The organism is Streptomyces sp. NPDC057445, from assembly GCF_042802855.1.
In the GTDB taxonomy this organism is placed as follows: domain Bacteria; phylum Actinomycetota; class Actinomycetes; order Streptomycetales; family Streptomycetaceae; genus Streptomyces.
In genome coordinates this window covers 1-55991 of record NZ_JBHVDH010000012.1, presented here as the reverse complement: position 1 = coordinate 55991, position 55991 = coordinate 1, and the positions used below count along the sequence as shown (strand labels likewise).

The 55991-nt window shown below is 71.5% G+C and carries 49 protein-coding genes and 2 pseudogenes (1 of these 51 running past the window's edge); 20 read left to right on the top strand and 31 right to left on the bottom strand.

Annotation, left to right across the window (positions count from 1 at the left end; translation table 11 throughout):
- Window positions 1-526 carry the 3' portion of a metal-dependent hydrolase gene (locus ACFU5O_RS23865; RefSeq protein WP_384243735.1) on the top strand. The gene continues 266 nt to the left of window position 1, outside the view, so 526 of the gene's 792 nt are visible here — the last part of the coding sequence; its start codon lies off the left edge, out of view; the stop codon is at window positions 524-526.
- Between the two features lie 58 nt (window positions 527-584).
- On the opposite strand, the gene ACFU5O_RS23860 is transcribed toward ACFU5O_RS23865, so the two are convergent.
- From ACFU5O_RS23860 to ACFU5O_RS23850, 3 genes are read right to left on the bottom strand one after another with little or no spacing between them, the layout of a single operon-like run.
- Entirely contained in the window at window positions 585-1709 is a 1125-nt protein-coding gene (locus ACFU5O_RS23860) for a hypothetical protein (protein WP_384243734.1), read from the bottom strand.
- On the bottom strand, window positions 1702-3483 hold the full coding sequence (locus tag ACFU5O_RS23855) for an ABC transporter ATP-binding protein (RefSeq protein WP_384243732.1): 1782 nt from the start codon (window positions 3481-3483) through the stop codon (window positions 1702-1704). Before ACFU5O_RS23855 ends, ACFU5O_RS23860 begins: the two co-directional genes overlap by 8 nt.
- Entirely contained in the window at window positions 3480-5285 is a 1806-nt protein-coding gene (locus ACFU5O_RS23850) for an ABC transporter transmembrane domain-containing protein (RefSeq protein WP_384243731.1), read from the bottom strand. The genes ACFU5O_RS23855 and ACFU5O_RS23850 overlap by 4 nt, the downstream gene beginning before the upstream one ends.
- Before the next feature lie 158 nt (window positions 5286-5443).
- Here ACFU5O_RS23850 and ACFU5O_RS23845 point away from each other — a divergent pair, with 158 nt between their 5' ends.
- A complete protein-coding gene (locus tag ACFU5O_RS23845) occupies window positions 5444-7057 on the top strand; it encodes a peptide-N4-asparagine amidase (protein ID WP_384243730.1) in 1614 nt (537 codons plus the stop codon).
- Window positions 7058-7140: 83 nt separating this feature from the next.
- On the opposite strand, the gene ACFU5O_RS23840 is transcribed toward ACFU5O_RS23845, so the two are convergent.
- Window positions 7141-7596 carry a MarR family winged helix-turn-helix transcriptional regulator gene (locus tag ACFU5O_RS23840; protein ID WP_384243729.1) on the bottom strand — a complete coding sequence of 152 codons (456 nt, stop codon included), beginning with the start codon at window positions 7594-7596 and terminating at the stop codon, window positions 7141-7143.
- Between the two features lie 117 nt (window positions 7597-7713).
- Between ACFU5O_RS23840 and ACFU5O_RS23835 the strand changes: the two genes are divergently transcribed.
- The gene (locus tag ACFU5O_RS23835; RefSeq protein WP_384243727.1) at window positions 7714-9552 is read left to right on the top strand and encodes an ABC transporter ATP-binding protein; all 1839 of its coding nucleotides are present in this window, start codon (window positions 7714-7716) and stop codon (window positions 9550-9552) included.
- Window positions 9553-9579: 27 nt separating this feature from the next.
- On the opposite strand, the gene ACFU5O_RS23830 is transcribed toward ACFU5O_RS23835, so the two are convergent.
- From ACFU5O_RS23830 to ACFU5O_RS23815, 4 genes are all read right to left on the bottom strand, one after another.
- Window positions 9580-10674 carry an NAD(P)-binding domain-containing protein gene (locus ACFU5O_RS23830; protein WP_384243726.1) on the bottom strand — a complete coding sequence of 365 codons (1095 nt, stop codon included), beginning with the start codon at window positions 10672-10674 and terminating at the stop codon, window positions 9580-9582.
- 81 nt (window positions 10675-10755) lie between these two features.
- Window positions 10756-12291 (bottom strand): aldehyde dehydrogenase family protein, encoded by a 1536-nt coding sequence (locus ACFU5O_RS23825; protein ID WP_384243725.1) that lies wholly within the window; start codon window positions 12289-12291, stop codon window positions 10756-10758.
- 17 nt (window positions 12292-12308) lie between these two features.
- A complete protein-coding gene (locus ACFU5O_RS23820; RefSeq protein WP_384243723.1) occupies window positions 12309-13649 on the bottom strand; it encodes a 2-oxoadipate dioxygenase/decarboxylase family protein in 1341 nt (446 codons plus the stop codon).
- 20 nt (window positions 13650-13669) lie between these two features.
- Entirely contained in the window at window positions 13670-14944 is a 1275-nt protein-coding gene (locus ACFU5O_RS23815; RefSeq protein WP_384243722.1) for an NAD(P)/FAD-dependent oxidoreductase, read from the bottom strand.
- A 590-nt stretch (window positions 14945-15534) separates the two neighbouring features.
- On the opposite strand from ACFU5O_RS23815, the gene ACFU5O_RS23810 reads away from it, so the two are divergent.
- A complete protein-coding gene (locus tag ACFU5O_RS23810) occupies window positions 15535-15957 on the top strand; it encodes a secondary thiamine-phosphate synthase enzyme YjbQ (RefSeq protein WP_384243721.1) in 423 nt (140 codons plus the stop codon).
- 196 nt (window positions 15958-16153) lie between these two features.
- Here ACFU5O_RS23810 and ACFU5O_RS23805 read toward each other — a convergent pair whose 3' ends face one another.
- From ACFU5O_RS23805 to ACFU5O_RS23795, 3 genes are all read right to left on the bottom strand, one after another.
- Window positions 16154-19495: a tetratricopeptide repeat protein gene (locus tag ACFU5O_RS23805; protein WP_384243720.1), complete on the bottom strand. Its 3342-nt coding sequence runs from the start codon at window positions 19493-19495 to the stop codon at window positions 16154-16156.
- Window positions 19496-19500: 5 nt separating this feature from the next.
- The gene (locus ACFU5O_RS23800; protein ID WP_384243718.1) at window positions 19501-19944 is read right to left on the bottom strand and encodes a hypothetical protein; all 444 of its coding nucleotides are present in this window, start codon (window positions 19942-19944) and stop codon (window positions 19501-19503) included.
- A 282-nt stretch (window positions 19945-20226) separates the two neighbouring features.
- Window positions 20227-21882 (bottom strand): protein kinase, encoded by a 1656-nt coding sequence (locus ACFU5O_RS23795; protein WP_384243717.1) that lies wholly within the window; start codon window positions 21880-21882, stop codon window positions 20227-20229.
- Window positions 21883-22454: 572 nt separating this feature from the next.
- Here ACFU5O_RS23795 and ACFU5O_RS23790 point away from each other — a divergent pair.
- Entirely contained in the window at window positions 22455-23519 is a 1065-nt protein-coding gene (locus ACFU5O_RS23790) for a tetratricopeptide repeat protein (protein WP_384243716.1), read from the top strand.
- Window positions 23516-24565 (top strand): polyprenyl synthetase family protein, encoded by a 1050-nt coding sequence (locus tag ACFU5O_RS23785; protein WP_384243714.1) that lies wholly within the window; start codon window positions 23516-23518, stop codon window positions 24563-24565. The genes ACFU5O_RS23790 and ACFU5O_RS23785 overlap by 4 nt, the downstream gene beginning before the upstream one ends.
- Before the next feature lie 24 nt (window positions 24566-24589).
- Here ACFU5O_RS23785 and ACFU5O_RS23780 read toward each other — a convergent pair whose 3' ends face one another.
- Together ACFU5O_RS23780 and ACFU5O_RS23775 are read right to left on the bottom strand one after the other, a co-directional pair.
- Window positions 24590-25285: an HAD family hydrolase gene (locus tag ACFU5O_RS23780; protein ID WP_384243713.1), complete on the bottom strand. Its 696-nt coding sequence runs from the start codon at window positions 25283-25285 to the stop codon at window positions 24590-24592.
- A 44-nt stretch (window positions 25286-25329) separates the two neighbouring features.
- Window positions 25330-25803 (bottom strand): Lrp/AsnC family transcriptional regulator, encoded by a 474-nt coding sequence (locus ACFU5O_RS23775; protein ID WP_384243712.1) that lies wholly within the window; start codon window positions 25801-25803, stop codon window positions 25330-25332.
- Between the two features lie 353 nt (window positions 25804-26156).
- Here ACFU5O_RS23775 and ACFU5O_RS23770 point away from each other — a divergent pair, with 353 nt between their 5' ends.
- The 3 genes from ACFU5O_RS23770 (at window position 26157) to ACFU5O_RS23760 (ending at window position 30505) form a co-directional block, all read left to right on the top strand.
- A complete protein-coding gene (locus ACFU5O_RS23770) occupies window positions 26157-27674 on the top strand; it encodes an FUSC family protein (protein WP_384243711.1) in 1518 nt (505 codons plus the stop codon).
- A gap of 259 nt (window positions 27675-27933) precedes the next feature.
- Window positions 27934-29379: a nitric oxide synthase oxygenase gene (locus ACFU5O_RS23765; protein ID WP_384243710.1), complete on the top strand. Its 1446-nt coding sequence runs from the start codon at window positions 27934-27936 to the stop codon at window positions 29377-29379.
- A 70-nt stretch (window positions 29380-29449) separates the two neighbouring features.
- Window positions 29450-30505 (top strand): lactonase family protein, encoded by a 1056-nt coding sequence (locus ACFU5O_RS23760; RefSeq protein ID WP_384243708.1) that lies wholly within the window; start codon window positions 29450-29452, stop codon window positions 30503-30505.
- A gap of 189 nt (window positions 30506-30694) precedes the next feature.
- Here ACFU5O_RS23760 and ACFU5O_RS23755 read toward each other — a convergent pair whose 3' ends face one another.
- The 6 genes and pseudogenes from ACFU5O_RS23755 to ACFU5O_RS23730 form a co-directional block, all read right to left on the bottom strand.
- Entirely contained in the window at window positions 30695-31615 is a 921-nt protein-coding gene (locus ACFU5O_RS23755; RefSeq protein WP_384243707.1) for a sirohydrochlorin chelatase, read from the bottom strand.
- Between the two features lie 95 nt (window positions 31616-31710).
- Entirely contained in the window at window positions 31711-32784 is a 1074-nt protein-coding gene (locus tag ACFU5O_RS23750; RefSeq protein ID WP_384243706.1) for an N-acetylglucosamine kinase, read from the bottom strand.
- Window positions 32781-33458, bottom strand: a complete 678-nt coding sequence (locus ACFU5O_RS23745) for a uracil-DNA glycosylase (RefSeq protein WP_384243705.1) — start codon at window positions 33456-33458, stop codon at window positions 32781-32783. Before ACFU5O_RS23745 ends, ACFU5O_RS23750 begins: the two co-directional genes overlap by 4 nt.
- A gap of 169 nt (window positions 33459-33627) precedes the next feature.
- Window positions 33628-34713: a WD40/YVTN/BNR-like repeat-containing protein gene (locus tag ACFU5O_RS23740; protein ID WP_384243703.1), complete on the bottom strand. Its 1086-nt coding sequence runs from the start codon at window positions 34711-34713 to the stop codon at window positions 33628-33630.
- A gap of 154 nt (window positions 34714-34867) precedes the next feature.
- Window positions 34868-35947, bottom strand: a complete 1080-nt coding sequence (locus ACFU5O_RS23735; RefSeq protein WP_384243702.1) for an NADH:flavin oxidoreductase/NADH oxidase — start codon at window positions 35945-35947, stop codon at window positions 34868-34870.
- 351 nt (window positions 35948-36298) lie between these two features.
- Window positions 36299-36787: pseudogene (locus ACFU5O_RS23730) on the bottom strand (MarR family winged helix-turn-helix transcriptional regulator); the annotation flags it as partial.
- A gap of 78 nt (window positions 36788-36865) precedes the next feature.
- Here ACFU5O_RS23730 and ACFU5O_RS23725 point away from each other — a divergent pair.
- Entirely contained in the window at window positions 36866-37279 is a 414-nt protein-coding gene (locus ACFU5O_RS23725; RefSeq protein WP_384243700.1) for an organic hydroperoxide resistance protein, read from the top strand.
- A 228-nt stretch (window positions 37280-37507) separates the two neighbouring features.
- Window positions 37508-37867 carry an ArsR/SmtB family transcription factor gene (locus ACFU5O_RS23720; protein ID WP_384243699.1) on the top strand — a complete coding sequence of 120 codons (360 nt, stop codon included), beginning with the start codon at window positions 37508-37510 and terminating at the stop codon, window positions 37865-37867.
- A 106-nt stretch (window positions 37868-37973) separates the two neighbouring features.
- On the opposite strand, the gene ACFU5O_RS23715 is transcribed toward ACFU5O_RS23720, so the two are convergent.
- Entirely contained in the window at window positions 37974-39377 is a 1404-nt protein-coding gene (locus ACFU5O_RS23715; protein ID WP_384243697.1) for an FAD-dependent oxidoreductase, read from the bottom strand.
- A gap of 60 nt (window positions 39378-39437) precedes the next feature.
- A complete protein-coding gene (locus tag ACFU5O_RS23710) occupies window positions 39438-40109 on the bottom strand; it encodes a DUF305 domain-containing protein (RefSeq protein WP_384243913.1) in 672 nt (223 codons plus the stop codon).
- Between the two features lie 179 nt (window positions 40110-40288).
- On the opposite strand from ACFU5O_RS23710, the gene ACFU5O_RS23705 reads away from it, so the two are divergent.
- Entirely contained in the window at window positions 40289-41788 is a 1500-nt protein-coding gene (locus ACFU5O_RS23705; protein WP_384243696.1) for an LVIVD repeat-containing protein, read from the top strand.
- On the opposite strand, the gene ACFU5O_RS23700 is transcribed toward ACFU5O_RS23705, so the two are convergent.
- From ACFU5O_RS23700 to ACFU5O_RS23675, 6 genes are all read right to left on the bottom strand, one after another.
- A complete protein-coding gene (locus ACFU5O_RS23700) occupies window positions 41776-42447 on the bottom strand; it encodes a TetR/AcrR family transcriptional regulator (protein ID WP_384243695.1) in 672 nt (223 codons plus the stop codon). The two genes, ACFU5O_RS23705 and ACFU5O_RS23700, sit on opposite strands and share 13 nt — an antisense overlap.
- A 208-nt stretch (window positions 42448-42655) precedes the next feature.
- Window positions 42656-43354 carry an HAD family hydrolase gene (locus ACFU5O_RS23695; protein ID WP_384243694.1) on the bottom strand — a complete coding sequence of 233 codons (699 nt, stop codon included), beginning with the start codon at window positions 43352-43354 and terminating at the stop codon, window positions 42656-42658.
- Between the two features lie 18 nt (window positions 43355-43372).
- The gene (locus ACFU5O_RS23690; protein WP_384243692.1) at window positions 43373-44050 is read right to left on the bottom strand and encodes a phosphatase PAP2 family protein; all 678 of its coding nucleotides are present in this window, start codon (window positions 44048-44050) and stop codon (window positions 43373-43375) included.
- A 34-nt stretch (window positions 44051-44084) separates the two neighbouring features.
- On the bottom strand, window positions 44085-45020 hold the full coding sequence (locus ACFU5O_RS23685) for a M56 family metallopeptidase (RefSeq protein WP_384243691.1): 936 nt from the start codon (window positions 45018-45020) through the stop codon (window positions 44085-44087).
- 86 nt (window positions 45021-45106) lie between these two features.
- Window positions 45107-45667, bottom strand: coding sequence for a DUF5134 domain-containing protein (locus tag ACFU5O_RS23680; RefSeq protein WP_384243690.1), 561 nt, complete (start codon window positions 45665-45667; stop codon window positions 45107-45109).
- A 152-nt stretch (window positions 45668-45819) separates the two neighbouring features.
- Window positions 45820-46206 (bottom strand): VOC family protein, encoded by a 387-nt coding sequence (locus tag ACFU5O_RS23675; RefSeq protein WP_384243689.1) that lies wholly within the window; start codon window positions 46204-46206, stop codon window positions 45820-45822.
- Between the two features lie 45 nt (window positions 46207-46251).
- Between ACFU5O_RS23675 and ACFU5O_RS23670 the strand changes: the two genes are divergently transcribed.
- Complete coding sequence (locus ACFU5O_RS23670; protein WP_384243688.1) at window positions 46252-46803, top strand: GNAT family N-acetyltransferase; 552 nt, start codon at window positions 46252-46254, stop codon at window positions 46801-46803.
- Between the two features lie 90 nt (window positions 46804-46893).
- Here ACFU5O_RS23670 and ACFU5O_RS23665 read toward each other — a convergent pair whose 3' ends face one another.
- The gene (locus ACFU5O_RS23665; protein ID WP_384243686.1) at window positions 46894-47577 is read right to left on the bottom strand and encodes a glycerophosphodiester phosphodiesterase; all 684 of its coding nucleotides are present in this window, start codon (window positions 47575-47577) and stop codon (window positions 46894-46896) included.
- 446 nt (window positions 47578-48023) lie between these two features.
- On the opposite strand from ACFU5O_RS23665, the gene ACFU5O_RS23660 reads away from it, so the two are divergent.
- From ACFU5O_RS23660 to ACFU5O_RS23650, 3 genes are read left to right on the top strand one after another with little or no spacing between them, the layout of a single operon-like run.
- Window positions 48024-49421 carry a DUF6421 family protein gene (locus ACFU5O_RS23660; protein WP_384243684.1) on the top strand — a complete coding sequence of 466 codons (1398 nt, stop codon included), beginning with the start codon at window positions 48024-48026 and terminating at the stop codon, window positions 49419-49421.
- Between the two features lie 26 nt (window positions 49422-49447).
- On the top strand, window positions 49448-50203 hold the full coding sequence (locus tag ACFU5O_RS23655) for an SDR family NAD(P)-dependent oxidoreductase (RefSeq protein WP_384243912.1): 756 nt from the start codon (window positions 49448-49450) through the stop codon (window positions 50201-50203).
- Window positions 50204-50217: 14 nt separating this feature from the next.
- Window positions 50218-51279, top strand: a complete 1062-nt coding sequence (locus tag ACFU5O_RS23650) for a threonine aldolase family protein (RefSeq protein ID WP_384243911.1) — start codon at window positions 50218-50220, stop codon at window positions 51277-51279.
- An 81-nt stretch (window positions 51280-51360) separates the two neighbouring features.
- Here the strand turns inward: ACFU5O_RS23650 and ACFU5O_RS23645 are convergent, their stop codons facing one another.
- Together ACFU5O_RS23645 and ACFU5O_RS23640 are read right to left on the bottom strand one after the other, a co-directional pair.
- Window positions 51361-51909, bottom strand: coding sequence for a DUF1990 family protein (locus ACFU5O_RS23645; RefSeq protein ID WP_384243682.1), 549 nt, complete (start codon window positions 51907-51909; stop codon window positions 51361-51363).
- A 23-nt stretch (window positions 51910-51932) separates the two neighbouring features.
- On the bottom strand, window positions 51933-52790 hold the full coding sequence (locus ACFU5O_RS23640) for a YndJ family protein (protein WP_384243681.1): 858 nt from the start codon (window positions 52788-52790) through the stop codon (window positions 51933-51935).
- A 165-nt stretch (window positions 52791-52955) separates the two neighbouring features.
- Between ACFU5O_RS23640 and ACFU5O_RS23635 the strand changes: the two genes are divergently transcribed.
- Window positions 52956-53648 carry a B3/4 domain-containing protein gene (locus ACFU5O_RS23635; RefSeq protein WP_384243680.1) on the top strand — a complete coding sequence of 231 codons (693 nt, stop codon included), beginning with the start codon at window positions 52956-52958 and terminating at the stop codon, window positions 53646-53648.
- Window positions 53649-53723: 75 nt separating this feature from the next.
- Here the strand turns inward: ACFU5O_RS23635 and ACFU5O_RS23630 are convergent, their stop codons facing one another.
- A complete protein-coding gene (locus ACFU5O_RS23630; RefSeq protein ID WP_384243678.1) occupies window positions 53724-54446 on the bottom strand; it encodes a lysophospholipid acyltransferase family protein in 723 nt (240 codons plus the stop codon).
- Between the two features lie 201 nt (window positions 54447-54647).
- On the opposite strand from ACFU5O_RS23630, the gene ACFU5O_RS23625 reads away from it, so the two are divergent.
- The 3 genes and pseudogenes from ACFU5O_RS23625 to ACFU5O_RS23615 form a co-directional block, all read left to right on the top strand.
- Complete coding sequence (locus ACFU5O_RS23625; RefSeq protein WP_384243677.1) at window positions 54648-54980, top strand: TlpA family protein disulfide reductase; 333 nt, start codon at window positions 54648-54650, stop codon at window positions 54978-54980.
- 207 nt (window positions 54981-55187) lie between these two features.
- Window positions 55188-55694, top strand: coding sequence for a flavin reductase family protein (locus ACFU5O_RS23620; RefSeq protein WP_384243676.1), 507 nt, complete (start codon window positions 55188-55190; stop codon window positions 55692-55694).
- A gap of 216 nt (window positions 55695-55910) precedes the next feature.
- Window positions 55911-55991 (top strand): annotated as a pseudogene (locus ACFU5O_RS23615) (electron transfer flavoprotein subunit beta); the annotation flags it as partial.

The following is a 55991-nucleotide window of genomic DNA, read 5'->3' as shown; positions in this document are numbered from 1 at the left end:
CAGGACCGGGGGTCACCGCACGCTCACCCACACCTGGCTGTGGGCGGTGCTGATCGGCGCCGGAACGTCGGGGCTGGCCATGGCCGGGGACCGCTGGGCGGTCCTCGCGATCCTCTTCGTCCATCTCGTGCTCGCGGTGGAGGGCCTGCTCTGGCGGGCCGCACGGGTCTCCAGCGACGTACTCGTGTGGTTGCTCGGCGCGACGAGCGCATGGATCCTGGCCGGTGTTCTGGACAAACCGGGCAGCGGTGCGGACTGGCTGTTCACCGGCCCGGGCCAGGAGTACCTCTGGCTCGGTCTGCCGGTCGTCCTCGGTGCACTGGTGCACGACATCGGCGACGCGCTCACCGTCTCCGGCTGCCCGGTCCTGTGGCCGATCCCGATCGGCAACAAGCGCTGGTACCCGGTGGGCCCACCGAAGGCCATGCGTTTCCGGGCAGGCAGCTGGGTGGAGCTGAAGGTGCTCATGCCGGTGTTCATGCTGCTCGGCGGGGTGGGCGCGGCGGCGGCCATGAACCTGATCTGACGGGCTCTGCCGCTGCCGGGGCGGGCGGCGCCACGAGCGCCCGCCCCGGTTCGTCCGGTCACGACAACGCCCAGTGGTGCACCCGCGAGCCCTGCCGGGTGAGCCAGGTACCGTCCCCGAGCGGCCTCACCCGCGTGGGGACCGGGCCGCCCGGATACCGCAGGCGGCCCAGAGGCCTCAGCGTGTCCGCGTCGCACAGCCAGTGGATGCTCTCCCAGTTGCGTCCGTCGTCGAGGAGGCGGCTGCTCTCCAGGATCACGTGCGTGGAGTCCAGGGCGTACAGATCGGAGTAGTCCCCCACGCCCGGGACGACCAGCAGATGCCCGTGGTCGACACGGGCGAGGCACTCGGAGGTCAGGGTCTCGTGGCACGCGATCTCGTTGACCTCGTCGTCCTCGGCCAGCCCCTCGGAGCGTCTGACCGTGAGCAGCCGCGAGGACCCGGGGACGAACCCCGCGATCTCACCCATCCTGGTGCCCCCGAGCCGGTGGAGCGCCTCGCGCCGTGCCTCGAACCAGTGAGTGGTCCAGCTGCGCCACAGGCCCCAGGAGGACACGGCGAGCAGGGCGCCCTCGGGGTGCCACATCAGCTCACTGTCGACCGACTCGACGGCCACCTTCCGCCGCTGGAGCACCTCACCGGACATCGCGTCCAGGAGCAGCAGGACATCGGACGAGGAACCCGGGTCCTGGTGGGAGGCCGCGGGGGCGGACGTCGCCGGCTCGGTGACGGGCATGGACACCACCACGGCGACGAGCGAACCGTCCGGGCTCACCGCCGGCGTCCCCCGTACCCGGAACCACTCGGCTGCCGCGGGGCGGACGTCGTCCGCCAGCTGCCAGCGCCTGCTCCCGTCGGCGGCCACGGACCACACGGTGACCCCGTCCGTGGCCACGAAGCCGCCGTCCGGCACCGGCTCCGCCGACGGGTACGTCAGCGTCAGCGACGACAGGGGCTCGGAACGCCCCACGAGGAAGACCTCGCCCCGAAGGAGGCTCTCCCGCTCATGGACCTCGAGCGTCCACGGGCCTTCGGGCGTGACGGGCAGCCGTTGCAGCAGGATGCGACCGTCGTGCAGGGGACGGATGATCCCCACCGATGCCCTGGTCCTGGTGAGGAGCCTTACCTCGATGTCCCGTGCCGTCGTGTCCGCGACCGTCGCCTCTTCGTCCGCGCTACCCATGCCACGACCTCCACAGCGCCGCATACGCCCCGTCCGCAGCCACCAGATCGGCATGGCTGCCCAGTTCACTGATCCTGCCGTTCTCGACGACCGCGATCACGTCCGCGTCGTGCGCGGTGTGCAGCCGGTGGGCGATCGCCACGACCGTACGGCCGTCGAGGACCCGGGCCAGCGAGCGCTCCAGCTGCCGTGCCGCACGCGGGTCCAGCAGGGAAGTCGCCTCGTCGAGCACCAGGGTGTGCGGGTCCGCGAGGACCAGCCGGGCCAGGGCGATCTGCTGGGCCTGCGCCGGGGTCAGCGAGAGGCCGCCGGAGCCGACCTCGGTGTCGATGCCGTCGTCCAGCGCCCGTGCCCAGCCGTCCGCGTCCACCGCGCCCAGCGCCGCCCACAGCTCGGCGTCCTGCGCGCCCGCACGCGCGAGCAGCAGATTGTCCCGCAGCGAGCCGACGAAGACATGGTGCTCCTGGTTCACCAGCGCCACATGCTCGCGCACCCGCTCGGCCGGCATCCGGGAGAGCTCGGCGGCACCGAGCGTGACCCGGCCGGTCCGGGGCGCGTAGATGCCCGCGAGCAGCCTGCCCAGCGTCGACTTGCCCGCGCCGGACGGACCCACCAGCGCCAGCCGGGTGCCCGGCGGTACGTCCATGGAGACCCGGTGCAGCACATCGACGCCCTCGCGGTACCCGAAACGCACCTCGTCCGCACGGACCGCGCGCCCCCGTGGACGCACCTGCACGTCACCCGCGTCCGGCTCGATCTCCCGGACGCCCACCAGCCGGCCCAATGACACCTGGGCCACCTGGAGCTCGTCGTACCAGCGCAGAATCAGGTTCACCGGGTCGACCATCATCTGCGCGATCAGCGCGCCCGTGGTCAGCTGTCCGATCCCGATCCAGCCCTGGAGGACGAACACCCCGCCGATCATCAGCACCGACCCGAGAACGGTCGCATGCGTGAAGCTGATGACCGGGAAGAGCACGGACCGCAGCCACAGGGTGTACCGCTCCCACGCCGTCCACTCGCTGATCCGACGGTCGGAGAGGGCGATCCGGCGCGGGCCGAGCCGGTGCGCCTCCACCGTCCGTCCCGCGTCGACCGTCTCGGCGAGCACCGCGGCAACCGCCGCGTATCCCGCTGCCTCCGAACGGTACGCCGACGGCGCCCGCTTGAAGTACCAGTGGCAGCCGAGGACCAGCAGCGGCACCGCAACCAGCACCGCCGGTGCCAGCGGCGGCGCGGTCACCGTCAGCCCGCCGAGCAGCAGCACGATCCAGAACACGCCGATCGTCAGCTGCGGCACCGCCTCGCGCATCGCGTTCGCCAGCCGGTCGATGTCCGTGGTGATCCGTGACAGCAGATCACCCGTTCCGGCCCGCTCCAGAACACCGGGCGGCAGCCCGACCGACCGTACGAGAAAGTCCTCGCGCAGATCCGCCAGCATCCGCTCGCCGAGCATGGCGCCACGCAGGCGCACCAGGCGGACGAACACGGCCTGGACGACCAGCGCTGTCGCGAACAGGGCGACGGTGCGCCCCAGATGGAGCTCGCGCGCCCCGTCCGCCGTCCGCTCCACCAGCGAGCCGAGCAGCCACGGACCTGCCATCGAGGCCACGACCGCGACCGTGTTGACGGCGATCAGCAGCACGAACGCACGGCGGTGCCGCCGCAGCAGCTCGCGCACATAGGCGCGGACCGTCGCGGGCGAGCCCACCGGCAGGGTGGTCGCCGTCCTGGGGGCCGCCGGGTCGTACCGCGGCGGCGCGACGCCGATCATGCCGTCTCCTCGATGTCGATCGCTTCGATGGCGGCCTCGCCCAGGCCCTTGTCCAGGGCGAGCTGTTCCGCCTCCGTCTCGCGGGTCACGACCGCCCGGTACCGCGGTTCCCGGCGCAGCAGCTCGCGGTGCGTCCCGACCGCTGTGACCGACCCCTCGTGGACGAACACCACCCGGTCGGCACGGTCGAGCAGCAGCGGCGAGGACGTCAGGACGACCGTGGTGCGCCCCGTCCGCAGCGCCCGCAGTCCCTCCGCGATCCGCGCCTCCGTGTGGGAGTCGACGGCCGATGTCGGCTCGTCGAGCACCAGCACCCCGGGATCGGCCACCAGTGACCGGGCCAGGGCGAGCCGTTGCCGCTGCCCGCCCGAGAGCGAACGGCCGCGCTCGGTGATGGGCGCGGACATCGGGTCGCCCTCCGGAGCGGCCTGTGCCAGGGCCACCAGCACATCCCCGCACTCGGCGGCGGCGAGCGCCTCCGTGGCGGTCACCGCACCGGACGCGGGCACATCGAGGAGCTCGGTCAGACTCCCCGAGAGCAGCACCGGGTCCTTGTCCTGCACCAGCACGGCGGCGCGGGCCGTGTCGCGCGACTGCTCCTCGAGCGCGACCCCGCCGAGCAGCACCGACGGCAGCCCCTCGGGCTCCGCGGCATGCCCGCCGAGGCGCTCGGCCAGCCGTCCCGCCGCGTCCGGATCGCCGCACACGACGGCGGTCAGTGCACCCGCCGGGGCGAGCAGACCGCTGGCCGGGTCGTACAGATCACCCGTCGCCACGGTGCCGCTCGCGTCCCCGGAGCCTCCCGAAGGGCGCTCGAGCGACAGCACCCGCGCCGCGCGGCGTGCCGACGGGCGCGAGAAGGAGTAGGCCATGGCGATCTCTTCGAAGTGCCGCAGGGGATAGGCCAGCAGCACCACCGCGCTGTAGACGGTGACCAGTTCACCGATCCCGATCCGCCCGTCGCCGACAAGGCCGATGCCGTACCAGACGACCGAGATGAGCAGCAGGCCGGGCAGCAGCACCTGCAGCGCCGAGATGAGCGACCACATACGGGCGCTGCGGACCGCCGCCCGCCGCACCTCCTGGGAGGCGCGCCGGTAGCGCTCGAGGAAGAGCTCCTCCCCGCCGATGCCGCGCAGCACCCGCAGACCGGCGACCGTGTCGGAGGCCAGCTCGGTGGCCCTGCCCGCCTTCTCGCGCTGGGTGTCGGCGAGCCGCGTCGCCCGGGGGAGCAGAGGCAGTACACCGAGCGCCAGCACCGGCACCCCGACGGCGACCAGGACGCCGAGCGCGGGCTCGTAGAACAGGAGCGACACGACGACCACGACGATCGTGAGCGCGGCCGCGAGGAAGCGTGAGACCGCTTCGACGAACCAGCCGATCTTCTCGACATCGCCGGTGGAGACCGCGACGACCTCACCGGCGGCGACCCGCCGGGTCAGTGCGGAGCCCAGCTCGGCGGTCCTGCGGGCGAGCAACTGCTGGGTCCTGGCAGCGGCGGTGATCCAGTTGGTGACGGCCGTGCGGTGCAGCATCGTGTCACCGAGAGCGATCGCGACGGCGGCGGCGGCGATCAGCCCGCCCGCCAGCGCGAGCCGGGTGCCCGAACGGTCCACGACCGCCTGTACGGCGAGGCCGACGCCGTAGGGCAGGGCCATGACGGCGACGAAGTGCAGCATGCCCCAGGCCAGTGAGGCGAGCTGGCCGCCGAGCTGCTTGCGACCGAGCCAGACGAGGAACCTGAATCCCGACCGGACGTCCGGCACACCGGGATCGGGGTACGGAAGATCGCGAATCTGCATGTCGTCCCAGATCGTTCGGAATTGCGGCTCGGACGTGCAAGGTTCGCTCTCCGCAGTCGTCGGGGGCAACCGATTTTCGTGTCGCACGGCACAGAACCCGCCATGATCCGGGAGCTCCCCCTGGCGTCGGCATCCCCCTCCCGCTTCACTCCCGACGCATGAGACGACTGCAGATCATGTCCGTGCTCGCCGGGCTGGTGCTCGCCGCCGGATCGCTGTCCGGGGCGGGCCCCGCGGCGGCGGACACGCCGGGAGCGCCGCCGGCGGAGTTCGGCAGCGACTGGCACGACCCGGTCACCGCCGCGCCGCCCGTCACCCGCCCCGCGACGAAGTCCTGCGACATCACCGTCGCCGAGGCACAGTTCCGTGACTTCACGCCCTACAAGGGGAGTTACGCACCACCGGAAGGCTGCGGCAGCAGGTGGAGCAAGGTGGTGCTCCGCCTCGACGGCAAGGTCAAGGGCCGCCAGTACGACCGCCTGGGCCATCTCACCATCGGCGGGGTCGAGGTCCTGCGTACCTCCACCCCGCAGCCGTCGCCCGAGGGGATCACCTGGTCCGTGGAGAAGGACGTCACCCGGTACACCGATACCCTGCGCCGCCCCCAGCCCGTCGAAATGCTCATCGGCAACGTCGTCGACGACACCTATACCGGTGTCATCGACGTCAGAGCAACCCTCAGTTTCCACGTCGCCGACGGCCCCGGCAGTCGGTCCGCCGCCGTCCCGGACCGCGTGCTCCCGCTCGACACCACGACGGCTCTCACCACCCCGCGCAACGCGGAACGGATCCTCGCCGAGGTGTACGCCACCGGCTCCGGCGGCGGCTGTGAGGAGTACTGGTACCTCACCGTCCCCGACCCGGCCCCGTACTCCTGCGAGGCGGCCGAGGGGCCCTACCGCGAGGTGCGGATCAGGGTCGACGGACAACTCGCGGGAATCGCCGCGCCGTTCCCGACCGTCTGGACCGGCGGCTGGTCCAATCCCTTCCTGTGGTACGTGATTCCGGGGCCCCGCGCGCTCGACGTGAAGCCCGTCCAGTACGACCTCACCCCCTTCGCGGCCCTGCTCAACGACGGCCGTCCGCACCGGATCGAGGCGTCCGTCGCGGGGGTGCCCGCCGGACGGACGGGCTGGAGCACCCCGGCCAATGTTCTGATCTGGCAGGACGAGGGCCGCGCCGTCGTCACCGGCGCGCTGACCCGCCACGAGGAATCACCCCTGGTCAACTCGTCGCGGCACACGCCGGGTTCGCCGCACAGGCTGGACACCGGGGGCAGCCACCGGCTCACCGTCGCCGGATACGTCGACACCTCGCACGGGCGGATCGGGACCACCGTGACGCGCTCACTCACCAACACCTCCGTGCACCGCTGGGGCGAGGGCGAGAATCCCGACGCCCTGCGGGCCCGCTGGACCGACGACGAGACCGTGACCGCGGGCCGGAGCACCACGCGGACCCGCCGCACCTACACGATGGACGGTGAGACCACCCTGGGCGCGGGCGACCGGCTGCGGACCGTGCTCACGCTGGGGGACAGGGCCGACACCGTGGTGCTGCGCGCCGGGAAGCGTGTCGCCCGGACCCGTCTCGACGACTCGTACACGGGAGACGCGACCTACACCGCGAATGTGCCGCGCGATCAGCGCCACGCGGTTGGTACGACGTCGGAGCGCTTCCGGCTGTACGGCTCCGACGCGCCGGGCGGATGCCACGACCGGATGCTGATAACGGTGCAGGGCGTCGTGACCGAGGACCGGAGGCGCTGCTGAGCGGGGCGCGGCGCCCGAACGGTCGAATGCCGGTGCGCGGGACGTCGCGCGCCGGGCCGGACTCCGCGGGCACTCCCACAGCACTAGCAAGCGGGCGCCGGGCCCCCGTCCACCAGCGCGGACAGCAGTCCGCCGAGCGCCTCGCGCTGATCGGCGGTCAGCGGAGCCAGGATGTCCTCCGCGGCCGCCCGCCGAGCGCTGCGCAGTTGGCGGAGCGTGGCGAGGCCGCTCTCGGTGAGCTCGACTCGCACCACCCGGCGGTTGGTCGGATCCTGGACGCGACGGACCCTGCCGCTCGCCTCGAGTCCGTCGACCAGCGTGGTCACGGCCCGCGGCACGACCTCCAGCCGGTCGGCGACATCGGCCATCCGCGGCGGCCCGTCGTAGTGGGCGACGACGCGGAGCAGGCGGGACTGCGCGGGCGTGATGCCGACCGGCTCCAGGTGTCGCTTCTGGATGCGGTGGAGCCGGCGGGTCAGTCGCAGCAGCTGCTCGGCCAGCAGGCCGTCCGCATCGGGGGTGGAGACGGGGGTGGTCATGCGGGAACAATATCAGGACACAGTTCATTGTGAACATAGGTAACAATGAGCTATGCTCCTCAAGTTCCGCTGTGATCCCTTGCCCCGCCTGTGAACCGTCTGCATCGGAAGGAGCCCATGCGCCCTCAAGACGGTCCGTCCTGGACACCCCCCGACCGCCCGCTCGACCCCACGCGACCGCCGCTCCCGGAGCAGCAGTCCGCGCAGGTCCGGCGCATCCTCCGGCTCTTCCGCCCCTACCGGGGCAGACTCGCCGTCGTCGGGATGCTCGTCGGTGCCTCGTCGCTGGTCGGCGTGGCCTCGCCGTTCCTGCTCCGCGAGATCCTGGACACCGCGATCCCGCAGGGCCGCACCGGTCTGCTCTCGCTGCTCGCCCTCGGCATGATCCTCACCGCCGTGATCACGAGCGTCTTCGGCGTGCTGCAGACCCTGATCTCGACCACGGTCGGCCAGCGCGTCATGCACGATCTGCGCACGGGCGTCTACGCCCAGCTGCAGCGCATGCCGCTCGCCTTCTTCACCAGGACCCGCACCGGAGAGGTCCAGTCGCGCATCGCCAACGACATCGGCGGAATGCAGGCGACGGTCACCTCCACCGCGACCTCCCTGGTCTCCAATCTCACGGCCGTCGTCGCCACCGTCGTCGCGATGCTCGCCCTCGACTGGCGGCTCACCGCCGTCTCGCTGGTCCTGCTGCCGGTGTTCGTCTGGATCAGCCGCCGGGTCGGCCGGGAGCGCAAGAAGATCACGACGCAGCGGCAGAAGCAGATGGCCACGATGGCCGCCACGGTCACCGAATCCCTGTCGGTCAGTGGAATCCTGCTCGGCCGCACCATGGGCAGGGCCGACTCGCTCACGCGCGCGTTCGCGGAGGAGTCCGAGCAGCTCGTCGATCTCGAGGTCCGCTCCAGCATGGCCGGCCGCTGGCGGATGTCCACCATCGGCATCGTCATGGCCGCCATGCCCGCGCTCCTCTACTGGGCGGCGGGACTGACCCTCCAGGGCGGCGGTCCGGTCATATCCATCGGTACGCTCGTCGCCTTCGTATCGCTCCAGCAGGGTCTGTTCCGCCCGGCCGTGAGCCTGCTCTCCACCGGAGTGCAGATCCAGACCTCGCTCGCGCTGTTCCAGAGGATCTTCGAGTATCTGGATCTGCCGGTGGACATCACCGAGCCGGAGAAACCGGTCCGGCTGGACAAGATCCGTGGCGAGGTGCGGTTCGAGTCCGTCGATTTCGCCTACGACGGGAAGGGCGGGCTGCCGACGCTCGACGGAATCGACCTCACGGTCCCGGCCGGCGGCAGCCTGGCCGTCGTCGGGCCGACAGGATCCGGCAAGTCCACGCTCAGCTATCTCGTGCCGCGGCTGTACGACGTGACGGGCGGCCGGGTCACGCTCGACGGCGCCGACGTGCGCGACCTGGACTTCGAGACGCTGTCACGTGCCGTGGGCGTCGTCTCCCAGGAGACGTATCTCTTCCATGCCTCCGTCGCCGACAACCTGCGCTTCGCCAAGCCCGACGCCACGGACGGGGAGATGGAGGCGGCCGCGCGGGCGGCTCAGATCCACGACCACATCGCGTCCCTGCCCGACGGCTACGACACCCTCGTCGGAGAGCGCGGGTACCGCTTCTCGGGCGGTGAGAAGCAGCGCCTCGCGATCGCCCGGACCATCCTGCGCGATCCGCCGGTGCTCATTCTCGACGAGGCGACGAGCGCCCTCGACACCCGCACCGAGCACGCCGTGCAGCAGGCGATCGACGCCCTCTCGGCAGGCCGCACCACCATCACGATCGCCCACCGGCTCTCGACGGTGCGGGAGGCGGACGAGATCGTCGTGCTGGACGCGGGACGGATCGCGGAACGCGGAAGCCACGAGGATCTGCTGGACCGGGACGGCCGCTATGCCGAGCTGGTCCGGCGTGATGCGCAACCGGCGGTCACGGTCACGGCCTGATCCGTTCGCGCCCCGTCCGGTGGGCTCTCACAGAGCCGCTTCGACGAGTCCCGGTTCGCGGTCCAGGAGCTGCTTGATCTCCTGGACCGCGGCGCGGCCCGCCCGGTTGGCGCCGATCGTCGAGGCCGACGGGCCGTAGCCGACGAGGTGGATGCGCTCGTCCCGTACCGCGCGCGTGCCGTCCAGCGCGATACCGCCGCCCGGCCCGCGGAGCCTGAGGGGGGCGAGATGGTCGATCGCGGCGCGGAATCCCGTGGCCCAGAGGATGACGTCCGCCTCGACCGTGCGGCCGTCGTCCCAGGCCACGCCGGTGGGGGTGATCCGGTCGAACATTGGCAGCCGGTCAAGGACACCGGAGGCGCGGGCACGCCGTATCGCATCGTTGAGCGGCAACCCGGTCACCGACACCACGCTCAGCGGAGGCAGCCCCTGCCGTACCCGCTCCTCGACCATGGCGACGGCCGCCCGGCCCTGTTCCTCGCCGAAAGGACCTTCCCGGAAGACCGGCGGGCGGCGCGTGACCCAGGTGGTCTCCGCGGCGACCCCCGCGATCTCCATCAGATGCTGGGTCCCCGAGGACCCTCCGCCGACCACGACCACCCGCCGGCCGGCGAAGGCTCCCGGTCCCGGGTACTGCGCCGTGTGCAGCTGGCGCCCCAGGAACGACTCCTGACCGGGATAGCGGGGCCAGAAGGGCCGGTCCCAGGTCCCGGTGGCGTTGATGAGGGCCCGCGCCGCATAGGCGCCCTCGTCCGTCTCCACCAGCAGTCGGCCGCCGTCGCCCTCACGCACCGCGCGTACATCCACGGGCCGGTGCACCCGGAGATCGAAGGCGTGCTCGTACCGCGTGAAGTACTCGCCGATGACCTCCGAGGACGGACGGCGCTCGTCGGCGCCGGTCAGCTCCATACCCGGGAGCGCGTGCATCCCGTGGACCTTGCCGTACGTCAGCGACGGCCAGCGGAACTGCCAGGCACCGCCGGGCAGCGGGGAGTGGTCCAGGACCACGAAGTCCACGTCCGGACGCAGTCCCGCACGCCGCAGATGGTAGGCGCCGGACAGTCCTGCCTGTCCGGCGCCGATGACAACCACGTCCGCGGCTCGTGCCCCAAAGTTGTTCACGCTTCCACCAACTGCGGGGGTGCCGAGGATCTTCCCTACGGTTCGCGGGCCCGGCTCCGAGCGGGGAGCGGGGTGCGGGGCTCAGAGGAAGTTCACACCCTGCGCGAGCGGCAGATCGTCGGAGTAGTTCACCGTGTTCGTCGCCCGGCGCATATACGCACGCCACGCGTCCGACCCGGATTCACGGCCGTCGCCGGTCTCCTTCTCGCCGCCGAAAGCGCCGCCGATCTCCGCGCCCGAGGTGCCGATGTTGACGTTGGCGATCCCGCAGTCGGAGCCGTCCGCGGCCAGGAAGCGCTCCGCCTCTCGCTGGTCCCGCGTGAAGATCGACGAGGACAGTCCCTGCGGGACACCGTTGTGCAGCTCGATCGCCTCGTCCAGCGTCCGGTAGGTGAGCACGTACAGGATCGGCGCGAAGGTCTCCTCGCGCACGACCGCCGTCTGCGCGGGCATCCGGACCACCGCCGGGCGAACGTACGCCGCCTCCGGAGCCTCGTCCCGCAACTGCCGTTCGCCGCCCGTCAGCACCTTCCCGCCGTCCGCCTGAGCGGCCTCCAGCGCTTTGGCCATCGCTTCGTGGGCCGACGTCGAGATCAGCGGCCCCACCAGTGTGTCCGCGCGGAAGGGATCGCCGACCGACAGCCGGCCGTACGCGTGGACGATCTTCTCCACCAGTTCGTCGGCGATGTCCTCCTGGACGATGAGGCGGCGCAGGGTGGTGCAGCGCTGGCCGGCCGTGCCCGCCGCAGAGAAGACGACGCCGCGCACCGCGAGAGCGAGGTCGGCGGACGGGGTGACCACGGCCGCGTTGTTGCCACCCAGCTCCAGCAGGCAGCGGCCGAAGCGGGCGGCCACGCGCGGACCCACCTCGCGCCCCATCCGTACGGATCCCGTGGCGCTGACCAGTGCCACCCGTCGGTCGTCGACCAGCCGCCCGCCGCACTCCCGGTCGCCGAGCAGCAGCTGGTGCACGCCGGCCGGCGCCCCGGTGTCCGCAGCCGCGCGTCCGAGCAGCGCGTCGCAGGCCAGGGCGGTGAGCGGGGTCAGCTCCGAGGGCTTCCACACCACGGTGTCACCGCAGACGAGAGCGATCGCCGTGTTCCACGACCAGACCGCGACCGGGAAGTTGAAGGCGGAGATCACGCCGACGACGCCGAGCGGATGCCAGCTCTCGGAAAGCCGGTGACCGGGGCGTTCGGAGGCCATCGTGCGCCCGTACAGCTGCCGGGAGAGACCGACCGCGAACTCGCAGATGTCGATCATCTCCTGCACTTCGCCGAGCGCCTCGGAGTGGATCTTCCCGGCCTCGACGGTGACCAGCTCGGCCAGATCCTCCTTGTGCGCCGTGAGCAGTTCGCCGAGGCGCCTGACCAGCGCACCCCGGCGCGGCGCCGGAACCGTGCGCCACTCCCGGAAGGCGGCGTCCGCCGCCGTGATCGCCGCGTCCGCGCCTTCGGCGTCGGTGGCGCGCAGGGTGAAGAGCGTGCCGCCGGTCAGCGGCGTACGGGCGCTGACGCCTTCGCCTCCGCCGGTCGGCAGCTGTGCGCCGCAGCGGCGCAGGGCCTCCTCGGCTCGCGCGCGCAGGGCGTCGGTGTCGGGCAGTGCGGTGGTGGTCATGCGTCCCTCTCCTCGGTTCATGCTTCGTCAAGGGCACCTCGGGCCCGGGCCAGTGAGTCGTCCTGCTGCGCGGCGTAGAGGTCGAAGGGGTCGTGCACCGTCCGTCCGACCGCCTCGGAGATCCGGTCCTGGTCGTAGTGGGCGCCCGACCGCGCGGCGTCCCGGGCACCCGGATCGGTGAGGTTCGACTGGAAGATCCCGGCCGCCGAACGCGGCAGGAAGTCCTCGTAGACGACGGGTCGGGCGGTGAGCCAGCCGCCGTCCAGAAGGCCCGCGAGATCGCCCGGCGGACGCCGCCCGTCCCGTGGCCTGCCCGGGACGGCCTCGAAGGTGAAGAACCCGAGGCCTTCCACGGCGAGTTGACGCTCGCTGTGCGGAAAGTGCGCGGCCCACTCCTCGGCCGGGGCGTCCACGAGCCGGTCGTAGAGCGCCCGCCCCTCGCGGCTGAGTGCGATCCCGCGCGCCTCGACCTCTCCGAAGCGCACCCGCAGCGAGCCGGTGCTGATGCTGCCGTCGGTCTCCCGGAACCTCCGCGGTTCCGCCAGTGCCCGGAACGACGTCTGACGCAGCAGCACGTCCGGACCGTGCCATCGCGGGGGCCCCTGGATCCGGTCGATCATCGTGATGCCGCGGTCCTCCATGCGCCGGTACAACTCGTCGATGTCGAGCACGCGCGGAGTGAGGTGGTTGATGTGGGTGCTGGTCACGCCGCCGATGTCGGCGGCGACCGCGGAGACCTTCTCCAGCTCCGCGTACCAGGCACGGTCGACCGGCTCCGGGGACAGCTCGAAGGAGGCGACCGCGAGCGTGAGGAACCGCTCGGCCTGTTCCTGCGGCAGGCCGGCCTCCGACTCGGCCCGCGCCGCAAGGTCCAGCAGCTCCGGCGGAAACAGCTCGCGGTGCTCCAGGAACGCCTCCAGCCGCTTCCCCAGATCCGCGTCGAAGAAGCGGCGGTCCGCGGGAGTCAGCATCGAGGTGAAGACCCGGAACGGATTGCGGTCCAGCTCGTCGGGAAGGACCGGCCGGAAGGCGGTCGAGACCACGGGCACGGCAGTCGCCGCGGTGTCCCGGAGGTCGTAGAAACCGACCGGCTCCATGCCGAGCGCGGCGAAGATCTGTGCCGCCTGACGAAGTTCGGCGGGCGTGCCCACCCGGATCGCACCGTGCCGCTCCGCCGTGATCCGCTCGATGCCGCCGAGCCGCTCGGCGCTCGCGCCGCCCTCCCGCAGCACCGTGTCGTTCACCTGCCCCGCGACGTCGACGAGTGTGGTGTACGCGGGAACCTCCGTCCCGTACATCGCGGAGAGGCGACGGGCGAACGCCGCACGCAGCTGCCATGTGGGGACGACGGGAACCATACGAACCTCCTGGACGCCGGTCAGATGATGTGGGCTTCGGGGCGGGCGGCCCAGGCGCCGTGGAAACGCGACGCCGCCAGGGGGCCGACGTCGAGGAACGGCTCTCTCCCCAGCCACAGATCGCGCACGATCTCGCCCACCGCGGGTGCCTGGAGGAAGCCGTGTCCCGAGAAGCCGGTGGCGTAGAGGAAGCGCGACACGCCGGTGGACTCGCCGATGAGGGCGTTGCGGTCCGGTGTCATCTCGTACAGCCCCGCCCAGCCGCCCGCCGGCTTCAGCCCGGCCAGCGCGGGGGCGCGCCGTGCGGCGGCCTCCCGGAACGGCTCCAGCCACTCCTCGCTGAAGTCCCGGCCGAAGCCAGGCTCCTGGCGAGTGTCGGACAGCCCGAGGACCAGGCCGCCCGCATCGTCGTTGTGGAAGTACAGCGTCGATTCGAAGTCCAGCGTGAAGGGGATGCGCGGCGGATGCGGGGTGAGCGGGCCGGTGAGGGCGATCTGCCGGCGCAGCGGGGTGACCGGGAGCGGTACGCCCGCCATGGCGCCGATCCCGCCCGACCACGCGCCCGCCGCGCAGACGACCGTGCCGGTGCGGACCGTGCCGGAGGTGGTGTGCACCGCCCGCAGGGTGCCGCCCTCGGTGTCGATGCCGGTGACCGTGCAGTGCGTGCGTACGACCGCACCGAGGTCGCGGGCCGCTCGCAGATAGCCGAGAACCGCGGCCTTCGGCAGGGCGTATCCGTCGTCGGGGGAGTACGCGGCGGCCACGATCCCGGACCACGGGCCGATGTACGGGCACAGCCGATGTGCCTCGCCCGGGCTGATGATCCGGCTGTCCACGCCCAGCTCCCGCTGCAGCGCCGCGGCTTCACGGAAGGCGGCCACGGCTTCGTCACTGCCGAGGAGGAACAGGTAGCCGGCGCTCTTCAGCCCCACGTCCGCGCCGGGCCGCTCGGCGAACTCGCGCCATGCGCGCAGGCTGCGCTGCCCGAGGCGGATGTTGAGAGGGTCGGAGAACTGGGCGCGTACGCCTCCGATCGGCTTGCCCGACGATCCGGATGCGGCCGTGTGGCGCTCCAGCAGCAGTACGTCGCGCACGCCCGCCTCGGCCAGATGGAACGCGATGCTCGCCCCGATCACACCACCGCCGACGATCACGACCTGGGCCGCGGCCGGAAGCGGCGAAGGTCGCGGCGCGTCCAGGGCGGGGGAGAGGGCATGGGACAAGGACGCGGGAACACACGCGGACGGATCCGGGCGCGGTTGCGCCGGGGGCGTACGAGCAGCGTCGTGAGCCATGAGGCCATGGTGGACGCCCCCGGCTCCTCCGTCCATGGACGGTCCCGGGAACCGGTCCACGGCGCACATACGGGCTATCGCCGTGCCTCGGCCCCACGGCGTGCCACCCGGGGGCTCATGGCGTGAACGAGGACCCGGGAGGGGTCCGCCGGGCACCGTCCGCCGGTTGCGACACGCCGCCCGGGGGCCGAGGGTCCGGGCGGCACACGGCAGCGTCTCGACCACGGCATACGGGACCAGGAGCACCGCACATCCGCCGCTGCCACGGTTCGGCGGCCAACTGCGCCGCCCGGCCCGCGTGAGCGCGTCGGGCGCCCGTGAACGGCTCGTCCAGCTGCGGTGGAACGGCTTCCCGTGCGCGTGCACCGGGGAACGGGGAACGGGGGAGTGTGGTGGGGAAATGCACTGAGAAGGCGTCAGCAACCGTTCCGGTACGCGGCGGAGGCCGGTCGCAGCAGGCCGCCGTACGCGGGGTGCGCCGGGCTGTGCGCGAACACGGCGCAGAACGTGGCGGCGGGTCCGGCGGGCCGGCCGATGCCGTCCCGGTACGCGGACGCGCGAGCCCGAGGAATGGGCGGGAGGATGGACGTATGCCCGAAGCATTCACCACCAGGGTCCTGAACGTGACCACCGGCTCGACCGAGGCCGTGATCGATCTGACGAACGAGTGCCGCACGTTCCTGGAGGAGACGGCCGAGGGACGGGACGGCCTGCTCAATGTGTTCGTACCGCATGCCACCGCCGGGATCGCGCTCATCGAGACCGGCGCCGGCAGCGACGACGACCTGCTGGCCACGCTGCACGTCCTGCTCCCCGCCGACGACCGCTATCAGCACCGTCACGGCACTCCCGGCCATGGCCGCGACCACGTCCTGCCTGCTCTTGTGCCGCCGCACGCCACCCTGCCCGTGATCGGGGGCCGGCTGGCGCTCGGCACCTGGCAGTCGGTCTGCCTCGTCGACCCGAACAGGGACAATCCGGACCGACAGGTACGGCTGAGCTTTCTCGGTTAGGAGCTCCGGTTCGACTCTAGGGGCCGAGTCCGGCCGCACCGAACGGGGCAAGGAGCGGGGTCGGCCGGGCCGCCTCCGCCCGCTTTCGGGCACCGGCTGACGTTGTGGCGTCCTCGACCCGAACCAAGGTCAAGAAGACGAGTCAAAGATCTGCACGCCCTGAGAGGAGTGGGGCGCCGCGGAGTCCGACGGGTGATCAGCCGTCGTGCGCCGCGGCCAGGTTGCCTCGTATCGCCGTGGTCAAGGGGTGGTCCTCGCCCAGAACCTGCAGGCAGTCGGCGAGCGTCCGCTCCAACAGGGGCGCGGCCCGGCCCGAATCACCCACCGAAACGTAGGCTGCGGCCAGGTTGTTGCGGGAGACCAGGGTCCCGGGGTGGTCCTCGCCCAGCGCCCGTACCCGGACGGTGACGATTCGTCGGCAGAACGGGATGGCCCGGCCCAGGTCGCCCGCCGACCCGCAGGTGTCGACAAGGTTGTTCAAGGCCTGGTCCTCGCGCTCGTGGTCGTCGAGCTCCCGGAAGAAGGCCGCGGCCCGGGTGAGCGCGTCGATCGCTTCCTCGAACCGCCGCAGCTGCCGCAGAGCCAGACCGAGGTTGGTCAACGCCGCAGCTTCGCCATGGCGGTCGTGCAGGTCTCGGTAGAGGGCGGCGGCCCCGATGAGCGTCTCGACGGCCTCGTCGAACCTGCGTGCTTTCTGCAGGGTCGGGCCGAGGTTGGTCAGTGCGCCTGCTTCGCCATGGCGGTCATGCAGGTCACGGTGGAGGGTGGCGGCCCGGGTGAGCGCGTCGACGGCCTCGTCGGTCCTGCACATGTCCCGGAGAGCAAGGCCGAGGTTGGTCAACGCGACGGCCTCGCCGTGGCGCTCGAGCAGGCCCTGACAGATTGCCCAGGCCTGGTTGTGGGCGTGGACGGCGTCCTCGAACCGCCCGAGTTCCCGCAGTGCCTCGCCGAGATTGCTCAACGCCATTCCCTCGTCGTAGCGGTTGCCGAGCTCGCGGAAGGCGGCGGCGGCCCGTGTGTGGGCGTCGGCGGCTTCCTCGAACCGGTGCGCCTCTTGCAGCGCGAGGCCGAGGTTGCCCGATGTCGCTGCCTGATTGTGGTGGTCGCCGAGCTCGCGGAAGGCGGCGGCGGCCCGGCCGAGCACATCGATGGCCTCCTCGGACCTGCGCACTTTCTGGAAGGCGGTGCCGAGGTTGCTCAACGCCGTGGCCTCGCCATGGCGGTCGTCGAGTTCGCGGTGGATGGCGGCGGCCCGGGTGCAGACGTCGATGGCCTCGTCGAACCTGCGTACGCCGGTCAGGGCCGCACCCAGGTCGGCCAGCGACCTGGCCTCGCGGCGGCGGTCGCCGAGTTCCCGGAAGGCGGCGGCGGCCCGGGTGTGGGTGTCGACGGCTTCCTCGAACCGCCGCAGCTGCCGCAGCGCCAGACCGAGGTTGGTCAACGCCGTGCCTTCGCCGTGGCGGTCGTCGAGTTCGTGGTGGAGGGCGGCGGCCCGGGTGAGCGCGTTGATGGCTTCGTCGAGCCTTTGTACGTCGGTCAGGGCCGTGCCGAGGTTCGTCAGGGAGCCGGCCTCGCGGTGGCGGTCGTCGAGTTCGCGGTGGAGGGCGGCGGCCTGGGTGAGCGCGTCGACGGCCTCGTCGAGTCTGTACACCTCTTTGAGGGCCGTGCCGAGGTTGTTGAGGATCCCCGCCTCGCCGCGGCGGTCGTCGACCTCTCTGCAGATGGCCAGGCCGCGGTGGTAGGTGCCGATGGCTTCGTCGAGCCTTTGTACGTCGGTCAGGGCCGTGCCGAGGTTCGTCAGGGAGCCGGCCTCGCGGTGGCGGTCGCCGAGTTCGCGGTGGAGGGCGGCGGCCTGGGTGAGTGCGTCGACGGCCTCGTCGAGTCTGTACACCCCTTTGAGGGCCGTGCCGAGGTTGTTCAGCGTCGCGGCCTCGCCGCCGCGGTCGTCGAGTTCCCTGCAGACGGTGGCGGCCTGGATGAGCGCGTCGATGGCCTGGTCGAACCTTCCCACTCCCTGCAGCGCCGCGCCGAGGTTGGTCAACGCCGTGGCCTCGCAGCAACGGTCGCTGCGCTTCCGGGTGAGGGCCAGCGCGCCGGTGGTCACGGTGACCCAGTCGTCGAATTGGCGGCGGTGGTCGAGGAACGCGGCCAGGGAGAAGGCGAGTGCCATGCCGGCCCTGGGATGACCGAGGGACGGGGCGGCGATGGTCGCGGCGACCAGGTTGAGGCGTTCGTCGTCCAGCCAGGCCAAAGCGTCCTGCCGATCGGAGAAACGCGGTGACGGGCTTCCGGGCCGGGACTTCAGGTGACTGTCGGCGGCACGAGTGGCTTTCTCGTAGTGGTCGAGGAGGCGCCGCAGGGCGGCATCGCGCCGGTCGGCCTCGGCGTGGGCGCGTCCCTGCTCGTCGGCGTACAGGCCGACCAGGTCGTGCAGTCGCCAGCGGCCCCATGTGTGTCCGGCCTCGACGAGGTGGGCGCGGGACAGATCCACCAGGAGTGCCTCGGCTTCGAAGGGGTCGAGCTCGGCCAGGTGCGCGGCGGATTCGGTCGAGACGTCCGGGCCGGCGTTCAGCGGCAGCAGGCGGAACAGGCGGGCATGCTGCTCCTCGAGGCACTGGTAGGACAGGTCGAAAGCGGCGCGCACGGCTCGGTCCTCGCGGCGCAGCCGGTTCAGCCGGGTGTGCTCCGCCCGCAGGGCTTCGGCGAAGGACGACGGCGAGCGGGTGCGGTTGTCGGCGAGCAGGGCCGCGGCGATGCGCAGGGCGAGGGGCAGGCCCGCGCACAGGTCGGCTATGTCCGCGGCGTGTTCGGGAGCGTCCTCGAGGCGGGTGTCGGTGGTGCCGCGGGCGTGCTGGAGGGCCCTACGGAGCAGCTCGACCGAGGCCGGGGAGGACAGGACGTCCAGGTCGTGCAGGCGGGCGCCGACATCCAGGGTGTGGCGGGAAGTGACCAAGGTCGCGGTGGCGCCGTCGGTGGGCAGCAGCGGGCGTACCTGGTCGGCGGTGGCGGCATTGTCGATGACGACAAGGATCCGTCGGCCCTGTTCGGCGAACGTGGCCAGCACGCTGCGGTAGAGCCGGCTACGGTCCTGCAACTCTGCGGGGACGTGCTCGGCGGGCATGCCCAGGGCGCGCAGCAGGCCGTCCAGGGCGCGTTCGGCGGATACGAGGCGTTCGGCGTCGTATCCGAAGAGGTCGACGAACAGGACGCCGCCGGGAAACCAGCCGGGTTGCTCCAGGGCCCGGGCGGCGGTCTGTACGACCAACTCCGTCTTACCGACTCCGGCCAGTCCTGCCACCGCCGTCAGTACTGCCTCCTGCGGGCCCTGACCGGGTGCCAGGGCCTCGAGCAATTCCTCCACCTGCTCCTCGCGGCCGGTGAAGGCGGGAGAGCCGTCGGGCAGACCGGACAGCGCGCGGGTGATCGTGTGGGGTAGCTGCACGGTGATGTCCCGGCCCTGGACCACCGCCTGGAAGAAGGTTGCGTCGCTGATCCGGTTCGACACCGGCCCGTCCACCTCGCCGTGCGCCTCGTCCACGCCGGTCAGCCCTGTGACGGGCCCGCCTCCGGGGCGGCCTGGGACGGAGGCGGGGAGGCGAAGGAGATCCCGGAGAAGTCCCTGCCCTGCAGCGCAGGCCCGTTGAAGGTGCCGCCGCTGATGGTGTTGTGCACCTCGCCGTCACCGGTGCGCACCAGCTTCGCCCGTTCGTGCCACTGCTGCAGGCCCGTGCGGAAGTCAGCCTCCAGCGCGGCCCGGACCGCGAGCGCCGTGCTGAGCGCGTGTGCTCGGGCCGGATCGGCCGGGGCGCGCTCCAGCTCGGCCAACTCTGCCTCAGCGGAGACCGTTTCTGAACCCTCGGCCGCGCCTTCACCGCGGACGAAGGGTCGCCGCACCAGAGCACTGAGTCCCGCCCACGCCTGTCGGCCCGCCTCGCCGCCGGCGCCGCCCGCCAGCGCCGCGAGCAACCACACCGAGATCGGATCCACCCCACACCACCCTCTGTGCTTGCGCGTTCACGGTGAGGGAGACACTACGAGAACTCCCGACTCCTCCGACGGCGAACCGGAGAACCCGACATCATGATCCCGACCGTGGTGGAGGTCGACCGTGAACCGGTCACGAAGATGCTGCCGTTCGACAAGCCCGTCGGCCAGGGTCGGGCTGCCCTGACGGAGTTTCGCGGACCGGAACAGGGACAACCCGGACCGGCAGGTACGGCTGAGCTTTCTGGGGTGAGACGCCGCGTCACGCAGGTGCGGGCCGCCCCGTCAGGACCCCCCGGACGAGAGCCAGACCTTGATGGTGCCCCCTGTCGTGATCCGCTCGGAGCTGGGCTCCTGCTTCGCGACCTGCCCGGCAGGCGTGAGCCCGTCCTCGACGGTCCCGGCCTGCTGCACCTTCAGATGGGCGATGTCCGCGCAGATGCGGGCCTTGGCAAGGCTCTTGCCCATGAGCCAGGGGGCGGAGACCTTTCCGTGGATCTCCTCCACCTCGCAGTCGGCGAGGTCACCCTCGGCCCGCGGATCGCCGCCCGTCGACACCCATACGGTGATGGTGCTGCCCGCCTTGACCGTGCCCAACGGCTGCTGCCGTACAACGGTGTCCTCGTTGTACGTCTTCCCCATGGTGGTCTTCTGCTCGAGCTCGAGCCCGGCGATCTCGGCGCAGGACTTCGCCTCCGCCGGTGACATACCGGTGAAGCTCGGGGCGCTGAACTCGTCGTCCAGGCCGGGGACCGGGTCGCAGAACATGAGTGCTCCGGTGGCCCGGGGATCGGGGGTGTAAGGGGTGTAGGAGCTGCCCGGGAGGAGGCCGGAGGCGCCCGAGAACAGGACCCTCACTCCGTAGACCGCCGCGAGCGCCATGCCCACCACCACCCCCACGGTGACGGCCACCGGGGCCAGTGCGCGGGCCCTGCGGGCACCGGTCGGCGGTGAGGTACGGGAAGGGCCGCGGCCCGGCGGGGGAAAGGACACCCTGACGGTGTCGGCCACGACGGTGGTGGTCACGCGCGGGGGTGCCACACGAGTAGGTGCCTCACCTGCGGCGATCCGGCGAACGTCGTCCGCCATCGCCCGGGCGCTCGGATAACGGTCGCCCGGGTCCTTGCTCAGGGCCCGGGCGACGATCGCGTCCAGGGCCGCGGGCAGTGACGCGTTGACCGAGGACGGGACCGGCGGCGGCTGCTGTACGTGCTGGAAGAGCACGCTCATCGTGGACTCGCCGTCGAACGGCAGCGTCCCCGTGGCCAGTTCGAAGAGCATGCAGCCGACCGAGTAGAGGTCCGACCGGGCGTCGGCGGGTCTGCCCAGCGCCTGTTCGGGGGAGAGGTACTGCGGTGTGCCCAGCACGGTGCCCGTCCTGGTCATCGCGGTGGAGCCGGACTGAAGGGCCCGAGCGATACCGAAGTCCATCACCTTGACGGTGCCGTCATCGGTGACCATCACGTTGGCGGGCTTGATGTCCCGGTGAACGAGACCACACCGGTGGCTGTAGTCCAGCGCGTCCAGGACGGCGGCGGTCGTCGTCAGTGCCGTGTCGAGAGCGAGCGCACCCTCCCCGGCCGACCCGGACCGGATCAGTTCGCGCAGCGAGCGGCCTTGGACGTACTCCATGACGATGTACTGCACGACGCCCGTTTCGCCCGCGTCCTCGCCGCTGTCGTGGACCGCCACGACATTGGCGTGACTGAGTCCCGCGACCGCCCGGGCCTCCCGGCGGAAGCGCTCGCGGAACGACGGATCACGGGCAAGGTCGGCATGGAGGGTCTTCACCGCGACGGTGCGGCCCAGCACCGAGTCGTGGGCCCGATGCACGGATGCCATGCCGCCCTCGCCGAGAGGTGCCTGCAGTATGTAGCGGCCCTGCCCCACGGCGGAGACCGGCGCCCCCGCGTGCGTCCGTCCGCTCTCCTCGACGTCCATCGCCCTCGTACCTCCCCCGGCCGCGCCCCCCGGCGCGGCGACACCGGCTCCGTGCGGGGCCGGTCATGTCGAATGTGGTGGACCCTGCCGCCCGGCAGCCACGCGGGCCCCCGGGGAGTCATCGGCAGAGCCCGCCGTGTCGGCTGTGCCACCCGCGGCCGAGTGATGGCTCGCCGTGGCAGTCCCGCCGTGCGGTGCTTGTTGCCCGGACGCGCCGATTGTGGTCGGCAGGCGGGTCCGTGACAGTTGGTCAGCGACGACGCGCACACGCGTGCGCGCGTCGGCCGGGCGATCATACTGCACGGGGACGGCAGGCCGAGCGTGCCGCAGGACGGGACCGGCCCACCGGTTCGAGCAGCCCTGGGGCGACGCACAGGAACTTTGCGCGGGCGAGCAACCTCGGGCGAGTGACCGTCGTCTTGATCAACAGTGGGGCGGCCCGCCGCGGACAGCGGGGGCGCCCGGATCCCCCTGACCTTTCGAGGTCGGCGGACCAGGCATCTATACGCTTCGTGTATACGTTCAGTGTATAGATGCTGCACTGCCGTTACGGCCGCGCACGAAAGGCATCCATGCACAGCAAGGCATTCGCCCCCGAGTACCAGGGCGCCCTCACCGAGATGTCGGTTAACTCCTCACTGACGGACGTACTCGCCAAGGGCATCGAGCATCTGCGGGCAGCCGAACTCTCCGGCTCGCAGCAGGAGGTGGCGCGGTCCGGACTCGCCGTCGCCGAGGCACACCGCAGGCTCGGCAACGTCCAGAAGGCCGACCAGGCGTGGAAGGCCAGCTACCGGGCCGCACGTTCCGCGGGCGATCTCGGCGCCATGGCCTGGGCGTTGTGGAGCGGGGGAACGCTCGCCCGGCAGCGGGGCTCGCTGACGCTCGCCTTCCGGCTGCTGCGCCTCGCGGCCGACATGGCCGAGCGCGGAGGTGACATCGTTGCCCGTGGCTACTCGCTCGCCGGTCTGGCGGAGACCGGACGCATACAGGGCGACTACGAAGCCGTCGCCCTTCTGCACGAGCAACTGCTCGCAGAGGCCCGCAAACGCGGTGAGGCGCGGCACACCGTCTGGGCGCTGGAGGGCATCGCGCAGATCCATCGCAACACCGGCTCGTACGACACGGCCTACGCGATGTTCGAGGAAGCGGCCGAAATCGCCGGGAAGGCTGACGACCGGCGCGGCCGGGCCTGGGCCCTTCGCGGCATGGCCGACATCGTTTCCCTGCGGGACGACGCTCCGGAGCGTGCCCTCGCCCTGCTCGCGGATGCCGAACTCCTCTGCCTCGAGATGAACTTGTCCGGGGCGCTCGCCTACAACCACAAGATGCGCGCCAACGTGCTCTTCCGCGCCCGCCGTTACGAGGAGGCGCGCAAGGTCTACGAGGAGACGATCGCGGAGTTCCGCGCCATGCGCGAGCCCCGGGGGGAGGCGCTGGCCCGGCTCGGACTGGTCAAGGCACGCGCACGTCTCGGCCGGGACCGGGCAGAAACCGCCGCGGAGCTCGGTGAGCTGCGGGACACGCTCGACCGGATCGGGCTGCGTCACGCAAGGGACATGGTCGACAAGGCCCACGCCGAGCTCGGGGTGGCCCCGTCGGTCGCCGGGCCGGGCGCGAGGGCGGGCCGCCGATGACATCCGCCGTATCGGCCTCGACCACTCCCCAGCAGATCCTCTCCCGCTGCCGCGAACTCGTGCGGCCGGCGCTCGCGCAGGCCGTAGGGCGACTCCACCCATGGCCCGCCGAGATGGCAGCCTTCTCGCTCGGCTGGAGCGACGCGGGCGGCACGCCGGCTGCCGGTGCGCACGGCAAGGGAGTGCGTCAGGCGCTCACCGTGCTCTGTGCAGAGGCCGCGGGCGCGACGGCGCGGGACGCGGTCGTCGGAGCGGTGGCCGTCGAGCTGATCCACACCTTCTCCCTCCTGCACGACGACATCATGGACGGCGACGAGACACGGCGGCAGCGCCCGACCGTGTGGAAGCAGTTCGGCACCGGCCCCGCGGTGCTGGCGGGGGACGCGCTCTTCGCCCTGGCCGTGGAGACACTGGCCGACTCCCGCAACGTACACAGCGGCGCGGCGGTCAGGCATCTGGCGGGGACGCTGAACGACCTGGTGCACGGGCAGGCCGAGGACCTGCTCTTCGAGTCCCGGCCCTGGACCGGTCCCGGCGCGGTGCAGCCGCAGGAATACCGGCGGATGGCCGAGCACAAGACGGGTGCCCTGCTCGGATGCGCCGCGGGTACGGGCGCCGTCCTCGCCGGGGCTCCACGCCGGACCGTCGACGCTCTCACCGAGGCGGGCCGGGACCTCGGGGTGGCCTTCCAGATCGTGGACGACCTGCTGGGCATCTGGGGCGACCCGGGGATCACCGGGAAACCGGTCCACAACGATCTGCGCAGGCTGAAGAAGACGTACCCCGTCCTCGCGGCCCTGGCCGCCGACGGCCCCGCCGCGGAACACCTTGTCACGCTGCTCTCCTCCGGCCGGGCGCTCGACGACCTCACCGCCCGGCGAGCCGCGGTTCTCATCGAGGAGGCGGGTGGACGCGCCGCCGCCATGGCCGAGGCGCACCGGCATCTGGACAGCGCGCGCGGCCGGCTGGAGAGCGTCCCGCTGGCACGCGGGGCGGTCGGCGAGATCCTCACCCTGCTGCCGTTCCTCATCGACCGCAGAATGTGAGGGCCCGGGCGGGGAGCGTGAGATTCACGCAGACGGAGCGGAACGGGCCAGCCAGTCGCAGGCGGCCTGCGAGGAGAACTCGGACCGGCCACCGGCGAACAACAGCCCCGCCGTGCCGAACGCCTCGTCCGCGGCCGTGCCCGCCACGTAGGGGACGGCGATGCAGCGCATGCCCGCGGCGTGCGCTGCCGCCGCGCCGGGCGGCGCGTCCTCGACCACGACGCAGTCGGCGGGGTCCGCCCCGAGCCGGCGCGCGGCCTCCAGGAAGACATCGGGCCGCGGTTTTCCGTGCGCGACCTCCTCTGCGGAGACGAGGGTCGTGAGGTACGCGTCGAGGCCCGTACCGGCGAGCACCGCCTCGATGGCCGCGTACGACGACCCGGAGGCCACGGCCATCGGCGTTCCGGCCGTGTGCAGCCGCTCCACGAGCTTCCTCATCTCGGGGAACACCTCGGTCCGGGCGCGGGCCAGCTCCAGGTAGTCGGCGTTCATGGCGGCCAGGAGTTCATCGACCGGGGCGTCGATCCCGTACTCCGCGCGCAGCGTCTCCAGCGTCTCGCGGGTGCCGATCCCGATGAAGCGGGTGTGATGGTCCCAGCTGAAGTCGGTGATGCCGTGGCTTGCGAGCACGCGCCGTCCGGCCTCGTAGTAGTTCGGCTCGCTGTCCACGAGGGTTCCGTCGAGATCGAAGATGACCGAAGTGCTCCGCGCAGGGCTCATGGACCCAAGAATGCCCACCGGCGTCCCGGGGCCGCTCAGCGCGTTCACCGCGTGGCCCGGCCCACCGACTCCACGAGCGGCAGCACACGGTGCGGCACCCGCTCGCGCAGCGCCATCTCGGTGCGCGTACGGACCACGCCCGGCAGATTGATCAGCCGCTGGATCACGTCCTCCAGATGACCGTTGTCGCGGGCCACCACACGTGTCAGCAGATCGCCGCCACCGGTGATCGAGAACGCCTCGACGATCTCGGGTACCTCGGCGAGCGCGTCCCCCACCTCGTCCAGACGTCCCTGCGTGACCTCGATATGGACGAACGCCAGCACCGGATGCCCGAGCGCCGCGGGGGAGAGGAAGGGGCCGCTGCCGGTGATCACCCCCTCCCGCTCCATGCGGTCGATCCGGGCCTGGAGGGTGCCCCGTGCGATGCCGAGGATGCGCGCGTACTCGCGCACGCTGGTGCGGGGCTGCTCGATCAGCAGCCGCAGGATACGGGTGTCCAGCTCGTCCACTGCCATCCCTCTGCCTCCCTCCGGCCCTCTTGCGGCCTGTGGGAATCATCCTCCACCGGACCGATGGCGCACTCCGGGGCCGCTGAGCGGAGCCACCGGGCGAATTCCGAGCGCGCGGGCGTGCAGGGTGACGGCACGGGGGACATCGCCTCGGTGTGGTCGGGCGGCGCAGGGGCACGCCGTGATGGTCCGTTGGCCTCCTTCGTGACCACATTGGTCGCCACTCACTGTGCCAACGGCCCAGTAGGGCGGGAGCCGCTTGAGCCACTGGGGCCGGAGATGCTGTCATGGGGGCGTCGATGGCGCTGCGGATCCCGCGGCGCCTTTTTCATGCCGGAACGAGCCAGGGGCGGGAATCAGTGCTGAAGAAGGTGTTCGTGGCTCCGGACCCGGGGCAGCTGCGTCTGCGCAGCGCCATCCGGTCCGTCCTCGGCGTCGGCCTGGCCGTGACCGTCTGCGGTCTCATGGGGCACGGGCTCACCTCCGTCATCACCGGTGGGCTTGCCGCGCTTCTCGCCCTCTTCACGGTCACCGACACGACGGTCCGTGGCCAGGTCGTCACGACCGCGCTCCTGCCCGTCGTCGGCTTCCCCGTGCTCGCGCTCGCCTCCCTGCTGCACGGCGCCCCCGTGGCGCGCGACGTGGTGTTCGTCGCCGTGGCGGGCACGAGTGTCTATGCCCGCCGCTGGGGCGCTCGTGGTCACGCGCTGGGCGTCTTCGCGTTCATGACCTTCTTCGTCGCACAGTTCCTGCACACGGTGCCCGGCCAGTTGCCCGAGCTGTACTCCGCCGTCGCCCTCGCCGTGCTGGCCTCCTCGGCGGTCCGCTTCGGACTCTGGTGCTTCGAGCGCCGGCAGCAGCCGCCCGCCGTGCCCGTGCTCGCCGGCGCGGGAGGACTGGCCCGTACGACCACCCGGCAGGCGATCCAGGCAGCCGGCGCCGTCGGCATCGCTCTTCTCGTCGGCCAGGTCCTGTCGGGGGAACGCTGGTACTGGGCGGTGGGGGCCACGTGGTGGATCTTCGTGAACACCGCCTCGCGCGGCGAGACCCTGGTGCGCGGGTTCCGGAGGGTCCTCGGCACCCTCGTCGGCATCGCCGTCAGCCTGCTCGTCGCCGTCCCGCTGCACGGTGCTCCGGTGCCGACCGCCGTGCTCGTCGCGGTGTGTGTCTTCGCGATCTTCTACAGCGCCCCGGTGTCGTACACCTGGATGATGCTCGCGGTCACGGTGATGGTGGGGCTGCTGTACGGCCTGCTGGGGGTGCTGGATCCGGCGCTGCTCGCGCTGCGTCTCGCGGAGACGGGCATCGGGGCGCTCGGCGCCACGCTGGCGGTGCTGTTCGTGCTGCCGGTCACCACCCACGACACCACGGACGCCTGGATCGAGCGCGCCCTGCACTGTGTGCACGCCTGCACCACCTCGGCCGCGCGGAGGCTCGCCGGTGACGACGACGCCGATCCGGCGCCGCTCGCCGCCGAGCTGGAGGTGCTGCTGGGCAGGGCGCGGCTGTCGGTCGCCCCGCTCGTCCACCCCCTGAGCCCGATGAGGGCCCGCAAGGCCCGTGCCCGCCAGGTCCTGGCGCTGCTCGACGACTGCGCCCGCGAGGTGCGTGGTCTGGCCTCGGTGGCGGCCGACCCGTACGCCTCGCACGACGCCCGGCTCGCGGCAGCCTGTTGGCGTGTGGAGATCGCCGTGCACGCCCTGGTGTCTCCCGGCGCCGGGACGCCCGCCCAGGCGCCCGGTGCGGCGGTGGGCGCAGCGCATCACCACCCCGGCGCCGAGGCCGCGCTCAACCACCTCCACGGCCTGGAAAGGGCGCTCGGCGGGCTGGCCGAGTCCCTGCGCAGCTCTCTGCGCGCCCCCCTGGTCGGCTCCTGACGCCGGCACGGACACGAAGGCGGTCGTGCGGCTCGCCCCGAGGCGCTCCGGTCGCCGAGGTCAGGGGCCGGCGACGCCGGCCGGGACCACTGACATCCGGCCCGTGCGCGAATGTCTTCGGCGGGGGACCGCGACCGTGCGAGCGGACGAATAATGTTGAACGAGGCACGTTCATTTGGCACTTACAGGGTGGATCAGTCCGAGTATGGGGTAGTACCGGCGGCATCCACCGTCCGCCTAACGCTCTGGGGGGCCCACCATGCGGAAGCTCCGTCGAATCATCGCCGCCCGCAAGAACCGGCCGTCGCGCGTCGAGTCCGCGGGCGTCGGGCGGACGGATCTCCCGGTCCCGCCGGGCCAGTGCCCGGTGGACTCGTCCGAACCGACGGCGCCGCGCTCCGGACCGACCGCGTCGAGGCCCGAACCGCACGCGGTGCACCCTCGACCACCCGGCCCCGCCCCGCGCCCAGGCGTTCCTGGTGATCCGGCGGAACTGCGGCTGGAGGCCGAGGAGTTCCTGCGGCTGTTCCATCGCGAGGAGCCGTCCGTCGGCGGTCCCGCGGCCCTGGCAGCCCGGATAACCGCCGTACGCGCCGAGATCGAGGCGACCGGAACGTACCGCCACACCGCCGCCGAACTCGCCCACGGGGCACGCATCGCCTGGCGCAACAGCAATCGCTGCATCGGCCGGCTCTACTGGCGTTCGCTGCGCGTCCGCGACCGTCGTGACGTCCGTGACGCCGACACCATGGCCGTCGAGGCCGCCGCGCATCTGCGGGAGGCGACGAACGGCGGCCGGATACGACCCGTGATCACGGTCTTCGCGCCCGACGCACCCGGCCGTCCGGGCCCCAGGATCTGGAACGAACAGCTGGTGCGCTACGCGGGCTACACCGACCGCAACGACCGCAACGACCGTGACCGCGTCGGCGACCGCGACCGCGTCGACGTCGGCGGCGGTGTGGGCGGCGGTGTCGGCGGGACGCGCAGCGGCAGCGGAAACGGCTGCACCGGGGACCCTCGCAACGCCGGGATCACCGCCTACGCCCAGCGGCTCGGCTGGCCCGGCGGCCCCGGCACACCCTTCGACATCCTGCCCCTGGTCATCCAGGGCAGCGACGACAAGCCCCGCTGGTTCACGCTGCCGGACGACGCCGTGCTCGAAGTCCCCCTGAGCCACCCCGACGACGACTGGCACACGGCCCTCGGCCTGCGCTGGCACGCCGTACCCGCCATCGCCAACATGTGCCTGGAGATCGGCGGGATCTGCTACCCGGCAGCGCCCTTCAACGGCTGGTACATGGGTACCGAGATCGGCGCCAGAGACCTCGCCGACACCGACCGCTACCGCTTGTTGCCGGTCGTGGCCGAACGGCTCGGCCTGGACACCTCCGACGACCGGACGCTCTGGAAGGACCGCGCACTCGTCGAGCTCAACCGGGCGGTGCTGCACTCCTTCGACCGCGCGGGCGTCACCCTCGCCGACCACCACACAGAGGCCCGCCGCTTCCTCACCCACATCGACCGCGAGACCGACAAGGGACGCCCCGTGGGCGCGGACTGGTCGTGGATAGTGCCGCCGATGTCCGGTTCCGCCACACCTGTCTTCCACCGTACGTACGACACGACGCAGCTGAAGCCCATGTTCGTGCACCATCCCGAGGCCCTGGCCCGCGCCAGGGGCGAGGACTCCGACTTGGTCTAGACCTCAACTGCTACCGTCGGCCCGGAGCAGCGCGGACGGGTCGGCGGAAGAGCGGCGAAAGGACGGCGCAGTGTGCGACAGGAGCGCCGAACGGGCATTCATCGGGTCGTTCACCTCGGCGGGCGGCCGCGGGATCATCTCCGCGGCCGTGGACGGCTCGACAGGAGCCCTCAAGGAGACCGGCGCGACCGACGCGGTCGCCGACCCGTCGTACCTCGCCATCGGTGCGACGGACCGTGGCCGCGTGCTCTACGCCGTATCGGAGACGACGGAGGGCGCTGTCGCGGCCTTCGACATCACCGAGGACACGGCGGCGCCCCGGCTCATCGGCGTGCCCGCGCCGGTGCGAGGGGCGGGGCCCACCCATCTGGCCGTCGTCGGCGGCCATGTGCTCACCGCCAACTACACCTGCGGCAGCGTGAGTGTGCTTCCGGTCGGACCTGACGGTGAGCCGTCGGCGGCCGTCGGCGTGCTGCGGCACGAAGGCCGTGGACCGCACCCGCAGCGGCAGCGGGGCCCGCACGCCCACCAGGTGCTCCCCGACCCGACCGGACAGTGGATCCTGGACGTCGACCTCGGCACCGATTCGGTGGGGGTCTGTGAACTCGACCCGGCGACGGGGGACATGAGCCTGCACCGCGAGACCGCGCTGCGGCCCGGCACGGGCCCGCGCCATCTCACGTTCCACCCGTCGGGCCGCCACGCGTACGTGATCAACGAGCTGGAGCCGACTCTCACCGTCTGCCGCTGGGACGCCTCGGAGGGTGTGCTCGAGGCGCTCGGCGAGACCACCGTGCTGCCCGGCGGCTTCGCAGGTCCCGGCTACGCCTCCGAAGCAGCGGTGGCACACGACGGCCGCTTCCTGTGGGTCGCGAACCGGGGTCATGACTCCATCGCCGTCCTCGGCCTTGACGCGAGCGGTGCAAGGGCGGAGCTGATCACCACCGTGCCGTGCGGGGGCCACTGGCCGCGCGATCTCACTCTCGACCCGACGGGCACCCGGCTCTATGCCGCCAACGAGCGCTCCGGGGACGTCACATGGTTCGACATCGACGCCAGATCGGGTGTGCCGCGCCGGGCGGGGTCGATCGCGGCCCCGGCGGCCTCGTGCGTGGTCTTCGCCTGAGAGGCCGTACGGCCAGGCCCGCGAGGGCCCTGTGCACCGCCGAGCCCGCCGGGGCCCGGTCGTACGGTCAGGTCCCACCGTCGGCGTTCACCGTCATACGGTCCGGCACGCGAAAGGCCCGCGCCTCGTCGGCGCGGGCCTCTGCGTCTTCGCGGACACGAGCCCCGGGTCAGCGGAGAGCGGACCGGGTCAGCGGGCCTGCGCCCCCTGCGGCTGCATCGGGATGCCCAGCGCGGTCGTGTACTTGGAAAGCACCAGCTTGCCGATGGCCGGGTACGCGCCGAGCGGCTCGGCGGCGGCGCAGCCCGCTTCCCCGGCCGCCGCGGCCAGCAGGCCCTCCGGCAGCTCCGGGCCGACCAGGTACGGGGCCAGCGCGAGCTGCCCCGAGCCGGAAGCGCGCAGCTCCTCGGCGGTCGCGGCGATCGCGCCCTCCTGGTCCAGAGCGGCGGCCATCACCGGCACGGCGAGGCGGGCGGCCAGCAGCATCCCGGTTATCCCGGCGGCCTGCACGGCCTCTTCGCCGCCGACCGTGGCGAGGACGATGCCGTCGGCGGCCGTCGCGACGGTGAACAGCCTGGCGCGGTCGGCGCGGGCGAGACCGGCCTCCGACAGCCGTACGTGCAGCGCCTCCGCGAGCAGCGGGTGCGGGCCGAGCACATCGGTCAGCTCGGCGGTTCCCTGGCTCTCCATGACCGCCTGGCGGATCCTGCGGGTCAGCGAGCTGTCCGGGCCCGCGAGCAGGGGAACCACGACGGACGCGGGGCCGTTGGGCCCGGCGACCTCACGGCCGGCGGCCTTGGCCAGCTCGAACCGCTCCGCGCGCCGCGCGGCCGTCTGCGCGAGCACGCTCCCCAGCGTGGGGTACTCGGCGTCGTCACCGTCGAGATAACCGATCACGGCCTCGAGGCCGGGCAGCTCGGAACGGGCGATGCTGACGACTTCCTCGGCGAGGCTGCGTATCGCCGAGGAAGGGGTGCCGGGCACGGCGAGGACGAGCGCGGGCGCGCCCTCGGGAGCCGCCACGGGCTCCGGGCGGCGGTGCCGCCCGGGCTGGCGGGGTCGCGGCATTCGTACAGGCAGGCCGGATGCGGGCCCAGTGGGGGAGCTCATGGCGCCGCATGCTACTGGTTTTGTCGTCGCGGCTGTTCGGGGAGGGGGCGGTCGAGTGCTGTCTGTCCGTATTTATCCGATGAGTTCGTTAACGGTTACCTGTCCGGGTATGAAACCGAGGAAGGCCGCACCAGACGGAGCAGTCGCGGGTCCTTCGGCAGTGTCAGTGAGTCGGTCGCGAGCGCCCTGGCGACGGTGAGTGATCCAGCCAGCGGATCGCCCTCCGCTGGCACCGGCCTGGCGTGCGGGAGTTGTTCGGCGAGCACCGCGGTCAGGGGTACGAGCAGAGGGTCCCCCATCTTGAACAGGCCACCGGTCAGGGCGACTTCGCATGTCCCTGCCGAGGCCGGCGGGAACACCGCAGCTGCCGACGCCGCGATGTGACCCGCGGCCTCGGCGAGGATGTTTCCGGCCACCGGATCGTCCGCCGCGCAGCGGGCCACCTCGGGGGCGAACGAGGCCAGCAGCGCGGGCCGGTCGGAGCGTGGGTAGAGCAGCCCGGGCAACTGCTCCGCCGGGCCGAGAACGGACTCCAGGCGGGCCAGCAGCGCGGCGGAGCCGCCGCTGCGCCCGTCGTGGGCGCGCATCGCCGCTTCCAGGCCCGCCCGGCCGATCCACGCACCGCCGCCGCAGTCACCGAGCAGATGCCCCCAGCCGTCCGCGCGGCGCCAGCGGGTCAGATCGGTCCCCAGCGCGATCATGCCCGTGCCCGCGGCGACGACGGCGCCGGGCCGCTGCCCCACTGCTCCCGCGTACGCGGTCACGGCGTCCGCGGCGAGCGCCACCGCGCGCACCCCGAATGCCTGCTCCAGCGCCCCCGGCACGACGGCCCGCAGTTCGTCCCCGAGCGTGGCCATTCCGGCGGCTCCGATCGCCACCGCCACGAGCCCGGACGGGCCGGCCGTGCGGGCGGGGGCGTCCGGGAGCCCCGGCGTCCCGGCGACGGCGCCGGGTGCACCGGCACCTTCGAGCAGCGCCCTCGCCATGGGCAGCAGTTGCTCCAGCAGATGCGCGGCATCGATACCGCCCGGGCCGGTACGGACCGGCTCCCGGGAGGCCATGGTCCGCGTATGCCAGGGACCGGCGGCGGGCGCGAGCGCGACGCGCAGGCCCGAGCCCCCCGAATCGACACCGAGCACCCATCCGCCGTCGGCGCCGCCGCTGGTCACGGAAGCTGCCAGTCCACCGGCTGCGCCCCTTGGCGGGTGAGCAGCTCGTTGGTCCTGCTGAACGGGCGGGAGCCGAAGAAGCCCCGGTCCGCGGACATCGGGGACGGGTGTGCGGACTCGATGGCGGGCAGCTCGCCGAGAAGCGGCCGCAGATTGCGGGCGTCGCGCCCCCACAGCACCGACACCATCGGTTTGCCGCGGGCCACCAGGGCCCGGATGGCCTGCTCGGTCACTTCCTCCCAGCCCTTGCCGCGGTGTGCCGCCGGCTTACGAGGAGCGGTGGTGAGCGCCCTGTTGAGCAGCAGGACTCCCTGACGCGTCCACGGCGTCAGATCGCCGTTCGACGGCCGGGGCAGCCCCAGATCGCCGTGCAGCTCACGGAAGATGTTCTCCAGGCTGCCCGGCAGCGGCCGCACCTCCGGCGCCACCGAGAAGCTCAGTCCCACCGCATGCCCCGGGGTGGGATACGGATCCTGGCCGACGATCAGAACGCGCACCTCGTCGAACGGCTGCTGGAATGCGCGCAGAACATGCGCCCCGGCCGGCAGATATGTCCGCCCCGCGGCGATCTCCGCGCGGAGGAAGTCGCCCATCGCGGTGATGCGTTCAGCCACCGGTCCGAGGGCGTCCGCCCATCCCGGCCCTACGATTTCTTTCAAAGGTCGTGCTGCCACGGGGCGTCACTCTACTGGTGCAGCGAGTGCCCCGATCACCGCGCGGACCGCCCCGCCCCGCCGTGGCGTGCGGGTCGCCCCGGCGGGACCCGCTCCACGCCGGAGCGCCCGCATCACCGGTCCCGCCCGGCGCTCACGCCCCGTCGCATCCGGGGTGGCCCGTGCCCGCTCAGCCGACGGTCGCCGCCCGGACGCACAGCACATCCGGCAGATGCGAGGCGAGCTGCTGCCAGCTGTCGCCGTCGTCCGCGCTCGCGTACAACTCGCCGTTCCGGTTGCCGAAGTACACCCCGGCCGGGTCCGCGTCGTCCGTGCACAGGGCGTCGCGCAGCACGGTGCCGTAGTGATCGCCCCCCGGGAGGCCGGCAGAAAGCGGCTCCCAGCTCCGGCCCGCGTCGCTCGTGCGGTAGACACGGCAGCGGCGACCGGCCGGGACGCGGTCCGCGTCGGCGTTGATGGGGAAGACGTACGCCACGTCCCCGCGGTGCGGATGCGCCGCGACCGCGAAGCCGAAGTCGGACGGCAGGCCCTCGCCGATGTCGGTCCACCGGGCGCCCGCGTCGTCGCTCCGGTAGACCCCCCAGTGGTTCTGGAGGTACAGCCGGTCCAGGTCACCCGCGTCCTGCGCGATCTTGTGGACGCACTGGCCGAACTCGGGATGCGGATCGGGCAGGAAGACCGCGGAGACTCCCTGGTTGGACGGGTCCCAGCTGGTGCCGCCGTCGCGGCTGCGGAAAACGCCGGCCGTGGACACGGCGACCGTGACCGCGTCCGCGTCCCGCCGGTCCGTGACCACCGTGTGGACGGCCTCACCGCCGCCACCCGGCACCCACTTCGAGCGCGTCGGGTGCTCCCAGAGCGGCCGGACCAGCTCGAACGTCTCGCCGCCGTCATCGGAGCGGAACAGGGCGGCGGGTTCCGTCCCCGCGTACACGACGTCCTGGGCGGCGGGGCCGGCCGGATGGAGCTGCCAGACCCGCTCCAGGGACGCCCCGGTGTCCTTGGGGAACTTGACGGCGGGCTTCGCCGGCTCCGTCCAGGTCGCCCCGAGGTCGTCGGAGTGGAACACCGATGGACCCCAGTGCGAACTGTCGCCGCCGACGAGCAAGCGGGGAACGGTGCGGCGGGTGTCGATCCCGATCGAGTACACCGCCTGCGCGTTGAAGTGCGGGCCGTCGAAATCCCATCGGCCGCCGCGCCTGCGGCCGATGAAGAGCCCTTTTCGAGTGCCTACGGCAAGCAGCACGCCGGTCATGGCCGAAACCTCCAGGACGCCCTTGTCACGGATACGGGCCAGTCTGCACCCGGCCACTGACAGCGTCCCCTGTCGCGGACCTTCCTGCAGGTCGGCCCGGCCGGGCCGATCCCTGGGGGAGGCCGCGCGACGGCCGGGCGACCCGGGCCGGGCGTCAGGCCGAGCGGTGGTACTGGTCGGGAATCCGGACCCGGCCGCCCAGCTCGCCCGCCGCCTGGCGCGCCCACGAAGGATTCCGCAGCAGCTCGCGGCCGAGCAGCACCGCGTCGGCCTCGCCGTTGGAGAGGATCTTCTCGGCCTGCTCCGCCTCGGTGATCATCCCGACGGCCGCCACCGGCAGGTCGGTCTCCGCCCTCACCCGCGCGGCGAACGGCACCTGGTAGCCGGGCCCGGCAGGGATGCGCACACCTGCGGCGTTGCCGCCGGACGAGACATCGAGGAGGTCGACGCCGTGCTTCTTGAGCAGCGCCGCGAAACGCACGGTGTCGTCGGCCGTCCAGCCGTTCTCCTCGAGCCAGTCGGTGGCCGAGATCCGGAAGAAGAGCGGCAGTTCGTCGGGCCAGACCGCCCTTACCGCGTCGACGACCTCGAGCGCGAAGCGGGTGCGGTTGGCGAAGGAGCCGCCGTACTCGTCCGTGCGGTGGTTGCTGTGCGGGGAGAGGAACTCGCCGATGAGGTAGCCGTGCGCGCCGTGCACCTCGACGACCTCGAAACCCGCGGCCAGCGCGCGCCGGGCGGCGTCCGCGAACTGCCGTACGACCGCCGTGATCTGAGCGGACGTCAGCTCGGTAGGTACCGGATGCCGTTCGTCGTACGCGAGCGGACTCGGGCCGACCGGCCGCCAGCCGTTCGCATCGGGGCCGATCGGCGCGCCGCCCTTCCAGGGGCGGCCGGTCGACGCCTTGCGGCCCGCGTGCGCGATCTGGATACCGGCGACGGTGCCCTGGGCCTTGAGGAAGCCGGTGATCCGGCGGAAGGCCTCGACCTGGGTGTCGTTCCAGATGCCGAGGTCGTTCGGGCTGATCCGGCCCTCGGGGGAGACAGCGGTGGCCTCGGCCAGGATCAGCCCGGTGCCGCCCGTGGCCCGGGCCGCGTAGTGGGCGAAGTGCCAGTCGTTCGGGACACCGGCGTTCGGCCCGGACGCCTCCGCGCTGTACTGGCACATCGGTGCCATCCAGACACGGTTGGGAACGGTCAGCGACCGAAGGGTGCAAGGCTCGAACAAAGCGCTCACGGCGGACTCCATTCACGGCGGGGCCGAAGATGACGCTCGTACGATACTCGTCGTAGTACGGCGAATGACAAAATACGATGTCTCTCGTACCAAGCCGTGAGTCGCGTCGCGAGCCGAGCCGAGCCGAGCCGAGCGGGGTCGAGCCGAGCCGAGCCGAGCCGGGTCGAGCCGAGCCGAGCCGAGCCGGGTCGAGCCGAGTTGAGTCGGGCCGAGTTGAGTCGGGCCGGCCGGGCCGAGTGGGTGGTCTGCTGCCGGCCCTCAGCGTGCGTCCGTTCCCTGTCCCTCGTCCCGCCCCGTGGCCGCGTCCTCACCTTCGTCCTCGCCCTGGCCCGCGCACGCCGACCAGGCGTCGAGATCGAGATCGGCCGCATCGAGCTTGGCGGTGAGCGATGTCAGGCGCTCCTGGAGGTCGCCGATCTCGGCGAGGGAGAGCCCCGTCGCCGCGGCGATCCTGTGGGGCACGAGCACCGCCTGCTCCCGCAGTGCCATGCCCTTCGCGGTCGGGCGTACGGCGACCGAGCGCTCGTCCTCGGCGCTGCGGCGGCGTTCCACGCAGCCGAGCGCCTCGAGCCGCTTGAGCAGCGGGGAGAGTGTTCCGGAGTCCAGACGCAGTCGGGTGCCGATCGCCTTGACGGGCAGTTCGCCGTGCTCCCAGAGCACGAGCATCACCAGGTACTGGGGATAGGTGATCCCCAGATCCTTGAGGATCGCCCGGTAGACGCCGTTGAACGCGCGCGATGCCGCGTGCAGCGAGAAGCAGATCTGGTGGTCGAGGCGGAGGATCTGCTCGTCCCGCCGGGTGTCCGGTGTCGTCTTCATGGATCCAGGGTACCTATCCATCACCCGATCGAGTTGTGCACAACTCAATTGTGTGCTGTAGTTGCACCTGTCCGACTCCACCGACAGAGGATGGTTTCCATGAACGCGCTCTACACCGCAGTCGCCACCGCCAACGGCCGCGAGGGGCGCGCCGTCAGCTCCGACGGCCGCCTGGACCTGCCGCTTGCCGCGCCCAAGGCCCTGGGCGGCAGCGGCGAGGGCACGAATCCCGAGCAGCTCTTCGCGGCCGGCTACGCGGCGTGCTTCGCGAGTGCCCTCGGTCTGGTCGGGCGGCAGGCGAAGGTGGACACGAGTGAGATCTCGGTGACCGCCGAGATCGGCATCGGCAAGGACGAGGACGGCGGCTTCGGACTGACCGCGGTCCTGCGCGTCGAACTGCCGGCTTCGCTCGAGGGTGAGACCGGCGAGCTGCTCGTGAAGCAGGCCCACCAGGTCTGCCCCTACTCCAAGGCGACCCGCGGAAACATCCCGGTCGAGCTGATCGTCGAGTAGTCGGGCAGGTGGAGGGTACGGCACGGTGATTCACAGCGGTGGGGGGGGCGGGCGGGCGGGGGCCCCCCCCCCGGGCGGGGGGGGGGGGCGGGGGGGGGCCCGGGCGGGTTCGCCCCGGGGGGGGCGGCCCCCGGCCGCCCGGCCCCCCCACCGCTGTCGTGGGCGGGCGACGGCAACTACGATGAATCTCGTACAATGAGTGCACCCGGAACGAAGTGGAGTGCCGCCGTGACCAGCGCGACCAGCGCGACCAGCCCCCGCGCACTGGCCCACCCCGAGCGCGACGAGATCCGCCTCGAGGGTGTGCTCCATGCACTGTCCGACCCGATGCGGCTGCGGGTCGTACGGGAACTCGCCACAGCGTCCGACGAGCTGTCCTGTTCGTCCTTCGACCTGCCCGTGACGAAGTCGACGACCACCCACCACTTCCGCGTGCTGCGGGAGAACGGAGTGATCCGCCAGGTCTACCGGGGCACGGCGAAGATGAACGGGCTGCGCAGGGACGACCTGGACACGCTGTTCCCGGGCCTCCTCGACAGCGTCCTTGCCGCCGCCTCCCGTGAGGCCGGCCGCCTCGGGACCCACTGAGCCGACTCCGGACCGGAAGATGCCCGTGGACCGGCAGGTTCGGCACGTGCCGTGGACCGGCGGTTCGGACCGCCGGTCCACCCGTCAGGGCCGCCCGCACACCCGGTTACGCCGCCGGCTGCCGGCCCTGCACCGCCGACTGCTCCTGCTGGACCCCTTCTTCAAGGGCCGCCTCCAGCAGTCCGGGCCAGTCGGGAATCTTCACGGAGCGCCGGCCCAGGGAGCTGCCCAGCGCCGCCTCGGCCCGTTCGATCGCCAGCCAGCCCGGCCACTGGACGGGCTCGTGCCCCAACTCCCGCAGCACACGGAGCGGTTCACCGGCGAGCGGGCGTCCCGAGAGCGCGGAGGCGTCCGCGAGCAGCGACGTCACGGTCTCCTTGGCGCACGGCCGGTTGGTGCCGATCACCCCGGTCGGACCGCGCTTGATCCATCCCGCCACATACTCGCCCGGTGACGCTGCGCCGTCCCGCAGCACCCGTCCCGCCTCGTGCGGCACGGTGCCCCGGGCCGGGTCGAACGGCAGCCCGTCCAGCGGCACTCCGCGATAGCCGACCGCCCGCAGCACCAGCTGCGCCTCGATCTCCTCGTACGTCCCCGTACCGCGCACCCCGCCCGAGCCGTCCGGCACGGTCCGCTCGAAGCGCACACCCCCGACACGGCCGCCGCTCTCGAGCAGTTCCACCGGCCGCAGGAAGAAGCGCAGACGGATACGGTGCCCCGCGTCCTGCGAAGCTTCGTCACCCGCGGCCGCCCAGCCCCGTACGACCTCGACATTGCGCCGGTTCACGGCCGGCAGCGCCGACGGGTCGGCGTACCCCGGGTCCAGCAGGAGATCCGAAGGTTCCACATCCACCGACGCGTCCGGCAGGCCGCCCAGCTCCCGCAGCTCCTTCGTCGTGAACTTCGCCTGCGAAGGACCTCGCCTGCCGACCATGTGCACCTCGCGCACCCCGCTGCGGGCGAGCGCGCCGAGCGCGGCATGCGGCACATCGGTCGGCTGCAGCTCGGCGGCGCCGCGCGAAAGGATCCGGGTGACGTCGACGGCGACGTTGCCGACGCCGACGACGACCGCGGAGCGGGCGTCCGCGAGTGCGAAACCATCGGGCGCGGCGTCGGGATGGGCGCTGTACCAGGACACGAAGTCGGTGGCCGACCAACTGCCGGGCAGATCTTCGCCAGGCACCCCGAGTCTGCGGTCCCGTGCGGCGCCGACGCAGTAGACGACCGCGTGGTAGAGGCCGAGCAGCCGGGCCGGCGTCAGCCCCCGGGTGCCGATCTCGACATTGCCGATGAAAGCGATCCGCTCGTCCTCCAGAACCGTCCGGAGGTTGTTCTGCAGCGACTTGATCTTCTCGTGGTCGGGCGCGACTCCGTATCTCACCAGCCCGTACGGGCAGGGGAGCCGGTCCAGTACATCGACGTGGACATCCGGGACCAGGGACTGCTGGACGAGGGCCTGAGCGGTGTACACCCCGCTCGGGCCAGATCCGACGACGGCGACTCGAAGCACAGCTGCGCTCCTTCCGCAGGGTGCTTCCAGCATGGCACCTGGGCGGGCCCCCGGGGAGACTCACATCGCGCGCATACGGCTGATCTCCGCGGTCTGCTGCGCGATCACGTCATTGGCCATTTCCTCGACCCGGACGTCGTTGCCGTGGGAGAGCACATCCGCGGCCATCGTGAGTGCGCCCTCGTGGTGGGTGATCATCAGCTTCAGGAAGAGTTCGTCGAACGCCTTCCCCTTCGCCGTGCGCAGCTGTGCCAGCTGCGATTTGGTGGCCATTCCGGGCATCACCCCGTGGCCGTCGTGGCCGTCGTGGCCGCCGTGGTCCTTGCCGCCACCGTTGTTTTTCAGCCAGCCCTGCATCGCGCCGATCTCGGGCTGTTGCGCTGCCGTGATGCGCTCGGCGAGCCGCTTCACCGGCTCGCTGCCCGCGCGCTCCGGTACCAGCGCGGCCATCTCCAGAGCCTGGCCATGATGCGTGATCATCATCTGGGCGTACGAGAAGTCCGCAGGGTTCGGCGAGTTGACAGGCGCCGCCTTCCTGGCCTCCTCGGCCGACAGCGTCTTCGCCGGCTCACCGGGCCTGCCCGGTGCCACCACGGCCGGGCCCTCGTCCCCCTTGCCCTCTGACCTGCCCTGCGCCGACCCCGACTCGCAGGCACCCAGGGCCAGTACGGCAGCCGCTGTCGCGACGGCCAGGGGAAATCTGCGGACGAAACGTGATCTGCGGGGCAGCAACACAGCAACCTCCTGCGGCACTTGGGCTCGTCGGTGACTGTACTAGCACGGTTGCGCGGCTGAACGATCAGAATCTTTCATTACGTCTCTGTTTCCATCTGTTGGAATGGACATGCAAAGGACGATACTGCCGGGGTCCGTGAACCGTTCAACTGCGAACGGATACAAGGGAGGACGCAGTGATCTCGTTGCACACCACCCCCGTGCGGCGCAGACGTCTGGGCGTGGCGGCAGCCGCGGCCGGGCTGCTCGCCACTCTGCTGACGGCCGGACCCGCGGCCGCCATTCCCGACCCCGGTGACACCCCCGCCCAGGGGAAGGTCTCCCCGGCCCAGCTGGCCGACGCCAAGTCCGCCGTGGCGAACGGCGAGATACCCGGCGTGGACGAGGTCGTCCACAGCGACAACATCAGCCACCTCGCCAACATCCCCAAGGATGCGCTCCAGGCCACCAACTCCGACCTGGCCTTCCAGGGCAGGTACGCGTTCGCCGGCAACTACGACGGCTTCCGCATCTTCGACATCGGCAACCCGAGGGCACCGAAGACCGTCGCGCAGGTCCTCTGCCCCGGATCGCAGAACGACGTAACCGTCTCCGGCGATCTGCTGTTCCTCTCCACCGACTCCTCGCGCAGTGACAACTCCTGCAACAGCACCACGCAGCCCGCGACGGAGAAGTCCTCCTGGGAGGGCATCAAGATCTTCGACATCAGCGACAAGCGCAACCCGAAGTACGTCGCCGCCGTCGAGACCGCCTGCGGCTCGCACACGCACACCCTGGTGCCCGAGCGCCGCAACGTGTACGTGTACGTCTCCTCGTACTCACCGAACGCGGCGTTCCCGGACTGCCAGCCCCCGCACGACGGAATCTCCGTCATCAAGGTGCCGCGCAAGTCCCCCGAGAAGGCCGCGGTCGTCAGCTTCCCCGTGCTCTTCCCGGGGCAGGGGCCCGACGGCGGCGGCAACCCCGGCGGTCCCACGAACCCGGGTGTCTCCAAGACGACCGGCTGCCACGACATCACCGTGCTGCCGTCGGAGCACCTCGCCGCGGGCGCCTGCATGGGTGACGGCATCCTCTTCGACATCGAGGACCCCGAGCACCCGAGGGTCATCGACCAGGTCCAGGACAACGTCAACTTCGCGTTCTGGCACTCGGCGACGTTCAACCAGCGTGCCAACAAGGTCGTCTTCACCGACGAGCTGGGCGGCGGCGGCGCCGCGACCTGCAACACGCAGGTCGGCCCGAACCGCGGTGCCGACGGGATCTACGACATCGTCGGCAAGGGCGACAAGCGCAAGCTCGTCTTCCGCAGCTACTACAAGATCGACCGTCACCAGGCGGACACCGAGAACTGCGTCGCCCACAACGGCTCGCTGATCCCGGTCAAGGGCCGCGACATCATGGTCCAGGCCTGGTACCAGGGCGGTGTCTCCGTGTGGGACTTCACCAACTCGGCCAAGCCCAGGGAGATCGCCTACTTCGAGCGCGGACCGCTCAGCACCGGCACCATCACCACCGGCGGTTCGTGGTCGGCGTACTACTACAACGGCCACATCTACTCGAACGACATCGCCAAGGGCTTCGACGTACTGAGGCTCGACGACCGTCGCACCGACCCGGCGAAGCGGATCCGGATGCACGAGCTCAATGTGCAGACGCAGCCGGACTACTTCGACTGACCGGCCGGCCTCGGCCACGACCGATCGGGATCCGGCTCCGCACGACTCGTCCCGCCGGGCGGCTCACCGCCCGGCGGGACGCCGAGCTCCCAGTCCAGCCCGTACCGCTGGAACAGCTCCGCCCGCAGCCGCTCGCGCGGCATGGACGCCCCCGGCACCACCACCGCGAACACCGCGCCCATCAGCAGCGCGCGCAGCAGCGGATAGTCGGAGTCCACATCCTGTGAGCCGTACCGCTCGACGGTGTCGCGCAGCACGGACGCCAGCCGCTGCTGCTCCGGGCACTGGACGAACCCCTCGGCCTGCAGTATCCCCGCCATGTGCGCCCGCATCAGCACCGGCCGCTCCACCGCGAGCCCCAGCACCGCGTCGATCGCCCGGGCCAGCCGCTCGCGGCCGTCGTCCGTGCGCGGCTCGCGCTCCAGGGCCGCCTCGATCGTGATGTGCATCAGCCGGTGCACCGCCGACTGGAAGAGCTGCCGCTTGCCCGCGAAGTAGTACGAGACCAGGCCGCGCGCCGACCCCGCGCGGTCCGCGATGTCGCCGAGGGTCGTCGCCTCGTAACCACGCTCCGCGACGAGGTCCACGGTGGCCTGCAGGAGGCGCTCGCGGGAACGCCGCCGGAGTTCTTCATTGACCGATGCGCTCCGCGGGGACATGCTTGACTCCTGCGTTGACTGGCTCTCGGCCAATATACTCAGCGACAACCGCTGCGGTAGGCCTGCGTGCCTGGTCAGCGGTGGTGATCGGCCTGACCGGGCGACGCGGGGGATCGCCCGGTCCGGTCGGCCCCGTCCTGCCTCGACGGGCCTCCGGACGTCCGTGTTCCGGGGCTCTCTTCCCAGTGTCGCGAATCCGGCCCCGGATTCATACGCCGACCAGTCCGAGCACCGGCCGCAGGCCTCCCGGGCGCTCGTCCACCGGCAGATGGTCCACAAAGCGCACGGCACAGCCCAGCTTCGCCGCGCCACCGTCCGCGTGCCGGTCGTCGCCCACCATCAGCACGTCCTTCGGATCCTGCCCCAGCGCCTCGCAGGCGGCGCGGAACAGCCGTGGGTCCGGCTTCTGGACCCCGTGCCGGTACGACAGGACGTACGCGTCCACGTACGCGTCCAGTCCGTGCGCCCGGAAGACCGGCCGGGGGTCCCAGCCGATGTTGCTCACGACCGCGACACCCGCACCGCGCCGCCGCAGCTCGCCGAGCACCTCGGCGGCGTCCGGGTACGGGTGCCACGCCCGCGGTGCCATGTGCCGCTCGTAGAGCGCGTCGTAGAGCCTCGGGTCCGGCAGCCCGACCTGGCGTGCCAGCCCGACATAGGCGGCACGGTGCCGCTCGGCGTGTTCGTCCCTGGTGGACCACAGCTCGGCCAGGGACTCCGGGATGCGCTGCGGGGTCGAGCCGCCCGGCAGCGCCCCTGCCTCGTCCAGCTCGCGCGCGTACCGTTCGAACTCGTCCTGGCCCACCGACACGCCCGTCTCGTCGAGAGCGGCCCGCAGCCAAGCCGTGACGGGTTCGATCCGGAAGAGCGTTCCCGAGAAGTCGAAGAGCACGCCTTTGAACGCCATGGGGTGATCCTGCTGGGCTCAGCGCCCCCAGATCAAGGCCGCCCGCTCGTACGAAGCCGCGGTGAGGGCCACCACGAAGACGCCGAGCAGCCAGCCGGCCAGTACGTCCGTGAACCAGTGCACCCCCAGATAGAGCCGCGTGAAGCCTACGCCCAGCACCGAGACGGCGCAGATCAGCACCGCGACCGACCACAGCCGCGGGCCTGCTCCGAGCCGGCTCAGCAGCCAGAGCAGCAGCCCGCAGGTGATCGTGGCCGTCATGGCGTGCCCGGAGGGGAAGGCGGCGTAGTGCGCACTGTCCACCGGATCGGGCCAGTGCGGGCGCTCACGGCCGACAAGGGTCTTGAGCACCTGCTGCACAGCCGTGCCGAGGGCGCTCGCGGCCGCCACCCACAGCGCGAGCAGCCATCTGCGCCGCCACAGGAGGACGACCACGGCCAGGGCCGTCAGAACACGCATCGTCCACGGGTCCCACACCCAGTCGCTGAGGATCTGGTTCGTCCGGGTGAGCCCGGGCTCCGCGACGGCGGACTCGTGCAGTCCGTCCGCGACCGTACGGTCGAAACCGATCACCGGGGCCCAGCCGACGGCGACCACCACCAGCAGTACCACCGAGAGGACCGCCGTCAGGGCGGCGATACGGGAAGGGGGCGGGAGCGGAGCACGCGGCAGCGAAGAGCCTGTGGAGGGACGCATGGCGAAGATCTTGCCCGTGACCGCCGCGCCGAGACTATCCGAGAGCACTCAGCCCGGGCACGAATGCCACCAGCAGCGGTACGACCGGGACCAGCGCGGCCGTCGCGGTCAGCCGCAGCCGATGGCCGGCGGTGAGCCGGGGCACCGGAGCCAGCAGCCGGTTCACCCGCTGCGGCAGTTGCGCGTCGGGGGCCGGGCCGGGGCCGAAGACTCCCCGGTGCTCGTTCAGTTCCACCAGCGCCAGGGCGATGGTGAGTCTCCCGAACCTTCGCGAGGCGACATCGTCCGCGGCCAGTTCCACCAGCCGGTGCATCTCGTCCTGGAACGCGGCGAACACCGGCACCTGCGGAAAGCCGTTCGCCAGCGCCGCCGAGCAGTGAAGCAGCCAGTCGTGCCGCGCCCGCGCGTGACCCTGCTCATGGGCGAGCACCGCGTCGAGCTGACGGCCCTTCAAGCGGCGCAGAGCCGCGGTGGTGACGACCAGACGGGGCGCCGCGCCCGGCAGCCACCACGCCTCGGGGCGCTCACCCTCCAGCAGGACCAGGGGATCGCCGCGCGTGTCCTCTCCGGGCAACAAGGGGGAGCGCACATGGAGTTCGGCGCGGTGCTGCTTGCGCCGTCCGTGCGCCCGGTGTATCTCCCGGGTCAGCATCGCGCCCGTCCACAGCCCCCCGCACGCCAGCACCACGGCGAGAACCGCCGACCACGGGCCGTGCGCGCCCAGCGCGTATGCCTCCACCACCGCGCTCGGGGCGGACGCGAACACCTGTCCCCGTACCGCCTGCCAGGCCGCCGCGGCGCTGAACGTCATGGACAGTGCGAAGCACAGCAACACCGCTGCCACCAAGCATTGCCACACCCACAACGCCACCACCGGCTCGCGCTCCGGCCAGTCGGCCCGCGACATCAGCCGCGGGGTCACGACGGCGGCCAGTGCGCCGAGCGACAGCAGCGCGAGGGAGACCATCATGGGGGGCAGCCTATGAGCGGGGTGCTACTCCCGGGTATGGCCCTGCCGGCCAAGTGATGTACGCCACGATTTCACCGTCCGGTGCCTCACACGGTGAGCAGCATCGCCACCATGGCCACGCCCATCGAGACCCTGCAGGCCAGTGCCAGCTCGGGCCTGGCGCCCCAGGCCACGTCCCCACCGCCCGCGGGGGCGGCCACCGGCACCAGCCGTGCCCCGGACCGGAGCACGAACACGACGAAGTACACGAGCAACACCCCCGTGAGCGGTGGCACTCCGCCGGCGGCCGCGTGTCCGGCATGCGCCGCAGAGGCACCCGGGGCCATCGTCACTGCCATGTACACCATGGCCCCCGAGCCCACCACGTGATGCAGATGGTGCGCACTGACCGGCGCGCCGCGCGCCGCCCAGAGAGCCCGAAGTCCGGCAGCCGCGAAGACGGCGGCGTACACCGGCCAGGCCCACCGCGGCGGCGGTACGACAGCGGCAGGCAGGGCCATCGCGGCCATCCCGAACCCCATCACCGCCTCGCCGCCCGCAGTCCTGCGCTCCTTTCCGGCGCTGCTGCGCATGCGCAGCAGGCAGTACGCCCCCGACGCGGCGCACAGGGCGACGAGTAACCAGCCCGACATCGGCGGTCCGTGCACCGATCACCTCCCCGCTCGACGCTGTCGAGGCGGTGATGCCCGCACCGGGCACGGCGCATACGGGCGCACAGGCGTACACGGGGAGCTCGGGCCGGGCGTGCGGCGCCTCGGAGGGATGCGTCAGAGTGCGTCAGGAGGTGCTTCAGGGTGCTTCAGGGACGATGGCGCAGCGGGTGGTCCTCCGGCACCTCGACCACCGCGATCCGCACGCCGTCGGGATCTCTCAGCCACATCTCCACGAGGCCCCACGGCTCCCGCTTGGGAGGCTGCTCCACCGTCGCCCCGTGCGCCAGCACATGCCCGTAGGCGGCCTTGGCGTCCGAGACCTGGAGCCACAGCTCGATCCCGGGGTCCGGCGGGGTCGGTGAGCGCCCGGAGATCTCCAGGAAACCGCCGCCGAGGAAGTAGACCGTGCCCCGGTCCGGCCCGGTGCCGAACTCGCGGTAGATCTGCAGGCCGAGTACGTCCTCGTAGAAGCGCCGGGACCGCTCGGGATCGGTCGGCCGCAGAAGGATGCGGCTGCTCAGCACGTGCATCATGGTCAGCACAGTAGAACGGCACACCAGCGATCGGAGACCCGACACATGGACACCGCCCTGCCGCACGTTCCCTCCCGGCCGGCCTTCCGCGATGCCACCGAAGCCGATGTGCCCGAGCTCGTCGCGCTCATAGAGTCGGCCTACCGCGGTGACAGCAGCCGGGCCGGCTGGACCACGGAGGCGGACATCCTGGACGGGCAGCGGACCGACCCCGAGGGCGTGCTCCAGGTGATCACGGCGGAGAGCAGCAGGCTTGTGGTGGTGGAGCGCGACGGTTCCCTGCTCGCCTGCTGCCAGCTGGAACTGCGCGGTGACGCCGCCTACTTCGGAATGTTCGCGGTCCGGCCCGAACTCCAGGGCGGCGGGCTCGGCCGGCAGATCATCACCGAGGCCGAGCGCATCGTGCACGAGGCGTGGGGCGTCCGGGAGATGCACATGACCGTGATCTCGGTCCGCGACGAGCTCATCGCGTGGTACGAGCGGCGCGGCTACCGCCGTACGGGAAAGATGACCCCGTTCCCGTACGGCGACGAGCGCTTCGGGCTTCCCCGGCGCGAGAACCTTCAGTTCGAGCTGCTGGTGAAGGAACTCGGCTGAACGGATCGGTCGGGAGGGCGCCGGCGTTCGTTCCGGTCCCGGCGAAGCCATGGACCGGCCTCCCGCTGCCGGGAGACCGGCGGGCGTGCGTCAGGCGGTGAAGCGGACGGTGCGCCGGATCTCGGGGAAGTCGGTGGTCGCGCCGTCGAGTCCGAGGGCGCGCACCAGCCGCAGATGGTCCTGAGTGTTGACGACCCAGCCGAGGACCTTCAGGCCCTCGCCGTGCGCGTGTTCCACGGTCTCCATGGTCAGCCGGCGGATGTTCAGCGCGAGTGTGCCGGCGCCCACCGCCTGCGCACGCTCCACGACGTCGCCGTCCCAGCGGCTGGCGACCAGGGCCGTGCGCACCCCGGGCACCAGCGAGGAGATCTCCGCGACCGCCTCGTCGTGGAAGGACGACACCTCCACCCGGCCGACCAGATCGCGCCTGCGCATCACATCGGCGAGGGCCCGTGCCGCCGCGACGTCCTTGATCTCCGCCTGGAGCGGCGCGCTCACGGCGTCCAGAACCTCCTCGAAGACCGGGATGCGCTCCCCGCCGCCGGCGTCCAGCTCCTGCAGCTCGGCGAGTGTCTTCTCGGCGATCGGCCCGGTGCCGTCGGTCGTGCGGTCGACCTCCCCGTCGTGCATGACGACGAGAGCGCCGTCCTTGCTCAGATGGAGATCCAGCTCGATGACGTCCATGCCCGCCTGCTCGGCGCGGACGAAGGAACGGAGGGTGTTCTCCGGTTCGACACCCATGACCCCGCGATGACCGATGGTGAGGAAACTCAAGATCTTCTCGCTTCCGTCGATGGTTCGGGCTCGGATCGGCTGCGGCTCCCGCGCGGCACTGCCCCACGCGGCCCGGGCGCAGCCTAACGGCCCACGTTCACGGCGTAACCGGTCGTGCACAAGGCCGATGGGCCAGGAACCGGGCCGTTCCTGCCGCGGCGCCGGGGTACGCCTCACCCGCGCGTGGGCGCGTCATGCAGGACCTTGACGCATCGCATCGGCAGGAATGGTTTCCGGCCGCCGGGGGACACTCATCCTGTGTTCCGGGGGCTGGGACCGGCCTCTGGTCACAGACCGGAGTCGAAGCCTCCGTATCCGTGGAGAACAGCAAAATCTACGGCGACCACGGGGGGTCGGCAGGATAATTTCCCAAGGTCACACTTGTACGGAAGAGACACGCACGGATACGGTGTCTTGACGCGAGCTTCTCCCGTGAAGGAAGTGACATGACGGAAATTCTTGTGCAGGACGCTGTCGGTAGCGAAATAGCCACTGCGGCGCGGGTGGTCGAGCACCCGGCCTGGCGCACGCTCAAGGATGCCGTCGAGGAGATCCGGCCCTGGCAGTCCAAGGACGGCTCGATCGACTTCGACGCCGAGGGCGCTCCGGTGCGCGCGGCCGCCGAGTACGCCGTCGAGCGCCTGACGGCAGCGGTCGACGAGCTCTCCCCGCTCCTCCCGCACGACGCCGCCTACCACCGCGCGCTCGTCGCCGACCTGCGCAAGTGGGCCGACAGCGCCTTCGACGTGCCCGACTTCCTGGACTCGCTGCTCGCCTTCCAGCCCGCCGCGGACCGCAGGGACGGCCTCCAGCACCTGGTCGTCTTCCCCATGTACACGCAGAACGGCAACCCGGACCGCAACTTCGAAGCGGTCGTGCTGCGCATGGTCTGGCCCGAGTGGCTCGCCGAGCTGGAGGCCACTCGCTACGACAACCCGCTGTTCTGCGGCATCACCTTCGAGGACTTCACCGCCGGGTACGACACCAACTCGGCCGTCCTGTTCCCCGAGACCATCGCCGTACGTGAGGCCCCCGAGCGCTTCAGCTGGGGCGGAATCTTCTGCGACCGTGAGGCCGCCCGCTTCCGCCGCGTCACGGACGCGGCCGTGGAGACCCTGGGTGTGGAGCTGCCCGAGGACATCGCCGCGATGGTCCACGACCAGGAGCGCTGCGAGAAGGCCTTCGTCCTCTGGGACATGATCCACGACCGCACCCACAGCCACGGCGATCTGCCTTTCGACCCGTTCATGATCAAGCAGCGTCAGCCGTTCTGGATGTACGGGCTGGAGGAGCTGCGCTGTGACCTCACCGCCTTCAAGGAGGCCGTGAAGCTCGAGGCCGAGGGCAACGAGCACGGCCGCGACGTGCAGTACGCGGTCCTCTTCGACCGCATGTTCCGCTTCCCCGTGACGGGCGACCGCGTGCGCAACTACGACGGCCTCGGCGGTCAGCTGCTCTTCGCGTACCTCCACAAGCACGACGTGATCCGCTGGACCGACAACAAGCTGAAGATCGACTGGGAGCAGGCTCCCAAGGTCACCAACCAGCTCTGCGCGGAGATCGAGAAGCTGTACCGGGACGGCATCGACCGCCCGAAGCTCGTCCACTGGTTCAAGGCTTACGACCTGGTCTCCGACTACCTCGCCCCGCACCCCGGCTCCCGCTGGGCCAAGGGCCCGGACGCCCTGGACCTCACGCAGCCGCCGCGCAAGCTCGTGGACGATGTGCTTCCGGACGAGTTTCCGCTCAGCATGTTCTATGAGGCGCTCTCCAAGAAGCTGAAGGGCGTGATCGCCTCGACCAAGGGGATCACCGCCCGGAATGCCGAGCAGGCTGCCGCGTGAACTCTCGTACCGAGGAGACCAGCACCATGAAATCGAACGGCAACGGAGCGCTCGAAGGCGCCGTGATCGCGGTGGCCGGCGCGGCCGGACCCGCCGGCCGTGCCTGCCTGCTGCGGCTCGCCGAGGCCGGGGCGGTCGTCGTGGGCGCCGACGCCGACACCCAGCGGCTCGCGGAGGCCGTCGACGCCGCCCGCTACGCGCACGGCGGCGCCACCGTCACCGGGGACACCGTCGATCTGCTCGATCTGAACGCCACCCGCGACTGGGCGAAGCAGACCGAGAAGGAGTTCGGCCGCGTCGACGGCCTGGTCCATCTCGTGGGCGGCTGGCGCGGCAGCGCCACCTTCGCCGAGACGGAGCTGGCCGACTGGAACCTGCTGGAGAAGCTGCTGATCCGCACGGTCCAGCACACCTCCCTGGCCTTCCACGAGGCGCTGAAGCGCAGCGACAGGGGCCGCTTCGTGCTGGTCAGCCAGTCGGGGGCCGCCAAGCCCACGGAGGGCAACGCCGCCTACGCCGCGGCCAAGTCGGCCGCAGAGGCATGGACCCTGGCGCTCGCCGACGCCTTCCGCAAGGCTGGGGGCGAGGAAGGCCCGCGCACCGCGGCTGCCATCCTGATCATCAAGGCACTGGTGCACGACGCCATGCGCGCCGAGCGCCCCAATGCGAAGTTCGCGGGCTTCACGGATGTCAAGGAACTGGCCGAGGCCATTGCCGGAGTCTGGGACCGGCCCGCCCCGGAAGTGAATGGACAGCGTCTGTGGCTGACCCCCAAGCCGTGAGCCCTTCGAAGACCGTGACCACGGATGCCCGCCGGCATCACGACCCCGACGTGCGGGGCTTCGCCAGCGACAACTACGCGGGTGCGCACCCGGAGGTGCTGGCGGCCCTCGCCATGGCCAACGGCGGCCACCAGGTGTCCTACGGCGAGGACGAGTACACGGACCACCTTCAGCGGATCATGCACAGCCACTTCGGATCGTCCGCGGAGGCGTTCCCCGTCTTCAACGGCACGGGAGCCAACGTCGTGGCGCTCCAGGCGCTCACCGACCGCTGGGGTGCGGTCATCTGCGCCGAGAGCGCCCACATCAACGTGGACGAGGGGGGCGCACCCGAGCGGATGGGCGGTCTCAAGCTGCTGACCGTACCGACGCCGGACGGCAAGCTCACGCCCGAGCTGATCGACCGGCAGGCGTTCGGGTGGGACGACGAGCACCGGGCCATGCCGCAGGTCGTCTCGATCACCCAGAACACCGAGCTGGGCACCGTCTACACGGTGGAGGAGATCCGCGCGATCGTCGAGCACGCGCACGGCCTCGGCATGAAGGTCCACCTCGACGGGGCACGGATAGCCAACGCCGCCGCCTCGCTGAACGTGCCGATGCGGGCGTTCACCAACGCGGTCGGCGTGGACGTCCTGTCGTACGGCGGCACCAAGAACGGGATGCTCTTCGGCGAGTCGGTCGTCGTCCTCAACCCCGACGCCGTCAGCCACATGAAGCACCTGCGCAAGCTGTCCATGCAGCTCGCCTCCAAGATGCGGTTCGTCTCCGTGCAGTTGGAGGCACTGCTCGCCAAGGACCTGTGGCTGCGCAACGCCCGGCACTCCAATGCCATGGCGCAGCGCCTCGCCGAGGGTGTGCGGGCGGTCGACGAGGTCGAGATCCTCTATCCGGTGCAGGCCAACGCGGTCTTCGCCCGGCTCCCGCACGACGTGAGCCTGCGGCTCCAGAAGCGCTTCCGCTTCTACTTCTGGGACGAGGCGGCCGGTGACGTCCGGTGGATGTGCTCCTTCGACACCACAGAGGACGACGTGGATGCCTTCGTGCAGGCGCTGAAGGAAGAAATGGCCCGATAGCCCGGGTTCCACCAGTTCTTTCTTTCCGAGGGGCTGTCCGGCGTGCTGCCGGGCAGCCCCTCGATCCGTGGGCCGCGTGGCTCAGTCGAGCCCCGGCCTGCCCCCGCCCGCCCCGTCGGCCGCCGCGACACGCCGCAACGTGCGGCTCAGCAGACGCGCGTACAGCCGCTGGAACACGGGTACGAGCGGGCCCGCGAGCCGTGTGTACCACCGGGCCGGCCTGGAGAACGCCGTCACCGCGAACCACACCGTGCCGTCGCCGCCGAGTTCGATGACGAACGACTCCTCGCCCTGCTCGGGATGTCCCGGCCGGGTGCCGTAGGCGAACCCGCGGCGGCTCCCGCTGTCCACCACCCAGATCACCCGGCAGGGTGCGCAGAAGCGCAGCGGGCCGAGGCCGATGGACAGCTCGACGTCGGTCTCCGGCTCTGCGCGCGGCGCGGCCGCCCGTACCCGCGCACCCGACGCACGGTGCATCCGCCAGGTGACGACCGCGTCGCCCGCGGCTTCGAAGGCGGCGCGTCCGTGGCCGACGGCGACGCGGTGCCGGAGGTGGTGGTAGCCGTCCGGGAGGGGGGCGAGGCGGGTGGCGCCGGCCTCGGCGTAGTTGAGTGGGGACGAGTTGTCCATGCGACTCTCCTCGGGTGCGCGCTTCATGTGTTCGGGACCGGTGCCGGGGCCTTGCGGAGGGGCTCGACGGTCGTACGGGTCAGCCGCTGCCAGGCCAGTACCGAGCAGAGCGCGAAGCCGAGCGCGTTGCCGAGGCCGTGGGTGGCGGCCATCCAGGCCAGGTTCGGGTGCGGCAGGCCGGTGGCCTCACCCACCGCCCAGCTCAGGGCCAGGAGCATGGTCGCCACCAGGACGGCCGCCGAGACCGCGAGCAGGGCTCTGCCGAGCCGCTCCCCGGTGGCGGTACGGATGTGCCGCCATGTCAGAAGGGCTACGACCCACATCCCGGCTGTCAGTACGAGCGCCCCGGCCAGCTCGGCCACGTCGTTGACGAAGTACCCGGCGAGGACGAGCAAGGTGCCGGAAGGGACGCTCAGGGCCGCGAAGCGGCCTGCCGGGCCGTCCGACGCACGGGAGACGAGTCCGGCCACCAGCGCCGCCGCGAAGCCGGCGAAATGGAAATGGGGCACGGTCAGGGCCAGGATCTCCAGGTCGAAACCGAACAGCCGGTGGCCCGAGCGCTCGGCGACCAGAGCCGTCCCGGCGACCGCCGGAGTGACCAGAGCGGTCAGGGTGGCGATCTCCGCGGGAGCGAGCGAGCGGGTGTGTCTCAGGCGTACGGGCGCGCAGAGGGCGAGTGCGACGGTGGACAGGGCGTACACCGCGGCCAGGACCGTGGCGACGGGCCCGCGCGGCAGCCAGAGGGCCACTGCCCCCGGGGCGGCGAGCAGCGGCCAGAACCGGCTCAGCAGCACCGGACCCGGGGCGCCGATGAGCCGCAGGCCCAGCGGAACGATCACGAGCATGCCCAGCATCACGATCGCGTTGACCAGCATGGTCATCACACCCACCCCTCCCTTTTGAACGCGTTCAAGGCCGCTGGGCGTGAGCATACGGCTACTCTTGAACGTGTTCAAGTGAGTTGAACGGACTGGACCGCGTGGTGTCGTACAGTGGACCATCTAGGCCTGTCCGTCGCGCTGGGAAGCGCTGAAGCAAGGCAGACGATGACCCTTACGCTCACGGTGTCCGACGAAGTGCGCACCCTCGTACCCGGCTTCAGTCACCTCGCGGTCGAAGCCCATGGCCTGGTCAACGGACCGAGCAGCGAGGTCGGTTCGGCGCTGCTCGACGATGCCGCCCGTCGGCTCGCCGAGCGGCTCGACGGGCGTGCGCCGCACGAGGACCCCCACATGGCCGCCTGGCGCGCGGCCTACACCGCGTTCGGTGCCAAGCCGTCCCGTACGCGCAACTCGGCAGAGGCTCTCGCCAGGCGCGCCCTGGCGGACGGCGGGCTGCCGCGCATCAATCTGCTCGTGGACGCGTACAACGCGATCAGCGTGGCCCATCTGATCCCCGTCGGCGGCGAGGACCTGGACCGGGTCCAGGGCGGCATGCGCCTTGTCCGGGCCACCGGGGAAGAGCCGTTCACGGTCGTCGCGGCGGGTCAGGAGACCGTGGAGCACCCAGAGGCGGGCGAGATCGTGTGGTGTGACGACGAGGGCGTCACCTGCCGGCGTTGGAACTGGCGGCAGGGCCCGCGTACCCGGCTCACCGAGGAGTCCGTGAACGCCGTCTTCCTGCTGGAGTCGCTGGCCCCCATGACGGCCGGCGAGCTCGAGGCCGCGGGTGCGGAGCTCGCCGAGGTGCTGACGAAGCTGAGCCCCGGGGTGCGGATCACCGTCGGCACCCCGGAGTGAAGTTTCGGCCCCTTCGGCTCCGCCGGCCTCGCGGACCTGCGGTTCCGGCCTGTCCCGCGGCTTCGCGGCCGACGGTCAGCCGGCCTCGCGGACCTGCGCCGGAGTGGGCGCCGTACCCCCGAGATGCGCGGGGACCCACCAAGTGTCGTTCGCGTCCTTCGGGCGCACGGGATAGGCGCGCTGCGCCGCCTCGAGCAACTCCTGCACCCGCTCGCGCAGCCGCCGGGTGATCGCGCCCGCGTACTGGTCGGTCGGCGCCTCCATGGGCTCCCCGACCCGGATCGTCACGGGGATGTGGCTGCGCTTGAGGTGCTTCGGCCGCCCCTTGGTCCACAGCCGCTGGGTGCCCCACAGGGCCATCGGGATCAGCGGGACCCCGGCCTCCTGGGCCAGTCGGGCCGCACCCGACTTGAAGCTCTTCAGCGTGAACGACTGGGAGATCGTCGCCTCGGGGAAGACTCCGACGATCTCGCCGGAGCGCAGCGAGTCCAGCGCGTGCGCGAACGCCGCCTCGCCCTGCGTGCGGTCCACCGGGATGTGCTTCATCCCGCGCATCAGCGGACCGGAGATCCGGTGCCGGAAGACGGAGTCCTTCGCCATGAAACGGACCAGCCGCCTCTGCGGCAGCGCCGCCAGGCCGGAGAAGATGAAGTCGAGGTAGCTGATGTGATTGCTCACGAGCACCGCACCGCCGGAGCGCGGAATGTTCTCCGACCCCTGAGTGTCGATCTTCAGGTCGAGCGCCTTGAACATCGTGCGAGCGGCGCCGACGACCGGCCGGTAGACGAGCTCTGCCATCTGTGGGGAGACCCTTCGTTAACTGTGCCCGGGTAGGGTTCGCCCGGCGGAAGTTACGCAGCCGTAGGTTTTCGGCAATGGGCAGATCGTGCCCCATGTGCGGCGTAACGGCCAGTCCTGGGGGCCCCGTACGGCGAGATTCTCGTCACGTCGCGTCACCGGACGGGAATCCTTGCGGCGGGCGAGGCGCTGCGTCGGACGATGAACGGACATGTGAACGGACATATGGAGAAGCTCCGAACGGCAGACCTGGGCGCGGAACTGGGGGAGCGGGCGACGCTCGTGCAGTTCTCCAGCGCCTTCTGCCAGCCGTGCCGCGCGACCCGCCGGACACTCGCCGACGTGGCGGCCATGGTCGAAGGGGTCGCCCATGTGGAGATCGACGCCGAGAAGAGGCTCTCGCTGGTCCGGGACCTGGAGATCCTCCGCACGCCGACGGTGCTCGTGCTGGACGCGGCGGGCCGGATCGTACGGAGGGCCTCCGGGCAGCCGCGCAAGGCCGATGTCATCGCCGCACTCGGCGCAGCGCTCTGACGCGTTGTCCGGGCTCCGTGACGCAGCTCGCATATCGCGGAACCAACTTGACTGCACCGGCCATCAATCGTCAGTCTGACGACATGCCGCCTCAACTCCTTCTCCACGGCCGGGCGCATGTGGGCCTGGCACGCGACGCGAGTTCGCGCTGTCCGGGTACCTGAGCAGTCACGGACCCGTTCGCATCCCCCGCAGAAGGACGACTTCATGCCGACCACGCCCCGTCTCGGCACTCCTCGACCGGCATCTCCCGAACTGCTTCGCTCCGTTTTCCGCCTGCACGCGGCCGGCGTGGCGGTCATCACGGCGCGAGGGGACCGTCCCGTCGGCTTCACCGCCACGTCGCTCAACTCCGTGGCCGCCGAGCCTCCGCTGATCTCGTTCGGGATCGGCACGACATCGTCCAGCTGGCCGGTCGTCTCGCAGGCCGAGCACATAGGCGTTCACATACTCGGCGAGCATCAGCGCGAACTGGCCGCGACGTTTGCCCGCAGCGGCGCCGACCGCTTTGCCCCGCCCACCGGTTGGCGTACCGGGCCGGAGGACGTTCCGGTGCTCGACGGCGTGTTGGCCTGGCTGGTCTGCCGGGTCGTCGCCCGGGTGCCGGCCGGGGACCATCGCATCGTCATCGCCGAGGTCGTCGCCGGTGATCCGGCGGGAGCCGGGCGTCCGCTGCTCTATCACCAGGGGCGCTTCAACGCGCTGAGGGACTGAGAAATCCCGGTTACGCAGCGTTGTCAACGTCACAGTTCCAAGCGCTTGCTCATGGGGCAGGCTCCCGGTGTACTGACGAGTAATATTTCGTTCGGAGTGCCGGTCGCCCCGACCGGAAACCCCGCCTTCAGGCGCCTATGCTGCCTGCACAAGGCAGGCCCCTGGCCTTCGGTACGGGGGACCCACAGAAATGACGGATGCAGTAGGAGAGCCGGCGTGAGCTTGAGGATCGTTGTCTGTGTGAAGTACGTGCCCGATGCCACCGGTGACCGGCATTTCGCCGATGACCTGACCGTC

What these genes read in the sequence shown, in the direction of transcription:
- ACFU5O_RS23860 (WP_384243734.1), bottom strand. Translation starts at nt 1,709, where the DNA reads ATGGGTAGCGCGGACGAAGAGGCGACGGTCGCGGACACGACGGCACGG.
- ACFU5O_RS23855 (WP_384243732.1), bottom strand. Translation starts at nt 3,483, where the DNA reads ATGATCGGCGTCGCGCCGCCGCGGTACGACCCGGCGGCCCCCAGGACG.
- ACFU5O_RS23850 (WP_384243731.1), bottom strand. Translation starts at nt 5,285, where the DNA reads ATGCAGATTCGCGATCTTCCGTACCCCGATCCCGGTGTGCCGGACGTC.
- ACFU5O_RS23845 (WP_384243730.1), top strand. Translation starts at nt 5,444, where the DNA reads ATGAGACGACTGCAGATCATGTCCGTGCTCGCCGGGCTGGTGCTCGCC.
- ACFU5O_RS23840 (WP_384243729.1), bottom strand. Translation starts at nt 7,596, where the DNA reads ATGACCACCCCCGTCTCCACCCCCGATGCGGACGGCCTGCTGGCCGAG.
- ACFU5O_RS23835 (WP_384243727.1), top strand. Translation starts at nt 7,714, where the DNA reads ATGCGCCCTCAAGACGGTCCGTCCTGGACACCCCCCGACCGCCCGCTC.
- ACFU5O_RS23825 (WP_384243725.1), bottom strand. Translation starts at nt 12,291, where the DNA reads ATGACCACCACCGCACTGCCCGACACCGACGCCCTGCGCGCGCGAGCC.
- ACFU5O_RS23820 (WP_384243723.1), bottom strand. Translation starts at nt 13,649, where the DNA reads ATGGTTCCCGTCGTCCCCACATGGCAGCTGCGTGCGGCGTTCGCCCGT.
- ACFU5O_RS23815 (WP_384243722.1), bottom strand. Translation starts at nt 14,944, where the DNA reads ATGGCTCACGACGCTGCTCGTACGCCCCCGGCGCAACCGCGCCCGGAT.
- ACFU5O_RS23810 (WP_384243721.1), top strand. Translation starts at nt 15,535, where the DNA reads ATGCCCGAAGCATTCACCACCAGGGTCCTGAACGTGACCACCGGCTCG.
- ACFU5O_RS23795 (WP_384243717.1), bottom strand. Translation starts at nt 21,882, where the DNA reads ATGGACGTCGAGGAGAGCGGACGGACGCACGCGGGGGCGCCGGTCTCC.
- ACFU5O_RS23790 (WP_384243716.1), top strand. Translation starts at nt 22,455, where the DNA reads ATGCACAGCAAGGCATTCGCCCCCGAGTACCAGGGCGCCCTCACCGAG.
- ACFU5O_RS23785 (WP_384243714.1), top strand. Translation starts at nt 23,516, where the DNA reads ATGACATCCGCCGTATCGGCCTCGACCACTCCCCAGCAGATCCTCTCC.
- ACFU5O_RS23780 (WP_384243713.1), bottom strand. Translation starts at nt 25,285, where the DNA reads ATGAGCCCTGCGCGGAGCACTTCGGTCATCTTCGATCTCGACGGAACC.
- ACFU5O_RS23775 (WP_384243712.1), bottom strand. Translation starts at nt 25,803, where the DNA reads ATGGCAGTGGACGAGCTGGACACCCGTATCCTGCGGCTGCTGATCGAG.
- ACFU5O_RS23765 (WP_384243710.1), top strand. Translation starts at nt 27,934, where the DNA reads ATGCGGAAGCTCCGTCGAATCATCGCCGCCCGCAAGAACCGGCCGTCG.
- ACFU5O_RS23755 (WP_384243707.1), bottom strand. Translation starts at nt 31,615, where the DNA reads ATGAGCTCCCCCACTGGGCCCGCATCCGGCCTGCCTGTACGAATGCCG.
- ACFU5O_RS23740 (WP_384243703.1), bottom strand. Translation starts at nt 34,713, where the DNA reads ATGACCGGCGTGCTGCTTGCCGTAGGCACTCGAAAAGGGCTCTTCATC.
- ACFU5O_RS23725 (WP_384243700.1), top strand. Translation starts at nt 36,866, where the DNA reads ATGAACGCGCTCTACACCGCAGTCGCCACCGCCAACGGCCGCGAGGGG.
- ACFU5O_RS23700 (WP_384243695.1), bottom strand. Translation starts at nt 42,447, where the DNA reads ATGTCCCCGCGGAGCGCATCGGTCAATGAAGAACTCCGGCGGCGTTCC.
- ACFU5O_RS23695 (WP_384243694.1), bottom strand. Translation starts at nt 43,354, where the DNA reads ATGGCGTTCAAAGGCGTGCTCTTCGACTTCTCGGGAACGCTCTTCCGG.
- ACFU5O_RS23690 (WP_384243692.1), bottom strand. Translation starts at nt 44,050, where the DNA reads ATGCGTCCCTCCACAGGCTCTTCGCTGCCGCGTGCTCCGCTCCCGCCC.
- ACFU5O_RS23685 (WP_384243691.1), bottom strand. Translation starts at nt 45,020, where the DNA reads ATGATGGTCTCCCTCGCGCTGCTGTCGCTCGGCGCACTGGCCGCCGTC.
- ACFU5O_RS23675 (WP_384243689.1), bottom strand. Translation starts at nt 46,206, where the DNA reads ATGATGCACGTGCTGAGCAGCCGCATCCTTCTGCGGCCGACCGATCCC.
- ACFU5O_RS23670 (WP_384243688.1), top strand. Translation starts at nt 46,252, where the DNA reads ATGGACACCGCCCTGCCGCACGTTCCCTCCCGGCCGGCCTTCCGCGAT.
- ACFU5O_RS23660 (WP_384243684.1), top strand. Translation starts at nt 48,024, where the DNA reads ATGACGGAAATTCTTGTGCAGGACGCTGTCGGTAGCGAAATAGCCACT.
- ACFU5O_RS23655 (WP_384243912.1), top strand. Translation starts at nt 49,448, where the DNA reads ATGAAATCGAACGGCAACGGAGCGCTCGAAGGCGCCGTGATCGCGGTG.
- ACFU5O_RS23645 (WP_384243682.1), bottom strand. Translation starts at nt 51,909, where the DNA reads ATGGACAACTCGTCCCCACTCAACTACGCCGAGGCCGGCGCCACCCGC.
- ACFU5O_RS23640 (WP_384243681.1), bottom strand. Translation starts at nt 52,790, where the DNA reads ATGACCATGCTGGTCAACGCGATCGTGATGCTGGGCATGCTCGTGATC.
- ACFU5O_RS23635 (WP_384243680.1), top strand. Translation starts at nt 52,956, where the DNA reads ATGACCCTTACGCTCACGGTGTCCGACGAAGTGCGCACCCTCGTACCC.
- ACFU5O_RS23630 (WP_384243678.1), bottom strand. Translation starts at nt 54,446, where the DNA reads ATGGCAGAGCTCGTCTACCGGCCGGTCGTCGGCGCCGCTCGCACGATG.
- ACFU5O_RS23625 (WP_384243677.1), top strand. Translation starts at nt 54,648, where the DNA reads ATGAACGGACATGTGAACGGACATATGGAGAAGCTCCGAACGGCAGAC.
- ACFU5O_RS23620 (WP_384243676.1), top strand. Translation starts at nt 55,188, where the DNA reads ATGCCGACCACGCCCCGTCTCGGCACTCCTCGACCGGCATCTCCCGAA.